The sequence below is a fragment of the Agromyces sp. CF514 genome (genome assembly GCF_900113185.1).
In the GTDB taxonomy this organism is placed as follows: Bacteria; Actinomycetota; Actinomycetes; order Actinomycetales; family Microbacteriaceae; genus Agromyces.
This window is the reverse complement of sequence record NZ_FOZD01000001.1, coordinates 1,772,403-1,829,614: the sequence shown is the minus strand read 5'-3', so window position 1 is coordinate 1,829,614 and position 57,212 is coordinate 1,772,403. Positions and strand designations below refer to the sequence as shown.

Genomic DNA, 57,212 nt, shown 5'->3' with positions numbered 1-57,212 from the left:
CGGTCTCGGCCATCTCGCGGGCGAGCTCCGCCTGCACCTCGGCGCGGTAGTTCGTGCGGCGGATGCGGCGCGTCATGTCGAGCACGAGCAGCAGCACGACGACCATGATCGCGAACGTGATGACGAAGCCCCAGACGCCGGGCGTCACGTCGTTGGGATCGACCTCGTCTTCGGCCGCGCGCACGATCGGGGCGACCGCGACCTGCGCCGCGACGAGCGCCGTCGCCGCGCTCACAGACGAATCCGGAGGGTCGGACGGGCGGCGGATTCGGAGCGCATGGAACTCTCTCTCACGGCGGATTCTGGCGGTGCCAGTGCGGGTTAGGCTTGAAAGGCAAGCCTAATCGATCCGACCCCCGAGGATTCCGAGTGTCCAGCACCGAGACCGACCCGCTCGCCGCGCGATACGGGCGCACTCGGCGCAACCGGCGCCGCGAGCTGACGATCCTCATCGCCGCAGGCATCGCCTTCGCGATCGTGCTGGTCTCCTGGGTCGTCTGGGCCGGTCTCGACGGCCAGCAGGCCGCCGTTCAGGCCACCGACACGTCGCACGTCGTCCGCAACGACGAGCGCTCGGTCGAGGTCAACTGGACCCTGTCGGTGCCCGCAGGCGAGACCACCGCGTGCGCGGTGAAGGCCCTCGACGACGACTTCACGGTCGTCGGCTGGAAGGTCGTCGAGATCCCGGCATCCGATCGACCGCTGCGCAGCCTGACCGAGACCGTCAGAACCGCCCGCGACGCCGCGACGGGTTTGATTTCGAGCTGCTGGCTCACCTAACATGGGGCATTCGCCTCGACAGTCGTCGGGGCGTCACGTCTATTCGGACGCGTTCATCGACGCGTCCCCGCAGGAGGGCATCATGGCGCAGGACGCCACCGTCACCTGGCTCACGCAAGATGCGTACGACCGGCTCGCCGCCGAGCTCGAGCAGCTCTCGACCACGGGTCGCGAGGAGATCGCGAAGCGCATCGAAGCGGCGCGCGAAGAGGGCGACCTGAAGGAGAACGGCGGGTACCACGCCGCGAAAGACGAGCAGGGCAAGATCGAGGCTCGCATCCGCCAGCTGAAGGGACTGCTGAAGACCGCCGAGGTGGGCGACGCTCCCACCTCGAAGGGCATCGTCGAGTCCGGCACCGTCATCACCGCGGTCATCGCGGGCGACGAGGAGACCTTCCTCATCGGCAGCCGCGAGATCGCGGGCGACTCCGAGCTCGACGTGTGGAGCGAGCAGAGCCCCCTCGGTGCGGCGATCCTCGGCCTCAAGGTCGGCGACAAGACCAGTTACACGGCGCCGAACGGTCGCGAGATCGCCGTGGAGGTCACGGCCGTCGAGACCTGGGGCGGGCAGTAGCACCCGCTCGACCACGTGAGAACGGCGCCGACCGCATGGTCGGCGCCGTTCTCGTTCTTCCGGCCCGGGTGGAGGGTCGGGCGGGCTACTCCGAGACGATGCGCGGCTCGTAGCCCGCGCGCCGCAGCACGTCGACGACGGAGGCCCGGTGCGCGGGCCCGCGCGTCTCGACCGAGAGTCGCAGCGCCACCTCGGAGATCTGCAGGCCGTTGCCGTGGCGGGTGTGCAGCACCTCGATGACGTTCGCGTGCGCCTCGGCGAGCAGTTCCGCGATTCGGGCGAGCTGCCCGGGGCGGTCGGGCAGGCCGATCTCGAGCGTGAGGTAGCGATCGGATGCCGCGAGGCCGTGCGCGATCACGCGCTGCATGAGCAGCGGGTCGATGTTGCCGCCCGACAGCAGCGCGACCACCGGTCCGTCGGATCGGATGCGCCCGCTCATGAGCGCCGCGACCGAGACCGCACCGGCGGGCTCGACGACGAGCTTCGCGCGCTCCAGGAGCACGAGCAGGGCGCGTGCGATGTCGTCGTCGCTCACGGTGAGGATCTCGTCGACCGTCTCGCGGATGATCTCGAACGTGAGCTCGCCCGGCTTGTACACCGCGATGCCGTCGGCGATCGTCGGCACGACGGGGATCTGCACCGGGTGCCCCGCCTCGAGCGAAGGCACGTACGGCGACGCGTTCTCGGCCTGCACGCCGATGACCCGCACGACGCGTCCCTCGAGCGCGGCACGCTGCTTGACGGCGCTCGCGACTCCGGCCGCGAGACCGCCGCCGCCGATCGGCACGACGATGGTCGCGGCATCCGGGACCTCGTCGAGCACCTCGAGGCCCAGGGTGCCCTGGCCGGCGATGACGTCGGCGTGATCGTACGGCGGGATCATCACCGCGCCCGACTCGGCCGCGAACGCGTTCGCGGCGTCGAGCGTCTCGCCGAACGAGTCGCCGTGCAGCACCACCTCGGCGCCGTACGCCCGCGTGGCGTCGAGCTTCGGCAGCGCGACGCCGACCGGCATGAAGATCGTGGACGAGATGCCGAGCTCGCGCGCGGCAAATGCGACACCCTGCGCGTGGTTGCCCGCCGAGGCCGCCACGACGCCGCGGGCCTGCTCCTCGGGGCTCAGGGCGCTCAAGCGGTTGTAGGCGCCGCGCAGCTTGTACGATCCGGTGCGTTGGAGGTTCTCGCACTTGAGGTGCACGGCGACGCCGAGCCGGTCGGCCAGGTACCGCGACGATTCCATCGGCGTGCGTTGCACGACCGCTGCGACCACGCCACGTGCGCGTTCGAAATCGGCGAGGGTCGGTCCCGGGATGGTGCTGATCACGCGTTCATTCTCCTCGTTGGTATCCGGGGCGTTGCGGGACGGTGCGCCAGAGCGGCGACGCGATCTCGGTCAGGGGCGGTGCCGGGGAATGCTTCCACGTGCCGCCGGCGACGTAGTTGATCATGACGTTGAGCACGGCCGCGATCGGCACTGCGAAGAACGCCCCGGCGATGCCGGCGAGGAACGATCCGGCGGCCACGGCGAGCACGACTCCGAGCGGGTGCACCTTCACGGCGGTGCCCATGATGAGCGGCTGGAGCACGTGACCCTCGAGCTGCTGCACGAGCAGCACGACGCCGAGCATGGCGACCGCGGGCCACAGGCCGTTGTAGACGAGCGCGACGAACACGGCGAGCGCGCCGGTCGCCACGGCACCGACGATGGGCACGAACGAGCCGAGGAACACGAGGATGGCGATCGGGACCGCGAGGGGCACGCCCAGCAGGAACGCGCCGAGGCCGATGCCCACCGCGTCGATCGTGGCGACGAGGATCTGCACCTTCACGAAGTTCTGCAGCGTGAGCCAACCGGCCGCACCGGCGCCGTCGACCGCCGCCCGGGCGCGCCGGGGGAAGATGCGCACCACCCACCCCCAGATCCCGCGCCCGTCGATCAGGATGAACAGCGTCGCGAACAGCGCGAGCAGCATGCCCGCGAGGAAGTGCCCGACCGTGGTGCCGACCGAGAGCGCGCCGCTCACGAGCACCCCGCTGCCGCTCTGCACGGCCTCGACGGCCTGGTTCACGAAGTCGTTGAGCTGCGCCTCGGTGAGATGCAGTGGCCCGCTCTCGAGCCAGTCGCGGAACTCGTTCCACGCGATCACCGATTGCGCGGCGAGTTCGTCGGAGCCGCGCACGATCTGCCAGATGCCGAGCGTGAGCAGGCCGCCCACGACGGCGAGCGCGCTCAGCATCGCGGTGGTGATGGAGAGCCACTTGGGCCACCGGTGACGCTGGAGCAGGCTCGAGAACGGCACGAGCAGCGCCGAGAGGATCACCGCGACGAGCAGCGGGATGACGATGAGCCGCAACTGGATGACCAGGAAGATCACGACCGCGACGACGCCGCCGACCAGCAGCAGGCGCCACGACCATGCCGCGGCGAGCCGCATGCCGTAGGGGATGGCTGCGCTCACGTCGGGCGTGGATTCGCCTGCCGTTCCGGGCGCAGCGGGAGTCGATGCCTCGGGCTGTTCGGGCGCGCGGCCGACCGTGCGTCTCCTGCCGACGAACCTGCCCCGACCCTGGCCCATCGCTCCAGTCTAGGCGCGGGGCATGCGCGGGACGGCATGTGCGGTGTCGGCGGCCGCGGGTAGGGTGCGAACACCATGGTCGAACGTGTCAGTCCTCCTCTCGCCCGTCGCATCGCGCTCGCCGCGCAGGGTTTCGGTCGCGCGACGTCTCCCCAACCGGGGCTCCGTCAGGTCGGCGGCGTGCTCGACCGCCTGGGGCTCCTGCAGATCGACTCGGTCAACGTGTTCGAGCGCAGCCACTACCTGCCGGTGTTCAGCCGGCTCGGCTCCTACGACAAGGCGCTGCTCGACCGGGTGACCACCGGCAGGCGAGGCCGCACCCTCGAGTACTGGGCGCACGAGGCCGCGTTCGTTCCGCGCGAGCTGTGGCCGCTGTTCGAGTTCCGGCGCGAGGAGTACCGCAGGCACGGCGAGGCGTGGGGCGGATGGCTCGTCGAGAACCGCCAGCTCGCCGACTGGCTGAAGGCCGAGCTCGCGGCCAACGGCCCGATGCGCGCGAGCGAGATCGAGCACGACGCGAATCAGCGGCGTGGCCCCTGGTGGGGCTGGTCCACGGTCAAGCGCACGCTCGAGTGGATGTTCCGCGTCGGCGAGGTCGTGTGCGTCGAACGGCGACGGTTCGAACGCGTCTACGCGCTGCCCGAGCAGGCGCTCGCGTCGGAGCTGCTCGCTCCCCCGCCCACCGAGGCCGACGCGATCCGCGTGCTGGTCGAGCGCGCGGCCTCCGCCCTGGGCATCGCGACCGAGGCCGACCTCGCCGACTACTGGCGCATGAAGCGCGCCCAGGTGCGCGACGCGGTCCGCGATCTCGAAGACGCGGGCGTGCTCGTGCCCGTCGAGGTTCCCGGGTGGAACGTCGGAGGTCGCCAGGCGCCCGCCTGGGTGCACCGCGACGCCCGGCGACCCCGACGCATCGACACCGCGACCCTGCTCTCGCCGTTCGACCCGGTCGTGTGGTTCAGGCCCCGGGCCGAGCGCATGTTCGACTTCCACTACCGCATCGAGATCTACACGCCCGAGCCGCAGCGGGTGTTCGGCTACTACTCGCTGCCGGTGCTCATCGACGACGACGTCGTGGGCCGCGTCGATCTCAAGAACGACCGCAAGAACGGGGTGCTCCGCGTGCAGTCGGCGTGGAGCGAGGCCACGGCGCCCGCAGACACGGCGGCCCGGCTCGCCCCGGCCCTGCGGCGGGCCGCGGACTGGCAGGGGCTCGGCGAGATCGTCGTCGCCGATCGCGGCAACCTCGCCCATGCGCTCCGACCCGAGCTCGCGGCATCCGCCTGACGCGTCGATTCGTCGGGCCGGGAGGCCTCGCGTGCGGAGTGCGAGCGAGCGGAACCGCTAGAACGAGCCGCCCATGCTCTCGAGGCGCTTGACGCGTTCCTCGATCGGCGGGTGCGTGGCGAAGAGCCGGCTGAGTGCGCCGGGCTTCAGCGGGTCGGCGATCCAGAGGTGGGCCATCGACGAGTTCTGGCGCTTCATGGGTCGGCCGTACTGCTCGAGCTTCTCCAGTGCACTGGCGAGGGCATCGGGATGCCGCGTGGTCATGGCACCGGTCGCGTCTGCGAGGTATTCGCGCTGGCGTGACACCGCGAGCTGCACGAGGCTCGCCACGAGCGGCGCGATGAGCATGGCGACGAGGCCGACGACCATCATGATCGGGTTGCCGTTGTTGTTGTTGCGGCCGAAGAAGGCCATGCGCACGAACATGTCCGAGATGAAGCCCACCGCGACGACGAGGCCGAACACGATCATCGACAGCCGGATGTCGTAGTTGCGCACGTGCCCGAGTTCATGCGCCATGACGCCCTCGAGCTCGGCGTCGTCCATGATCTCGAGCAGGCCCGTGGTCGCGGCGACGACCGCATGCTCGGGGTCACGCCCGGTCGCGAAGGCGTTCGGCGCCGGATCGGAGACGACGAACACGCGCGGCATCGGCGTGCCGGTCGCGATCGAGAGGTTCTCGACCGTGCGCCAGAGGCGCGGATGGTCGGCCCTGCCCTGCAGCTCGACGGCCCCGGACATCGCGAGCGCCTGACGGTCGGCCGTGAAGTACTGGAACGCCGCGTACGCCGTCGCGATGGCCACCGTGACGATGACGATCGTGACGTCGCCGTAGACGGCCGCGGCGAGCCAGCCCAGCCCGCCGACGACGGCGAGGAAGAACAGGATGATGAAGACCGTGTTGCGCTTGTTCTTGGCGATCGCCCGGTACAACGCCGACCCTTAGAACTGGACGCGCGGCGGCTCGGCGATGGCCGCCGGCTCGGTGACCTCGAAGAAGTCGCGCTCGTTGAATCCGAGGCCGCGTACGAACAGCGTGTTCGGGAACACCTTGATCTTCGTGTTCAGCTCGCGCACGCCGCCGTTGTAGAACCGACGCGAGGCCTGGATCTTGTCTTCGGTGTCGACCAGCTCGGACTGGAGCTGGAGGAAGTTCTGGCTGGCCTGCAGCTGCGGGTACGCCTCGGCGACCGCGAAGATCGACTTCAGGGCCTGCTGCATGTGGTTCTCGGCGGCGGATGCGTCGGCCGGCCCCTGAGCCTGCAGGGTCTCGGCACGGGCGCGCGTGACGTTCTCGAACACGGCCTTCTCGTGTGCGGCGTAGCCCTTGACCGAGTCGATGAGGTTCGGGATCAGGTCGGCGCGTCGCTTCAGCTGCACCGTGATGTCGCTCCACGCCTCGTCGACACGCACGTTCAGCGTCACGAGCGAGTTGTACGTCGCCCAGAGGTAGATGCCGATGATCAGCACGAGCGCGACGACGATGATGACGGGGATCAGCCATTCCATGGCACGGGCTCCTCAGCGATGCTGCGACGATCGCGTTGCTGCGACGATCTTGATGTCCCCCGATTCTATCGATCGGCTGAGAAGACCTCCGGGGTTCCCATGAGACTCGAAGGAACCGGAGAGTGTTCTCCCGGCGAGCACGGGCGACGCGACGCCGCGGCGGCGCCGCGAAGTTGCCCCTCGACACGCGGGGTGCCGTGGGCGAAGAATCGCCACATGAGCAACAGTGCGGATGCCACGGCCGGCGCGGCCGTCATCGTCGACGACCTGCACGTGAAGCGGGGTTCGACCGCGGTGCTCGAGGGGCTCTCGCTCGCCGTGCCGGCCGGAGCGATCGTGGGCCTGCTCGGACCGAGCGGGAGCGGCAAGACGACGCTCATGCGTTCCATCGTGGGCGTGCAGGTCGTGCAGTCCGGCTCGATCGAGGTGCTCGGGCTTCCGGCGGGCACCGCACCGCTGCGCACGCGCGTCGCCTACGTGACGCAGCAGGCGAGCGTCTACGACGACCTCACGGTGCGCCAGAACCTGGTCTACTTCCGCCGTGTGCTCGGAGCACCGGCATCCGATGTCGACCGGGTCATCGAGCGCACCGACCTCGGCACGGTCGCCGATCGGCTCGTCGGGTCGCTCTCGGGCGGACAGCGCGGTCGGGTCTCGCTCGCGGCGGCGCTGCTCGGCGAGCCCGAACTGCTCGTGCTCGACGAGCCGACGGTCGGCCTCGATCCGGTGCTCCGCGTGCAGCTGTGGGACCTGTTCCGCAGCCTGGCCGACGACGGACGCACGCTGCTCGTGTCGAGCCACGTCATGGACGAGGCCAAGCGCTGCGACCGGCTGCTGCTCATGCGCGACGGCGAACTGCTCGCCGACGACACGGTCGAGGGCCTGCTCGCCTTCACGGGAACCGACGACGTCGAGACGGCGTTCCTCCGGCTCATCGAGCGCGGCGCCCCCGACCTCGCGCCGCGAGCGCCCGATCGTCCGGGGCCGCGGCATGCGGCGGAGGGGCCCGACGAGGCGCCCGAGCCCGGTTCGGAGGCGACCCGATGAACGCCACCCGGACGTTCGCCACCGCCGGGCGGGTGCTCGAGCAGATCCGCCACGACCCGCGCACGATCGGCCTGCTGCTCATCGTGCCGAGCCTGCTGATCGGGCTGGTCGCGTGGATCTTCAGCGACACCGACGTCTTCGACGACATCGGTCCCGCGATGATCGCCCTGTTCCCGTTCATCGTGATGTTCCTCGTCACGAGCATCGCGACGCTCCGCGAACGCCGCAGCGGCACCCTCGAGCGCCTGCTCTCGATGCCCATGGGCCGGGGCGACTTCCTGCTCGGCTACGCGCTCGCGTTCGGCCTGCTCGCGGTCGCGCAGACCGCCATCGCGGTGTCGTTCGCGGTGTGGGTGTGCGGGCTCGACATCACGGGTTCGATCTGGCTGCTCTTCGCGGTCGCGGTCGCGGACGCCGTGCTCGGCACCGCGCTCGGGTTGCTCGCGAGCGCGTTCGCACGCACCGAGTTCCAGGTCGTGCAGTTCATGCCCCTGCTCGTGCTGCCGCAGATCCTGCTCTGCGGCATCTTCATCCCGCGCGATCAGCTGCCGGACGTGCTCGAGGCGATCGCCGAATGGCTGCCGCTCAGCTTCGCCATCGACGCCCTGCAGGCCGTCGCAGCCGACTCCGAGAGTGCCGAGTGGATCCTGGCGAAGGTGCTCGTCATCGTCGCGTGGATCGTCGGCTGCATCGTGCTCGGCTCGATCACGCTGCGTCGACGGACGCCCTGACGCCGAGCACGCGGTCCAGGTAGGCGTTCCGGAAGACGCCGTCGGGGTCGAACTCGTCTCGCACCGCGAGGAAGTCGTCGAACCGGGGGTACTTCTCGCGAAGCGCGGCATCCGTCTGCGTGTGCATCTTTCCCCAGTGCGGCCGGCCGTCGTGCGCGTGCATGATCGCCTCGACCGCGGTGAAGTACTCGGTCGGGTCCTCGCGGAAGTACCGGTGCACGGCGATGTACCCGGTGTCGCGGCCGTGCGCGGTCGAGAGCCAGTTCTCGTCGGATGCCGCGGCGCGCACCTCGAGCGGGAAGCTCACCCGCCATCCCTTCCGCTCGATGAGCGAACGCACCTCGCCGAACGCCGAGGGCACCGCCTCGAGCGGGATCGCGTACTCCATCTCGCGGAACCGGACGGTGCGGTTCGTGGTGAACACCTTCGGCGAGACGTCGCTGAAGTCGCGGTCGCCGCTGAAGCGGTCGACCTGGCGGGCGAAGAACGGCGTGGTCGCGGGCGCGACGCGGCCGAGGGCGCAGATGCCGCGGTAGAGGCCGTTGGCGAGCAGTTCGTCGTCGACCCAGCGCGAGACGCGTCCGAGCGGATCGCGTGGCGCGTCACCCGGCAGCCGCGTGTTGGTCTTGGTCTGCGCGGTGCCCGTGTGCGGGAACCAGTAGAACTCGAAGTGGTCGGCGGAGGCGACTCTCTCGGTCCACTGCCCGAGCACGGCGTCGAGCGGTTCGATGCGCTCCTCGGCGTGCAGCACGAACGCCGGCACGAGCTGGAGCGTCACCTCGACGAGCACGCCGAGCGCGCCGAGGCCGACGCGCACCGCGGGCAGGAGCTCGGGGCGGCTCGTCTCGCTGATCTCGACGGGTTCGCCCGTGCCGGTGACGAGCTTGGCCGCGACGATCTGCGTGGCGAGGCCTCCGAAGCCGAGGCCCGTGCCGTGCGTTCCCGTGGAGGTCGCGCCGGCGATCGTCTGCCGGTCGATGTCGCCCATGTTCTGGAGTGCGAGCCCGTACGGGGCGAGCAGGCGCGGCAGGTCGTACAGGCGCGTGCCCGCTCCGAGCGTGACGCGGCCCGTCGCGGGGTCGGCGGCGATGACGCCCGAGACGTCGCCGAGGTCGAGCTGCACGCCGGGGGCGACGGCGATGCCGGTGAAGCTGTGGCCCGCGCCGACGGGCTTGATGCGCAGTCCGGATGCCGCAGCCGCCGCGACGGCCCGCTGCACCGCTCCGGGCGAGTCGGGGCGCTCGACCCGCACGGGTCGCACCTGCTCCGTACGCCCCCAGTTGCGCCACGTGGCTCCGGTCGCGGTCACAGGAACACCTTGCCTTCACCGCGGTAGGTGGGCAGCACATCGACGATGCGGTCGTCGTCGACGAGCTGGAACTCGTTCAGGTGCTCCGAGAGCTCGCCCGACTTGGTGTGGCGGAACCAGACCCGGTCGCCGGGGCGCAGCTGACGCGCTGCGGCGCCCGTGACGGGCGTCTGCACCTCGCCGGCCGCCTCGCGGGGCATCATCTCGAGCCCCTCGGGCCAGACGATGCGCGGCAGGCGATCGGGTGCGGGCGGGCCGGAGGCGATCCATCCGCCGCCGAGGATCGTGGCGTGCCGTGGGCTCGGCCGACGCACGACGTCCATGGCGAAGGCGGCTGCGGGCGCCGGCGTGAAGTGCGCGTACCCGTCGAACAGGTGACCGCCGAACAGGCCGGACCCGGCCGCGATCTCGGTCACCGACCCGTCGGCCGACGTCGCCTCGAGCGAACCCGTGCCACCGCCGTTGACAAACTCGAGGTCGGCGTGCTCGCGCACGGCTGCCACGGCGCGCGTGCGGCGCTCGACGAGCTCGGGCATCGAGCGCGACTGCATCCAGCGGTTCACCGCACCGTCGACGGGCTTGCCGGCCGGCTGGTTCGTGACGCCCGCGATCTGCGCCTCGTAGCCCATCATGCCGACGAGCCGGAAGCCGGGCCTGGTGACGATGTACGCCGCGAGGGCGCCGGCGTCCGCCGGGTCGTGCACGGGCGAGCGGCGCACGCCGAGATGGCCGAGCACGGGCGCGTTCCACGAGGCGTCGAGCTCGAGCGCGATGCGGATCGGCTCGCGTTCGGCAGGCGCGATCACGGCGTCGATGAGGTCGAGCTGCGCGATCGAGTCGACCATGAGCGTGATGCGGGCCGCGAGTGCCGGGTCGGTCGCGAGGCGACGGATGCTGCCGCGTTCCGCGGTCGGGTAGCCCACGACGATGTCGTCGATCGTGTCGGCCAGCCAGATCGCCTCGGCGAGGGTGTAGGCGAGCACGCCGTGATAGCCGGGCATTCGCAGGAGCGCCTCGATCACGCTCCGCACGCGGATGGACTTGGAGGCCACCCGGATCGGTTTGCCGTGCGCCCGCTGCAGCATGTCGGCCGCGTTGTGGCGCAGGGCACCGAGGTGCAGCGCGCCGACGGGCGCGTCGAGGTGGGCGGTGGCCGCCGAGAGCCCCGGCCAGTAGCGCGACGGGGTCGCCCACGGCGAGGCATCCGTCGCCGTCGGCGCCGCTTCGAAGAGTGAGAGGTCGATCATCAGCGCACGCTCCGAACACGTGAGACCGCGACGGCGCCCGCGAAGGCGAACAGCGCGCTCAAGACGAAGACCGGCACGAACGAACCGGTCAGCACCACGGCGCCCGCGCCGATCAGCGGTGCGATGGCCTGCGGCACCGCGGTCGCGATGTTCATGATGCCGAGGTCCTTTCCGCGCGACGCGGCATCGGGCAGCACCTGCGTCGCGAGCGCCTGGTCGACCGAGAGGAAGCAGCCGTAGCCGAGGCCGAGGATGCCGGCCGCGACCACCGCGACCGTGAAGTCGGGCACGAGCGCGAGCAGCAGCGCCGCGATCGCCTGCAGGGCGGATGCCACGAACACGAACGACTTGCGGCGTCCGAGCCTGTCGGAGAGCCGCCCGCCGAACAGCGACGCCGCGATGACGAACACCATGTAGACGAGCGTGAGCAGGATGAGGTCGTCTTCGGCGTTCTCGTCGCCGAGGCCGAACATGAGGAAGTACAACAGCAGGCTCGTGCCGAGCGCGTTGCCGACCGAGACGAGCACGCGGCTGAGCAGGGTCCAGCCGAAGTCGGGGTGCTTGCGCGGGCTGATCCAGAGGCTCGCGATGACGCCCTTGGCCGTGACCCGCGTGCGCTCGGCCGCGGCGAGCGGCTGGTCGTGGCGCAGCAGGAACGGCACCGCCAGCACGAGCATCACCGCACCGAGCACGAGGTAGCCGAGCGCGCGGTCGGTGACGAGCTCGGTCACGAGCAGCAGCCCCGCGATGATACCGACCGCCTGGGGCGCCGACATCCAGCCGGACACGAATCCTCGCTGGCCGACCGGCACCTGGTCGGAGATCGTCGCCGTGAGCGCCGCGGTCATGATGCAGAAGCCGACGGAAGCGCCGACCCACGAGGCGCCGATCGCCCAGATCTCGGTCTGCAGGCCTAGCACGGCGAGCGAGACGGCGAACACGACGCCGCCGATGACGATCCACGGGCGACGGCGACCGAACCGAGAGGTCGTGCGGTCTGATGCGGCTCCCGTGAGCGGGTAGGCGATGATCGTCGCCACGGCCGCGATGCCCGAGATGATGCCGAACGCGAGGACGCTGTCGACCCAGTCCTCGGGGTGGAGGGTCTCGTCGATCTGCGCGGGCAGGAGCAGCTGCACGGGCGTGAGCTGCGCCATCCAGATGCCGAACCAGAGCGCGGCGAACGACGCGATCCAGCCGGCGGGAACGCGCCGGGTGGGTTCGTCGAGCGCCGCGGGCGTCGTGAGGTCGAGGCTCGTCATCGGGGTTCGGCCATTCTCGAGAGGGCGTCGGCGGCCGCGTGCGCGACCGCCAGTGCTGCGTCGTCGTCGCGATCGACGAGCCAGGTCACCGTCAGTCCGTCGGTGAAGGCGACGAGCGTGCGCGCGACGCGCGCGATCGGCACGGTCCACACGCTGTCGGAGTGCTCGGCCGCGAGCTCGAGGGACTGCTCGGCGAGTTCGACGTAGCGGGCGTACTGGGCGCGCGCGAGCGGATGCCGCTCGGGCGAGCGCAGCGCGTAGTGCGTGAGCTCGAGCATCGCCTGCTCGTGCTCGGGGTCGGCCCTGAGGTGTTCGAAGTAGCGCACGATGCCCGCCTCGAGCACGTCGACGAGCGTGCCGCCTGCGAAGTCCTCGGGCATGACCGCGCCGCGGGTGCGATCGATGACGGTCGTGATGAGCTCGTCGATGAGCTCGTCGCGCGAGTCGAACGCGTAGTGGAAGCTCGCGAGGCTCATGCCGGCCTCTGCGACGATGGCCCGGGTCGTGGCCTGCGCGATGCCGTTCCTCGACACGACGCGAAGGGCCGCCTCGATGAGCGCGACGCGACGCTCGGGCGCGGGAATGCGGGTCACTCGGGCTCCTTCACGACGACGCTGCCGAAGTCCGGGTCGCCCCGGACGAACTGGGACGATCGTCCCAGTTGCAACAGTATGCACCAGAAACCCGGGTTCGCGAACGCCCGTCGGCGAATCCGTCGACCGGCTTCGCTCATCCGCGCAGTCCGACGCGCGCACGGAGGGAATCGGTCGAGCACTACGCTCGCAGCATGCGCCTCGGAGTCCTCGACGTCGGATCGAACACCGTCCACCTGCTCGTCGTCGATGCGCACCCCGGCGCGCGCCCGATCCCGGCGGCCTCGCACCGCTCGGTGCTGCGCGTCATGCGCTACCTCGAACCCGACGGCTCGATCGGCGCCGACGGCGTCGAGGCCATCCTCACGGCCGTCGGCGACGCCGTCCGGGTCGCCCGCGAGTCGGGCATCGACGAACTGCTCGCGTTCGCGACCTCCGCCATCCGCGAGGCCGCCAACGGCGAGGCCGTGCTCGCGCGGGTCACCGCCGAGACCGGCGTCGAGCTGCAGGTGCTCTCGGGCGCCGACGAGGCCCGCATCACGTTCCTCGCCGTGCGTCGCTGGTACGGCTGGTCGGCCGAGCGGATCCTGCTCTTCGACATCGGCGGCGGTTCGCTCGAGATCGCGAACGGCATCGACGAGATCCCGGATGTCGCGCGCTCGCTCCCCCTCGGCGCCGGGCGCTCGACCATCGCGTTCCTCCCCGACGACCCGCCCACGCCCGAACAGGTGCAGCGCCTGCGGGACCACGCCGCCTCGGTGCTGCGGCCCGCGCTCGAGGAGTTCGCCCGGCTGCCGAAGCCCTCGCACGTCGTCGGCTCGTCGAAGACCATCCGCTCGCTCGCACGCCTGGCCGGCTGGACCGAGGAGGGCGTCGGCCCCGACGAGCGCAGCATCCTGCGCCGCAAGGGACTCGACGACTGGATTCCCCGCCTGGCACGCATCCCCGCGGACGCACGGCCCGCGCTGCCCGGCATCACGGCCGACCGCACGTTCCAGATCGTCGCGGGCGCCGTCGTGCTCTCCGAGGCGATGCGGGCGTTCGGCGTGAACGAGCTCGAGGTCTCGCCGTGGGCGCTCCGTGAGGGGCTCATCCTGCGGCGCCTCGACCGCATGGCCTGAACGCGTCGGTGACGGATGCCGCGGCAACCGTCACCAGAGCCGGCAGGGCCCGCCCGCGGCATCCGTCGTCCGTTCGCGGATGCCGCTGGTTCGGTCACCAGGTGCCGACGTACTCCGAGACCGGCAGCACCGCGCTGCGCACGACGGGCAGGCCCCGGTCGATCGCCTGGTCGATGCGCGCGCGCAGGTCGGCCGAGTCGACCTGGTAGTCGACGAAGTCGGTGTCGCTCGCGTAGACGCCGATCGGCAGCGTGAGCGCCTGGAAGAACGAGAACAACGGACGGAACTGGTGCTCGAGGATGAGCGAGTGACGATCGCTGCCGCCCGTCGCCGCGAGCAGCACGGGCTTGTCGATGAGCGCGTACTGCCCGACGAAGTCGAACACGTGCTTGAACAGCCCCGTGAACGATGCCCGGTAGACCGGGCTCGCGACGATGAGCAGCGTCGCCGACTCGATGCGGCGCAGCGCCTCCTCGGCGGCAGGCGGCAGCGCGTCTCGGCTGAGCACGCCCGCGAACTCGGGCCCGATCTCGGACAGTTCGATGAGGTGCGTCTCGATCTCGAGATCGCGGCCGCTCCCCGATCGGAGCGCGGTCGCGAACCCCTCGAGGATCTCGCGTGTGAGGACCGTGGTCTTGGACGGTGCGTGCAGGCTTCCGGAGACGGCGACGATGTTGATGCTGGGCATGGGGCGACACTAACCCCGTGTCTCCGGCACCGGAATCGGCCGTGACACCCGCAGTAAACGGGAGCAACACGCCTTCACAGTGCGTCCTCCGATGACGCGTCGGCTCGTCGCGAAGTGGTCGCGCAACGCGTGCAGATGTCTTCCCTCGACGCGATTCGCGACGATACGATCATCGCGAGCACCGCTCGGGGCTCACTGTCGAGGGGGAAGATCGGCATGAGCGAACAGTCGACCGTTGCAGGAGCCGCAGCCGCACCCGGGGGCGGTGCACCGACCGAGACCGGATGGTGGGCCCTCCCTCCCTCGGAGGTGACGGCCGAGCTCACGACGGACGATCGCACGGGCCTCGCAGCGCAGGAGGCCGCCCGCCGACTCGCCGACCTCGGTCCCAACGCACTGCAGAGCGCACCTCCCCCGAGCGTCTGGCGCATCGCGCTCAGCCAGGTGCTCGAGCTCATGACGCTCATGCTCATCGCCGTCACGATCGTGTCGCTGCTCATCGGGCAGGTCACGACCGCGATCATCGTCGCGGTGCTCGTGCTGTTCAACGTCATCACGGGCACGCAGCAGGAGGTCAAGGCCCGCCGCAGCGTCGACGCGCTCGCGAAGCTCCAGACGCCGAAGGCGAGGGTGATCCGCGACGGCACCCTGGTCCAGATCGACGCGACCGGCCTCGTGACCGGCGACATCGTCGATCTCGAGTCGGGCGACCTCGTGCCCGCCGACGGCCGGATCCTCCGTTCGGCCAACCTCGAGACGCAGGAGTCCTCGCTCACCGGCGAGTCGCTGCCGATCCCCAAGGGCCCGAGCGAGAACCCCGCCGACACGGCGCTGGCAGACCGCACGTCGATGGTGTTCCAGAACACCTCGGTCACGCGCGGCACCGCGCGGGTCGTGATCGTCGAGACCGGCATGCGCACCCAGATGGGCCGCATCGCCTCACTGCTCACGCAGGTCGGAGACAAGAAGTCCCCGCTGCAGCTCGAGCTCGACTCGCTCACCAAGGTGCTCGGCATCATCGCGTGGAGCGCCGTGCTCGTCATCGTGCTCATCGGCTTCGCCCGCGGACAGAGCCTCGACGAACTGCTCTTCCTGGCGACCGCCGTCGCCATCTCCGCGATCCCGACGGGCCTGCCCGTGTTCGTGCAGAGCCTCCTCGCGTGGGGCGCCTCGAAGCTGGCGAAGGAGCGCGCGATCGTCGCCTCCCTCAACGACGTCGAGACGCTCGGCGCGACGAGCGCGATCTGCTCCGACAAGACGGGCACCCTCACGCTCAACAAGATGACGGTGCGCACGGCGTGGTTCGGCGGCAACACCTACCGGGTCACGGGCGAGGGATACTCGTTCGACGGGCGGGTGCTCGGCGCCACCGACGAGCCGCTCGACGCCCCCACGCTCGGGCTCGCGATCAGCCTGCCGAACGACGCGACGGTCTCGGCCGACGGCGAAGTCGTCGGCGACCCCACCGAGGCTGCGCTGGTCGTGCTCGGCGCCCGGCTCGGCATCGACGCCGACCAGGCACGCAGGGACTACCCGCGCCTGGCCGAGGTGCCGTTCGACTCCGACTACAAGTTCATGGCGACGCTCCAGCGCATCCCGGTCCGCGGCGAGACGCGGCTCGTGCTGCTGGTGAAGGGCGCACCCGACGTGGTGCTCGCCCGCTGCACGACGATGCTCGGCGAGTCGCGCGAGGTCGTGCCCGTGGCATCCGATTCCGCGACCGCGGAGCTCGAGCGCATGTCAGCGACCGGCCTGCGCACGCTCTCGATCGCCGCGCGCTTCCTCGACGACGCCGACGAGGCGAAGGTCGTCGCCGACCCGATGTCGTGGGTCGCCGACCTGTCGCTCATCGGCATCGTCGGCATCGTCGACCCGCTGCGACCCGAGGCGAAGACCGCGGTCGACATCGCCCACCGCGCGGGCATCGACGTGCGCATGATCACCGGCGACCACGCGGTCACCGCCGGCGCGATCGGCGCCGAACTGGGCCTCGGCGCCGGAGCCGTGAGCGGCGCCGACCTCAAGCGCATGAGCGACGAGGAGCTCTCGCAGCGGCTGCCCGACCTGCACGTCTTCGGCCGTGTCACCCCCGACGACAAGCTCCGCCTGGTCGGGCTGCTGCAGCAGGGCGGCGCCATCGTCGCGATGACGGGTGACGCCGTGAACGACGCCGCGGCGATCAAGCAGGCGAACATCGGCGTGGCCATGGGCTCGGGCTCCGAGGTGACGAAGCAGGCCGCCAAGCTCGTGCTCACCGACGACAACTTCGCGACCCTCGTGCACGCCGTCGAGCTCGGCCGCATCGTCTACTCGAAGATCACCGCCTACCTGCGGTTCCAGATGACCCAGCTGCTCAGCCTGATCATGCTGTTCCTCGCCGCGAGCGCGTTCTCGATCGCGGAGGGCGTCGCGCTGTTCCCGGCCCAGGTGCTGTTCATCAACTTCTTCGTCGCGCTGTTCGCGGTGCTCGCGATCGCCGCCGACGCCAACCCGCCCGGCATCATGGACCACCCGCCGCGCGACCCGAAGATCGGCGTCGTGAACCCGGTCTCCCTCGTGGAGTGGCTGGTCTACGGCGCGGTCATCTTCCTCATCGCGCTCGTGCCGCTGGTCTGGGGACCGGATGCCCCGAGCCCCGTCGAACCGACCGCCTCGATGACCATGGCGTACGTCGTGCTTGGCCTCGCCACCGTGCTGAGCGCGGTGCTCATGCGTCGCACGCCCGAATCGGGCCTCCTGCCGCCGATCGCGGCCGTGGCGAAGATCCTCGTCTGGCCCGTGCTGCTCATCGTGGCGTCGACCGAGATCCCGTTCCTGCAGCGCATGCTCGGCACCGTGTCGCTCACCGGCTGGCAGTGGCTCGGCTGCATCGGGCTGACCCTGATCCTGCTGGTCGTCGTCGAGGGCGACAAGTGGATCCGGCGGCGCCGCGCCGCGGCTCGCAACGCCTGAGCCGTCGGGTGCGGGGCTGGCGAGTGCGGCCCGCACGGCCGGCTGGCCGGGCTCACTGATCGAGCGGTGCTCCCGCTGGGATTCGAACCCAGACTGAGGCGAGTTTAAGTCGCCTGCCTCTGCCGATTGGGCTACGGGAGCGCGGCGCCGCCCGAAGGCGACGCCGCGTCAAACCTACTTCGCTTCGAAGCTCACTTCGAGGCTGCGGCCTCGGCCTTGGGCTTCGCCGCGGCCTTCGCCTTCGGCGCGGCCTTCGCCTCGACCTTGGGCGCGGCCTTCGTCTCGACCGGAGCAGCTGCGACCGCGGGACGCGGGCGAGCCGCGAACGCCTCGAACTGCGCGCGGGGCTGCTGCACGGCGCTCAGCGAGACGAGGTCGCGACCGAGCCAGAAGTTGTTCCACCAACCCCAGAACACGCGGAACTTGCGCTCCCAGCTCGGCATGGCGAGACCGTGGTAGCCGCGGTGCGCGAACCAGGCGATGAGGCCCTTGAGGGCGATCTTGCCCGACTGGAACACGCCCGAGCCGAGGCCGAGGCCGGCGACCGCACCGAGGTTCTTGTGGAAGTACTGCTTGGGCTCCTCGCCGCGCAGGACCGCGACGATGTTCTTCGCGAGCAGCTTGCCCTGACGCACCGCGTGCTGGGCGTTCGGCACGCAGTAGCCTCCGACGCCGCCGCCCGTGAGGTCGGGGACCGCCGAGATGTCGCCGGCCGCCCAGGCGTCGGCCACGATGTCGTCGTCGTCGCCCACGCGGAGGTCGGCACGGGTCTTGATGCGGCCGCGCTCCTCGACGGGGAGGTCGCTCGTACGCACGATCGCCGGGTTCGCCATGACGCCCGCGGTCCAGACGATGAGGTCGGACTCGAAGCTCTCGCCGGTGGAGAGCTCGATGACGCCGTCGACCGCGCTCTGCAGCTGCGTGTCGAGGTGGATCTCGGCACCGCGCTGCGCGAGGTGCTTGATGACCCAGTGGCTGGTCTCGAGCGAGACCTCGGGCATGATGCGCCCCATGGCCTCGATGAGGTGGAAGTGGGTGTCGTCGAACGAGAGCTGCGGGTAGAACTCGAGCAGCGAGCTCGCGAACGAACGCAGCTCGGCGAAGACCTCGATGCCGGCGAAGCCGCCGCCGACCACGACGAACGTGAGCAGGCGGTCGCGCTCGGGACCGGCGGGGAGGTTCGACGCCTTGTCGAAGTTCGTGAGCACGCGGTCGCGGATGGCGACGGCCTCTTCGATGGTCTTCAGGCCGATCGCGTTGTCGGCGATGCCCGGGATCGGGAACGTACGCGAGACCGCGCCGCCCGTGACGACGACGATGTCGTAGTCGAACTGCCACGGTTCACCGACCTCGGGGGTGATGGTCGCGGTCTTGGACGCGTGGTCGATGCCGGTCACCTTCGCGGTGACGACGTTCGTCTTCTTGAGGTGACGACGCTGGGCGACGACGGCGTGGCGCGGCTCGATCGAGCCTGCGGCGACCTCGGGAAGGAACGGCTGGTACGTCATGTACGGCAGCGGGTCGACGATCGTGACCTCGGCCTCGCCGGCGCGCAGCCACTTCTCGAGCTTCCACGCCGTGTAGAACCCCGCATAGCCACCGCCGACGATGAGAATCTTGGGCACGGTGAATGGACTCCTCAGTTTCTGATGCTTGCGATCACGGCTCGCGTACGCGAGCGGCCCGCCTGGTATGCCGAGCGGCACCGATGCCCAACAGCGCTGCTAGCGTACCAAACCCGGCGACCAGTGAGAGCGGCAGGGTGATGTAGGCCAGCGTCCACGGGGTCGGCAGCAGCGTCTGCGTCTCGACATCGACGGGTGGAGGCGGATCGGCGATCGGCACGATCTCCTGCGCTTCCGGCGCATCCGTGTCGACCGGGGTGTCGGCTCGACGGTGCAGCGTGATCCACGCCGCCATGCTGCCGAGCGGGTTCTCGGCGATCGGTTCGACCTGCGCGGTCAGCGCCGGGACCGGGTCGATGATGCCGAACCCGTAGAGCGGGCTCGGCACGTCGTGACCGTGCGGGTCCGCCGTCTTGATGAGCCGTTCGATCACGTTCGCGGCATCGAGGTCGGGATACTCGGCGCGGATCAGTGCGACGAGCCCCGAGACCAGCGGAGCGGCGCCGCTCGTCCCGTCCCACACGGCGTACTGCCCGTCGGGCAGCACCCCGACGAGGTCTTCGCTCGGGGCGGCGACGGCGAGCGTGATGCCCTGCGAACTCGCGTCGAAGCTCGCGTTCTTGTCCTTGTCGACCCCGGCCACCGCGACCACGCCGGGGATCGTCGCCGGTGCGCCGACCTCGCTCGTGCCGCTGCCGCGGTTGCCGGCTGCGGCGACGACGACCACGTCGTGCTCGAACGCGTACATGAACGCGTCGTCCCAGCTCTCGGGCCAGTCGCGGGTGTTGCGGGTCAGGGACATGTTGATGACGTCGGCGCCGTTGTCGACCGCCCAGTGCACGGCCTCGGCGATCTGGTCGTCATTGGACTGGGTCGCCCCCGTCTCGACGCCGAACGCGACGGAGACCGCCAGCAGGTCGGCCTCGGGCGCGACGCCGATGACGCCGTTGCCGGCCCCGGTTCCGCGTCCGGCGAGGAGCGACGCCACCATCGTGCCGTGATCGGGGTTGTCGCCGACCGGGGTCTGGCCGTCGGGCGTGCCGATGCCCGAGACATCCGTGCCGCCCTTGACGACCCCTCGGAGCTCGGCGACGTTGCCGTTCACCCCGGTGTCGATGACGGCGACCGTCACGCCCTTGCCCTTGGTGGTGTTCCACGCGGTCGTGAAGCCGTAGTCGGCGAGCCAGTACTGGTAGTCGCGCACGGTGTCGGCCTGCGCGGGGGCGGCCCCGACGAGCGCCACGACGACGCCCACCGCGACGGCTGCCGCGAGCCGGCCGATCGTGCGCGACCCGGTCACGCCGACTCGCGCCCGCTCGTGCCCGCGTCGGCGCCGGCGCTCGCGCCCGTGTCGGCGCCCGTGCCCGTCTCGAGGTCGTCGACGCCGTAGTCGGGGCACTGGCACACGTCTGGCGACCACGTCGAGCGCTCGAGTGCGAGGTCGCCGATCGGGTTCGCCCCGGCCCCTGCGGAGAGCGTGTGGGCGACGACCGCGTGCAGGCACTTCACGCGGGTCGGCATGCCGCCCGCGGAGATCCCGGCGAGTTCGGGCACGATGCCGAACGACTCGCGGTCGGCCAGGTAGTCGAGGTGCGCCTGCGCGTACCCCGCAGCGACCGTCTCGTCGCTCGCGAGCAGCTCGTTGGCCTCGACCATGAGCTGGGCGGCCTCGAGGAACGACATCGCGGCCGTGGCCGCAGGGTGCGACAGGTAGTAGAACGTCGGGAACGGCGTGCCGTCGGCCAGACGCGGCGACGTCGCCACGACGGTGGGCGCCCCGCACACGCAGCGTGCGGGGATGCCGACGACGTTGCGCGCCTCACGGCCGAGCTGGGCGGACACGATGCGGATGTCCCGCTCGGTCACGGGTTCGAACGGCGGCCGAGTCATCCGGCACCTCCTGCGGCGGGCGCGAGGCCCGCGGTCATCACGGACGACAGGATGGTGCGCATCCAGTCCCCCTTCGTTTCGGTGACCTCGGCCGAGACCGGGGTCTCGGCGTCGGCCCTTGCAGCCTCGGCGCGGTCGTCGATCACCAGGTAGCTCACCTCGCCGGGCATCACGTACGTCAGCCGTTCGCGCGCCTGCGTCATGATGTACGTCTCGTCGTTCCAGCGTTCACGCTCGTCGCGCAGGCGCTGCACGTCGGATTCCTGCTGGGAGACGGTGGCCTGGAGTTCGGCGATCTGCTGGCGCTGCTCGGCGAGCTGCGCGATCGTCGGTGCGAGCACCACGACCGCGAGCACCAGGACTCCCATCATGATGAGCGAGAAACCTGAGAATCGGATGCCGCCGAGCCACCCGGCTGCGCCGCGGCCCCCCGTCGCCCGGGGCGGCGCGACCTGCGGCGACGATGCACGTGAGGTCGCCGCGCTCTTGACCCTGGCGGATCGGGCGGGCTTGCCGGTGACCTCGCCTGCTCCCTTGGCCGCGCCCTTGGCGGTCGCCTTGCCTGCGGACGTGCCCGTCTGGCCCGCGGCCTTGCCCGTGGACCGCGTCGACGGCTTCGCACCCGAGGCGGCGCTCCTGGAGGACGCCGTGGGCGCCTTCGGGGAGCCGGTCGACGGCCTCGTCGGTCTCTTCGCCATCGTCCCTCCCCTCATCTGAGCCCGGACGCGAACCGGCGGGGGCGGCCATTCGGCCACCCCCGCCAGTCTGTGCAGTCGGAGCCGATCAGGCCGTGAACCGCGGGAACGCCGAGCGACCCGCGAACACGCCGGACTCGCCGAGCTCTTCTTCGATCCTCAGGAGCTGATTGTACTTGGCGACGCGCTCGCTGCGGGCGGGCGCGCCAGCCTTGATCTGACCCGCGTTCGTCGCGACCACCAGGTCGGCGATCGTGGTGTCCTCGGTCTCGCCCGAACGGTGCGAGAGCATGGCCGTGTAGCCCGAGCGCTGCGCGAGGCTCACGGCGTCGAGAGTCTCGGTGAGCGTGCCGATCTGGTTGACCTTCACGAGCAGCGAGTTCGCGACGCCGCGCTTGATGCCGTCGGCGAGGCGCTGGGGGTTGGTGACGAACAGGTCGTCGCCGACGAGCTGCACCTTCGAGCCCAGCGCGTCGGTGAGGCTCTTCCAGTTGTCCCAGTCGTCTTCGGCGAGCGCGTCTTCGATCGTGACGATCGGGAAGTCGCGGACGAGCTCCTCGTAGTAGCCGATGAGCTGGTCTGCGGACCAGTCCTTCTGGTCGAGGCGGTAGACGCCGTCGTTGAAGAACTCGGTCGCCGCGACATCCAGACCCAGCGCGATGTCCTTGCCGGGGGTGAAGCCGGCCTTCTCGATCGCCTTGACGAGGAACTCGAGGCCCTCTCGGTTGCTGGGCAGGTCGGGGGCGAAGCCGCCCTCGTCGCCGAGCCCGGTCGCGTACCCGGCGGCCTTCAGCTCGCCCCGGAGGGTGTGGTAGACCTCGGTGCCCCAACGCAGGGACTCGGAGTAGGTGTCGGCGCCGATCGGTGCGAGGAAGAACTCCTGCATGTCGATGCCGTTGTCCGCGTGCTCGCCCCCGTTGATGACGTTGAACAGCGGAACGGGCAGCACGTGCGCGTTCGGGCCGCCGAGGTAGCGGAACAGCGGCAGGTCGGCCGAGTCGGCCGCGGCCTTCGCGACGGCGAGCGAGACGCCGAGGATCGCGTTGGCGCCGAGCTTGGACTTGTTGGGCGTGCCGTCGGCCTCGATGAGGGCGGCGTCGACGAGGCGCTGGTCGCTCGCGTCGAGGTCTTCGACAGCCGGGCCGAGCACGTCGAGGACACCCTCGACGGCCTTCTGCACGCCCTTGCCGAGGTACCGGCTCTTGTCGCCGTCGCGCAGCTCGTACGCCTCGAACGCACCGGTGGACGCGCCCGAGGGCACCGCCGCCCGGGCCAGCGAGCCGTCGTCGAGCAGGACCTCGACCTCGACGGTCGGGTTGCCGCGAGAATCCAGGATCTCGCGTGCGCCTACAGCTTCGATGAATGCCACAGTGAACTCCTCTGTGATGGGTGTGTGCGTTGGACGACTCCGTCGTGATCCGCAGGCCAGTCTAGTGAGGCTCGCTCACGCATGACGTTCCACGTCGCCCGCCGCGCTGCTCGCACAGGGCCTCGAGAAGTCGCAGATGGCGACTCCAAGGGCCGCATCATCGCCATCTGAGACTTCTCGAGGGGTCAGCTGTCCCGACAGCGCAGTGCGATGACGTCTCGAACTCGCGCGATGAAGGCCGCGGGGTCGACGAACAGGTCGTGTGACGTCACCCGGATGACCGCCCATCCGGCGGCCTCGAAGTCGCGCTGACGACGGATGTCGCGCTGCCACTGCGATCGACTCGTCCGGTGCCCGTCGCCCTCGTACTCGAGAACGATTCGCCAGCGCTCCCATTTGAGGTCGGGATGCAGGACCAGTCCGGCGCGTACGGAGGTCGGATCGTTCGCGATCGGCTCGGGCAGGTGGTGCTCCACGAGCAGCAGCCGCGTGAGCGACTCGGGTCTCGACTCCGCTCCGACGCGAACGCGGAACAACGCCCAAGCGAGATTGCGTGCACCTCGCCCGCTGCCCCATATCCGCACGGCACCACGGAGATCGTCGAACGTCGCCAGCGCCGAAGCCCGATTCCGGCCTTCGCGCCGCCCGGTCACGAGGGCGTCCCCGACGGCCACGAGATCTTCCCGCCGCAGCGACGCCGCGAGCTGACACCACACGATGGCGGGTGGCACGACGGGCAGCCCGTGGACGACCCGAATCGGAACCGCCGTGCGGGTCGTATGACCGGTCACTCCTCGGGTACGCGATCGCGCCGAGCCGACTCCGGCCAGGACGTGCACGAATCGCGAAGGGCTGGGAAGGGGAAGGCCGTACAACCCCGCGGCGGTCTCGTGGCTGAAGGCATCGCCCTGTCGCAACAATGGCTCGTAGGCACGACAGCGATCGAGCACGGCCTCGAGGTCGAGCCCGACGGCGCGCACCCCGGTGAACGGACGCTGCACGTCACGTCCGCGGAGTCGGCTTCGCGTCGCCTCGTGGAAGTGCACGTCGGAGGCGAGGAACGCGGCACCCTGCAGATGCGAGGGCAGCCTGGACGCGGGAATCATGTCATCGATGCTGCTGGACCCCCGCGATTCGCGGGCAAGCTCTCCACAGCCCCGCAACACGACCATCGCGGCGTCGCAGATGGCGACCATCCGCGCACGGATGTCGCCATCTGCGACCTCTCGCTGAGGGCTAGGCGGTGAGGTCGCGGAACGCGAGCGACGCGGCATCCGTCGTCTCGGGGGTCACGTTCGCGACGGCGTCGAAGCCGTCGGCGGCGACCCGCTCGAACAGGGCGCGGGCGTTCTTCACGCGGCGCTCGAAGCGCACGCGGGTTCCGGATGCCACGAGCTCGTGCTTGAGCTTCAGCAGGGTCGCGGGCTCGACGGCGGGGTCGTAGACCAGCACGACCGAGCGGGGGCGCCCGTCGTCGCGCACGGCGAGAAGGTCCACGATGCGCTCGAAGCCGATCGAGAAGCCGCACGCGGGCACGTCCTGCCCGAGGAACCGGCCGATCATGCCGTCGTAGCGGCCGCCGCCGCCGAGCGAGTAGCCGAAGTCGGGGTGCGCGATCTCGAAGATCGTGCCCGTGTAGTAGCCCATGCCGCGCACGAGCGTCGGGTCGAACTCGATGGCCGCGTCGGCGAGGATCTCGCGCAGCGCGACGAGATCGGCGTAGGCGTCGAGGTCGAGCCACGAGGGCGGCGGCACGATGCCGTCGGCGAGGTGCCAGTCGGCGTTGGTCAGCGCCTCGAGCTCGGCCGCGACATCCGCCCCCTCGTCGACGATGCCGAGATCGCGGAGCTCGGCGGCCACTCCCCCGGTGCCGACCTTGTCGAGCTTGTCGATCGTGATGAGCGCACGCTCGCGCAGCTCGTCGGGCACGCCCCACGAGCCGAGGATGCCGGCGAGGATGCGCCGGTCGTTCAGTCGGATGGTGCAGCCGCCGAGCCCGAGCCCGTCGAGCGCCGCGAGGGTCGCCGTGAGCAGCTCGAGCTCGGCGAGGTGGCCGGACTCGCCGATGATGTCGATGTCGCACTGCACGAACTGGCGGTACCGCCCCTTCTGCGGGCGCTCCGCACGCCACACGGGCGCGATCTGGATCGAGCGGAACACCGGGGGCAGCGCCGCGCGGTGCGTCGCGTAGAAGCGCGCGAGCGGCACCGTGAGGTCGTACCGCAGGCCCAGGTCGGCGAGCGAGAGGGCGTCGCCGGATGCCGCGGCCGCCGTCAGGTCGTCGGAGGTGATGCCGCGCTTCATCACGGCGAACGCGAGCTTCTCGTTGTCGCCGCCGAGGCCCGCGTGCAGGCGCGAGGCGTCTTCCATCACGGGCGTCTCGATCTCGTCGAAGCCGTGCGACGCGTAGACGCCCCGGATCACGCCGAGGGCGTGCTCGCGACGGGCCTTCTCGGCGGGGAGGAAGTCGCGCATTCCGCGCGGAGGAGTGACGGATGCGGCCATGCCGACCATTCTTCCAGCACCGCGGCGCGGCTCACGAACGCGTGGCGCGGCTCACGAACGCGTGGCGCGGCTCACGAACGCGCAGCGCGGCTCACGAACCCGCGGCGACCTCAGCCGAACGCACCTCGTCCTCGAACGCGCGCACGGCTCCGCGCAGCGCGCGCTCGGCGTCGAGGCCCTGCGCCTTCGCCGACGCGGCGAGCGCGAACAGCAGATCGCCGAGCTCGGCTTCGGTCGCCGGAGCCGTGACGTCGCCCGCGGCATCCGCCCCGACGCCGGCCTTCTCGGCCTTGCCGAGCACCTTCTGCGCGAGCGCGAGCGCGGGCATGCCCCGCGGCACGCCGTCGAGCACGCTCGTGCGGTGCGGCTTCTCCTCGGCCTTGAGGTCTTCCCAGAACGCGACGACATCTTCGGCCGTCTCGGCCTCGCGATCGCCGAAGACGTGCGGATGCCGCGACACCATCTTCGCCGTCATGTGCCGCGCGACGTCGTCGATGTCGAACCGCTCGCCGTCGGTGTGCGCGGCGATGTCGGCGTGGAAGAGCACCTGGTAGAGCACGTCGCCGAGCTCCTCGATCATCTCGGCCCGGTCGCCCGACTCGATCGCGTCGATGAGCTCCCAGCTCTCCTCGACGAGGTACTGCACGAGGCTCTCGTGGGTCTGGTCGGCGTCCCACGGGCATCCGCCGGGCGCCCGCAGCAGGGCGACCGTGGCGATGAGCTCGTCGAGCCCGGGGTGCGGCGAGTCGCCCGGGGATGCGGCTGTGTGCGTCATCCGTTCAGCCTAGGCATGCCGGGCGACGACGCGCCCGGCACCTCACGCCAAGGACGCCGGACATCCGGACATCCGGACACGCGGGTCAGTGGATCGCCGCCAGCGCGACGCCCACCGCGAGGAAGAGCGAACCGAACACGCGGTTCAGCACCGTCTGCCCGCGCGCCGACCTCGTCACTCGGCGGAACGACCTCGCCGCCACGGCGAAGAAGCCCCACATCACGACGACGTCGACGAGGATCACGGTCGCGGCGACCACGAGGTACTGCGGCAGCAACGGCTCGCCCGGTCGGATGAACTGCGGCAGGAAGGCGAGGAAGAACACGATCGCCTTCGGGTTCAGCAGGTTCACGAGCAGGCCGCGACGGAACAGCGACCACGCGGACTCGCCGACCGGGGCGTCGAGGCCGCCCGCGGCATCCGGACCATCCGTCGCCTCGACGGAGCCGTCGACGACGGGCTTCGCGAGGAACTGCCGGATGCCGAGGTAGACGAGGTAGGCGGCGCCCGCGTAGCGGATGGCGTCGAACGCGACCGGTGAGTTCGCCACCAGCACGCCGAGGCCCGCCGCGACGATCACGATGTGCACGACGAGCGCAGCCTGCTGCCCGAGGATGCCCCACCACGCGCGGCCCAGCCCGACCTTCAGGGCGTTGCCCATCGTGTTGATCGCCCCAGCGCCGGGGGTGAACGAGATCACCACGCTCGCCGCGAGCAACGCGACCCAGACCGAGAACGACACCGCACGAGTGTACGTGCCCGATAGGCTTCCACGAGGAGTGCCGGGAAGTCTGGTCGGCCGGCGGGAGACCGCCGAAACCGACCCGTCGACCCGGAACGCCGTGCCAGCGCCTGCCGAAGCACCGTCCCGCGTCGCACCCGACGAACGGAGTGCCCCATGAAGATCCTGAGATCGGAACGCTGGTCGGCGGTGCTGCTGTTGATCGCCGCAGTGCTCGGCCTCGTGCTCGCCAACCTGTCGTTCGGGCCGGTGCTCGTCGAGCTGAAGACCGCGCACCTCGACCTCCCCTGGCTCGGTCTCGACCTCTCGCTCGGCCACTGGATCAGCGACGGCCTGCTCGCGGTCTTCTTCTTCATCGTCGCGGTCGAGCTCAAGCGCGAGCTCGTCATCGGCGAGCTGAACTCGCTCTCGAAGGCGCTCCTGCCCGCGATCGCCGCGGTCGGCGGCGTGCTTGTGCCGGCCGTGATCTACGTGGGCTTCACCGTCGGCACCGATACGGTCGACGGCTGGCCCATCCCGACCGCGACCGACATCGCCTTCGCCCTCGGCGTGCTCGCCGTGTTCGGCAGGTTCATCCCGACGCGCGTGCGCGTGTTCCTCCTCGCGCTCGCGGTGCTCGACGACCTCATCGCGATCCTCATCATCGCCTTCTTCTTCACCGCGGATGCGAGCATGGCCCACCTCGGGCTCGCCGCCGTGACGATCACGCTCTTCGGCGCGTTCAGCCGCATGCTGAAGCCCCGGTCGTCGTGGGTCCTCTCGCGCCGCGCGCAGTGGCCGATCATGCTCGTGCTCTGGGTGCTCGCGGTGCTGACCTGGTATTTCGTCTACCAGTCGGGAGTGCACGCGACGATCGCAGGCGTCGCGCTCGGGTTCGTCATGGCTCGCCGACCGGGCGGCCGGGCGGTGCACGGGCTCGAGCCCGTCTCGAACGGGGTCATCCTGCCGCTGTTCGCGCTCTCCGCCGCGATGGTGCCGATCCCCCAGGTCAGCCCGAGCGAGCTCGACCCGGCGTTCTGGGGCATCCTCGTCGGCCTCCCGGTCGGCAAGATCGTGGGCATCATGCTCGCCGGCGGCATCGGCCTGCTCGTGGCGAGGCGGCGCACCGGCCAGTCGCTCACGATCGGCGACCTCGCCATGGTCGGCACGCTCGGCGGCATCGGGTTCACGGTCTCGTTGCTCATGAACGAGCTCGCCTTCGCCGGCGACACCGAGGTCGCCAACGAGGGCACCCTCGCGGTGCTGCTCGGCTCGGGCATCGCGATCGTGCTGTCGGGCCTCGCCGTCACCGTGCGGTCGCGGCAGTACCGCACGCAGGGCGCGGCGGGCGGGCCGGGCGGTCCCTTCTCGCGCTGACTGTAATTCAGGACGAGCGGATGCCGCGGGCGAGCGGATGCCGCGGCCAGGCCACCGCGGTCTAGGCGACTCCGCCCGCGGCCGATGCCGTTCCCGTCGCGCCGGCCGCACCCGCCGCCTCGGGCAGCGGGAAGATCGCGGTGATGAGGTTCGAGACCCACTCGATGAGTTCGGCGTCGCCGGGCATCTCGCCGCCCCGCACGGGGAACGGCACGAGGATCACGTCGCTCGCCGCGACGAGCTTGGCCCCCGGGTACATGCGCTCGAGACGAACGCGGCGCGAGTCGGGGATGTTCGCGGGCGCGATGCGCAGCTTGGTGCCCGTTGCGATGACGTCGGAGAGCCCCGCGAACTGCGCCAGCCTGCGAAGCCTCGACACGGCGACGAGGTTCTGCACGGCCTCGGGCGGGGCGCCGTAGCGGTCGACGAGCTCGTCGACCACATGGCCGAGCTGCTCCTCTTTCGCCGCGGGTCCGCTCGCGGCGGAGAGCTTCTGGTAGGCCTCGAGGCGCAGGCGCTCGGAGTCGACGTAGTCCTCGGGGATGTGCGCGTCGATGGGCAGCTCGAGTCGGAGCTCGGTCTGGCCCTCGGCGACGTCGCCGCGGAACGTCGAGACGGCTTCGCCGATCATGCGCAGGTACAGGTCGAAGCCGACGCCCGCGATGTGGCCGGCCTGCTCGCCGCCCAGCAGGTTGCCCGCGCCACGGATCTCGAGGTCTTTGAGGGCGACCTGCATGCCCGAGCCGAGATCGTTGTTGGCTGCGATCGTCGAGAGCCGGTCGTGCGCGGTCTCGCTGAGCGGCTTCGCCGGGTCCCAGAGGAAGTACGCGTAGGCGCGCTCCCGACCTCGGCCGACGCGACCGCGCAGCTGGTGCAACTGGCTCAGGCCGTACTTGTCGGCCCGGTCGATGATGATCGTGTTCGCGTTCGAGATGTCGAGGCCGGTCTCGATGATCGTGGTCGACACGAGCACGTCGAACTTGCGCTCCCAGAAGTCGTTGACGATCTGCTCGAGCACGTGCTCGTTGAGCTGGCCGTGCGCGACCGCGATGCGCGCCTCGGGTACGAGCTCGGACAGCTGCGCCGCGACCCGGTTGATCGACGAGACGCGGTTGTGCACGAAGAAGACCTGCCCCTCGCGCAGCATCTCGCGCCGGATGGCGGCCGCGACCTGCTGCTCGGAGTAGGGGCCGACGAACGTGAGGATCGGATGCCGGTCTTCGGGCGGGGTCGCGAGGGTGGACATCTCGCGGATGCCGGTGACCGCCATCTCGAGCGAACGAGGAATCGGCGTGGCGCTCATCGCGAGGATGTCGACGTTGGTCTTGAGCTTCTTCAGCGCGTCCTTGTGCTCGACGCCGAACCGCTGCTCTTCATCGATGATGACGAGGCCGACGTCTTTGAACACCACCTTCTCGGTGAGGATGCGGTGCGTGCCGATCACCATGTCGACCGTGCCGTCGCCGAGGCCGGCGATGGTCTCGCGCGCCTCCTTGTCGGTCTGGAAGCGGCTGAGGGCGCGCACGTGCACGGGGAACCCGGCGAAGCGCTCGGTGAAGGTCTCGAGGTGCTGCTTCACGAGCAGCGTGGTCGGCACGAGCATGGCGACCTGCTTGCCGTCTTGGATGGCCTTGAAGGCCGCACGCACCGCCACCTCGGTCTTGCCGAAGCCGACATCGCCCGCGAGCAGGCGGTCCATCGGGATCGGCCGCTCCATGTCGGCCTTGATCTCGTCGATGGTCTGCACCTGGTCGGGCGTCTCGGTGAACGGGAACGCCTCTTCGAGCTCGTGCTGCCACGGGGTGTCGGGGCCGAACGCGTGGCCCTTCGCCGCCATGCGCGCCGAGTAGAGCTTCACGAGCTCGACGGCGATGTCGCGCACGGCCTTGCGAGCCCTGCCCTTGGCCTGCGACCAGTCGCTGCCGCCCATCTTGGAGAGCGAGGGGGCCTCGCCGCCGACGTAGCGCGAGAGCAGGTCGAGCTGGTCGGTCGGCACGAACAGCCGGTCGCCCGCCTGGCCGCGCTTGGAGGCCGCGTACTCGAGCACGAGGTACTCGCGCACGGCCTTGGGCTGCTGGGCGATGCCCGCCCTGCGGCTCGGGCCGGTGGGGCGGCTGCCGGTCGCGACCTCGCGCTGCACCATCTCGACGAACCGGCCGATGCCGTGGGTCTGGTGCACGACGAAGTCGCCGGCCTTGAGCTGCAGCGGGTCGACGACATTGCGACGCCGCGGCGCGAGCTTGGCGCTGCGGCGCGCCTCGTAGCCCGCAGCGCGCCCGTAGAACTCCGCCTCGGAGAGGAGACCCAGCTTGACCTCGGGCACCTCGAAGCCGCGTGCGGCGCCCGCGCGGACGAGGTAGGCGACACCCGGCTCGAGCTCGTCGGGCACGGCCTCGACGGTGCGGGCCGCGAACCCTGCCTCGGAGAGCACGTCGCGGGCGCGTTCGACGAGCCCCTGACCCTCGGACGCCACGACGAGGCTCCAGCCGTCGCGCAGTCGCTGCCCGACGTGCTCGACCGCGCCCGCGACGTTGCCCGCGAAGCTCGGCATCGCATCGGCCGCGACGCGCACGTACTCGGAGGCGAGGCGGGACGCGGACTCGGCCGCCTCACCGCCGGCCGACGCCGCGACGACGGCCGCGGCGTCGCCCATGTCGAAGTTCGTGAAGGTCCACCACACGCGCTTCGGGTCGGGTTCGCCCGGCGCGCTGAACAGCACGGCCTCACGGAACTCGCGCACCGTGAGGAAGTCGCCCGAGGCGAGGTCGATCGGCGCGTCGGCGCCGGCCGTGGCCGCGCTCCAGGCCGCGCCGAGGAACTCGCGGTTGGTCTCGGCGAGGCTGACCGCACGCCCCGAGACGCGCTCGGGGTGCAGCACGGCGACGGCCGCGCCGACCGGCAGGTAGTGCGCGAACGGCACGAGGCGTTCGAGCAGCGCGGGCGCCAGCGACTCCATGCCCTCGACGGGGATGCCCTCGGCGATCTTCTCGAGCAGGCCGGCCATGCTCGGGAACTCGTGCACCATCTCGCGGGCGCGCTGACGCACCGACGGCGTGAGCAGCAGCTCACGGCTCGGCGCGAGCTCGACGCGCTCGACGACGTCGGGCAGCGAGCGCTGGTCGGCGACCGAGAACGCCCGCAGCTCTTCGACCTCGTCGCCGAAGAACTCGACGCGCACCGGGTGGTCGGCGGTCGGCGGGAACACGTCGAGGATGCCGCCGCGGAGCGCGAACTCGCCGCGCCGCGACACCATGTCGACGCGCGCGTAGGCGAGGTCGACGAGCGTGCGGGAGATCTCGGGCAGGTCGTAGCCCCGACCGCCCGGCACGAGCTCGATGGGCGCGTGCTCGGTGAGGTTGTCGGCGAGCGGTTGCAGCGCAGCGCGCACCGAGGCGACGATCACGAGCGGATGCCGCGAGCCGGCCTGCTGCCAGTCGTGCATGCGTCGGAGGGCGTGCAGCCTGCGACCGACGGTCTCGGCGGAGGGACTCAGGCGCTCGTGCGGCAGGGTCTCCCATGCGGGGAACTCGAGCACCTCTGCGCCGTCGAGGTACGGCGCGATCGCGGTGCGCACCTGCTCGCCCTCGCGGCTCGTCGCGGTGATGACGAGCAGCGCCGGCGCGAGCCCGGCCTCGGTGCGGCGCTGCAGCAGGCCGGCCAGCAGCGGCGCGTCGATGCCGTCGGGCGCCGAGAAGTCGGCGCTCCGTAGAGCTTCGCCCAGGGCGCGGTCGATCGTGGAGGCGCGCGAAAGCGCCGTGTTCAAGCCCTGCAGAATCACCTTGCGAGTCTACGCGCGGCCTCGGACACGGCCGCCGCCCGGCCACGACCGAACGGCGGTCGGGCTGCCGTCGGTGCCGCCCGATACGATGGGCGCCGCACCGAACCCCCTGGAGGACACCCGTGATCACTGCCGCCGCCGACGGATCCGCCCTCGGAAACCCCGGCCCCGCCGGGTGGGCCTGGTACGTCGACGACGACCGCTGGGGCGCCGGCGGATGGAAGCACGCGACGAACAACCAGGGCGAGCTGAAGGCCGTGCTCGAGCTCTTCCGAGCGACCGCCCACCTCGACGACGACCTGCTGGTGCTCTGCGACAGCCAGTACGTCATCAACTGCATCACGAAGTGGATGCCCGGCTGGAAGCGCAAGGGCTGGCGCAAGGCCGACGGCAAGCCCGTGCTCAACGTCGAACTGCTGAAGGAGCTCGACGACGAGCTCGTCGGCCGCCGCTACCGGTTCGAGTGGGTCAAGGGCCACGTCGGACACCCCATGAACGAGGCCGCCGACACCCGGGCCCGCGCGGTCGCCGAGGCGTACCGCAGCGGCAAGGCGGTGATTCCATCCGGTCCCGGGTGGCGCGACGGCTCCGGCGGAACGGATGCCGCGGCCGCCGTCGAGGCGATCGACGACGTCGAGCTCGAGCTCGACGCGGCATCCGTCATCGATGCCTCGGTTCCGGTGGCCGCCGAGGCCGCGGGTGCCGAGGACGACGCGCTCTTCTCGTTCGACGACGCGCCCGACGCCTGGCACCAGCTCACCGTCGAGCTCTCGACCGAGGAGCACGACCGGCTCCTGCAGCGCTCGCGCGCCGCGGGGCTCGCGCCCGAGGAGTACCTGCGCTCGCTCATCTGAGCGCGGCCGTCGGTCGCCGTCGGCACACCGCTGAGGACGGTCGAGACCGCCGCCCGCCCGATCAGGCCGGCGAGTGGAACTTCTGCTGCGCCGCCACGAGACCCACGTCGGCGATCGCCTCGACGGCGTCTGCGGCATCCGAGATCAGGTTGGGCAGCGTCGCCCGCTCGGTGCCCGAGAAGTCCTTGAGCACGTAGTCGGCCGCGTCCTGGCGGCCGGGCGGGCGCCCGACGCCCACGCGCACGCGAGTGAAGTCGGCATTGCCGGTCGCCTTCAGGATGTCGCGGAGGCCGTTGTGGCCGCCGTGCCCGCCGCCCGCCTTGAGGCGCACGGTGTCGAATGGGATGTCGAGCTCGTCGTGCACGACGATGAGGCGATCGGGCTCGAGCCCGTAGAACTTGAGCAGCGCCGAGACGGGCCCGCCCGAGGTGTTCATGTAGCCGTTCGACTTCGCGAGCACGAGCTTGGGACCGCCGGGCCGAACGAAGCCCTCGGCGACGCGCGACGGCGTCTTGTGCGTCTTGAAGGTCGCCCCGATGCGGGTCGCGAGCTCGTCGACGACCATCTGGCCGACGTTGTGCCGGTTGCCGGCGTAGGGGGCTCCGGGGTTGCCGAGGCCCACGACGAGCCAGGTGTTCGCAGCCACGGTGGGGTCTTCCTTCCGGCGGGGGCGGAACAGGTCGGTCAGACCCATGGTCGGCCTCCGTTCGATGCGGGCGAGCCGGTGCTCGCGGGTGGTCGGTGCGGCGGGCCGCGAAACGGGAACGGGCCCGCGGCCCGCATCCGAGCGTACCCGGATGCGATGCCGCAGGCCCGATCGGCGTGCGTGCGCTGAGATTACTCGGCTGCAGCCTCTTCGGCGGGAGCCTCGGCAGCAGCCTCGGCCTCGCCCTCGGCCTCTGCGGCCTCTTCGCCGAGGTCGGCCTTCTGCGGGGTGTGCACGTTGACGACGAGGGCGTCGCCGTCGGTGACGAGCGAGGCGCCCTTGGGCAGCTCGACGTCCTTGGCGTGGATCTGCGAGCCCTCTTCGAGGCCCTCGACCGAGACGACGACGCTCTCGGGGATGTGGGTCGCCTCGACCTCGAGGAGCAGCGTGTGCGAGTCGACGTCGGCGATGGTGCCGGCAGCGGTCTCGCCCTCGAGGTGCACGGGGACCTCGACCTGGACCTTCTCGCCCTTCTTGATGACGATGAGGTCCATGTGCTCGATGATCTGGTGCACGGGGTCCTTCTGCACGTCCTTGACGAGCACGAGCTGGCCCTTGCCCGCGATGTCGAGCTCGAGCACTGCGTTCGCCTTGCGGATCAGCAGCGCGACCTGGTGGCCGGGCAGCGTGACGTGCTGGGGCTCGGTGCCGTGGCCGTAGATCACGGCGGGGATCTTGCCGGCGGCGCGGATCTTGCGGGCAGCGCCCTTGCCGAATGCGTCGCGGACGTCCGCGACGACCTTGTTGTCGTCAGTCATGATGTTCTCCTTGCGGGCCCAAGCTCGGTGCTCTGGCGGCCCAGATCGTGGGTCTGATGTCTTCAACTCGAACGCCGCTGCATGCACGATGCGCGGATGCGTGAGGAATAGCCGTGGAGCCTGCTCCCACCGCGTCGATCACGGATGCCGTGCGCCGCCCGATCGCTCGGATGGCGCGGGATCCCTCGCCGAAGTTCGCAGCCGAGTCTACCCGATGGATCCCGAGGGCGCGTCGACGGCCGGATCGTGCGCCTGATCGGCCGTGAAGTCGAGCAGCACCTTCGATGAGACGGAGGCATCGGCCGCGATGCCGAACGCCTCGATCGCCCGCTCGGCCGGCAGCACGTGCGTGACGATGCCCGAGACGTCGAGGCTGCCGTCGGCGAGCGCCGCGATGACGTCGTCGAACTCGTCGGCGAAGCGGAAGGACCCGGTGATCGTGAGCTCGCGGGTGATCGCCGTCGCGATCGCGGCGGGGACGTCTCCTGCGCGCTGCAGGCCGAGCAGCACGATCGTGCCGCCGCGTCGGCAGGCCGCGATGGCGCTCGCGAGTCCCGGCACGGTGCCGCTCGACTCGACGACGACGTCGGCGTGGAGCGCGGCGATGGCCGCGGCATCCGTCGCGTCGATCGTGCTCGCGCCGTGCTGCTCGGCGAGTCGCCGCGGCAGGTCGTGCAGGTCGGTCGCGACGACCTCGGCTGCGCCGTGGTGGCGGGCGACGGCGACGACGAGTTGGCCGATGGGTCCGGCTCCGATCACGAGCACGCGCGCGCCGCGCACGTCGCCCGCGCGTTCGAGGCCGTGCCACGCGACGGCGGCCGGCTCGGCGAGCGCGGCGACCTCGAGCGGCAGCCCGTCGGGCACGGCGTGCAGCAGGCGCGTGGGCAGCGCGACGCGGCGGGCGAACCCGCCCTGCGTGTGCGGCAGGTGCAGCGCCGAGCCGAGGTAGCTCGAGGCCGGTGCGAGGTTGGGCCGGTCCGCGGGCCACGGGGTCGCGCCGTCGCCCTTCGGCGTCAACGGGTGCACCGCGACCCGCGTGCCGACCACCGGGCCGGATCCGTCGAGGGCAGCGACCACGACCGTGCCCGCGATCTCGTGGCCGAGCACCATGGGCTCGCGCAGCACCGAGGCGCCGGCCGCACCGTGGCGCCAGTAGTGCAGGTCGGAGCCGCAGACGCCGCCGTAGGCGATCTCGAGCACCGCCTCGTCAGCGGCGGGTGAGGGTTCTGGCAGCGCTTCGACGCGCAGGTCGTCGGCCGCGTGGGCGACGACGCCGAGGTTCGACACGGGATCTCCTGGGTTGCGGACGGTTCAGCGGGTCGGCGTGACGAGTCGCACGCCGGCGACCACGATCTCGACGATCGCACCGGGGTCGATGGGCGCCTGCGAGGTCGGCGCCCCGGTCATGACGACGTCGCCCGGGCCGAGCGTGGTCCACTCGGCGAGGTAGGCGAGGCACGCACGCGGCGACGAGGGCAGCGCGCGGCTGCTCGTCGCGCCGGCGAGCACGCCGTCGACGAAGAACTCGAGCGACACGTCGTCGAGGTCGGCGCCGGTATCGATCACCGGGCCGAGCGGCGTGTACCCCTCGCCGGCCTTCGGTTCGAAGTTGCGCGGGTCGACCGCGGCCCGGTCGGGGCTCGACAGGTCATTCACGGCCGTGACGCCGAGCACGTACTCGTGGGCGTTCTCGAAGGTGAGGCCCGTGGTGTCACGACCGATGACGATCGCGATCTCCCCCTCGGCGACCGTGACGCCCGCGTCGCGGCGCAGCGTCACGGGCACTCCGGATGCCACGACGGACCGCGGACTCTTGAGCCACGCCTGCACGGGCGAGGCGTGCTCGGGCCCGTTCTGGGCGATGCCCACGACGACGAGCGGCGCGCTCGGGGGAAGGAGCTCGCCGAGGATCGGAGTCCCAGCGTCGACCGGGCTCCTCCCCTCGGCGAACGCGGTGTACGGGTCCTCGATCGGCACCCAGCCGTCGACGGACTCGCGGACATGGACCGGCCCGGCGGGCGTGGCGAGCCTGGCGATGCGCATCAGACCACCGCCGTCATGCCGCCGTCGACGTGGATCGTCTGGCCGTTCACGAAGTCGCTCGCGCTGCTCGCGAGGAAGACGAGGGCGCCGACGAGGTCGTCGACCCGCCCCCAACGCCCGGCGGGGGTGCGTCCGCGCACCCAGGCGGAGAACTCCTCGTCGGCGACGAGCGCCTTCGTGAGCTCGGTCTCGAAGTACCCGGGGGCGATGGCGTTGGCCTGCACGCCGTGCGGCGCGAGGTCGGCGCAGAGGCCCTTGGTGAGCATCACGATCGCGCCCTTCGTCGCCGCGTACGGGGCGATCGAGGGCCGTGCGAGCAGCGACTGCACGCTGCCGATCTGGATGAGCTTGCCCGAGCCGCGTTCGATCATGCCGCGGGCCACGCGGCGCGAGAGGCGGAACGCGCTCGTGAGGTTCGTCTCGACGAGGTCGTGCCAGTCCGCGTCGGTGAACTCGGCGATCGGCGCGCGGCGCTGGATCCCGGCGTTGTTGACCACGATGTCGGGCGTGCCGAGCTCGGCCTCGACGGCGGCGATGCCGGCGTCGACCGCCGCGGCATCCGTCACGTCGAAGACCGCGCTGAGGGTGCGCGCACCGGTCGCGGAGGCGATCTCGTCGGCGGCGCGCGCCGCCTTCCCGGCGTCGCGCCCGTGCACGACGACCGTCGCACCCGCGGCTGCCAGGCCCGCGGCGAGCGCCCTCCCGATGCCCTGGCCCGACCCCGTGACGAGCGCGGTGCGCCCGGTGAGGTCGAAGGCGGCGGAGCCCGTCACCACTGGATGGTCCGGATCGAGAGCGTGGTCGCGTCGACGTCGTCGCCGGACTCGGTGCTCGAGACCTTGATCGCGTCGTCGGTGCGGGTGAGGTCGCGGCGCAGCGTCTCGGGCACGAGGAACGTGGCGGCGGTCGTGATGAGGGCGAGCACGATCATGTAGATCGCGAGCAGCAGCCAGTTGCCGCCGCTCACGGCGATGAGGTACGCGCCGAGCACGCCGGCGACGCCGCCGGCCAGCACGGCCGAGAGCTCGCGGGCCATCGCGACGCCGAGGTAGCGGTGGCGGTTGCCGAAGAGCTCGGGCAGCATCGCGCACTGCGGGCCGAGCATGGTGTTCACGGCGATGCCGATGCCGACCGCGACCGCGGCGATCGCGACGGGGTAGCTGCCGAGCGAGATGAGCCACCAGGCGGGCACGGCGTAGAGGAGCATGAACACGGCGCCGAAGCGGTAGACGTTGCGGCGGCCGACGCGGTCGGAGATCGCACCGGTGAGCGGCACCGTGAAGATGCCGAGCAGCGAACCGAGCGTGACGCCCCAGGTGAGCAGGCTCTTGTCGGCGTCGGGGCCGACGACCGACACGAAGAAGGCGAGCGCGAGGGCCTGGAACATGTAGGAGCCGCCGTTCTCGGCCATGCGCAGGCCGATGCCGACGATGACGCCGGGCAGGCCCTTCGTGAAGATCTCCTTGACGGGCTTCTCGGCGATCTGCTCGTGCTTCTCGAGCTCGACGAACGTCGGCGTCTCCTTCAGGCGCATGCGGATGAAGAGCGCCACGAGGATCAGCAGGAACGACGCGAGGAACGGCACGCGCCAACCCCAGCTGAGCAGCGCCTCCTCGGGCAGCAGCGTGATGAGGCTGAACACGAGCGCGGCGAGCAGCGTGCCCGCTTGGATGCCGATGAACGGCAGCGACGAGAAGAAGCCGCGGCGGCGCACGGGCGCGTACTCGGCCATGAGCACGGTCGAGCCGGCCTGTTCGGCGCCCGCTCCGAAGCCCTGGAGCAGGCGCATCGTGACGAGCAGGATCGGCGCCCAGATGCCGATGGCCTCGTAGGTCGGCAGCAGGCCGATCGCGGTCGAGGCGCCGCCCATGAGCATGATCGTGACGACGAGCACCCACTTGCGGCCGAGTCGGTCGCCGAGGCGTCCGAAGAAGAGGCCGCCGAACGGGCGGGCGAGGAAGCCGACGCCGTAGGTGGCGAACGCGGCGACCGTGGCCATGGCCGGGTCGTCCTGCGGGAAGAACAGCACGTTGAAGATCAGCGCCGTCGAGAGGCCGTACAGCGCGAAGTCGAAGTACTCCAGCGCACTGCCGATGCTCGACGCGTAGGTCGCGCGCTTGAGGTTCGCGGCGTACTCGGGATCGTCGTTCACCGCGGTGGGTGCGGGGGCGGTACCGGTCATGTCCCATCTCCTTTGATCGGCTCGCATGGGGTGCGATGACGGCCACTGTACCAACCTGATGTACAGAGTTCAACCCTTTGAACCGCTTTCAGGCGAGCGGATGCTGCGGGCACCCGCCCGGGCACGCCGAAGGCACGCCGATGGCACGCCGAAGGCACGCCGTCGCATGCGCGGCACGAAGGGAGCGAGCGGATGCCGGCCGCGGCCGCCAGCCCGCGCGACGCCGTCCGGGGCTCAGCGGGCTCGAGCGCCGGCCAACGGGTTCGTCAGGCGAGCGGCGGCGTCGACGAGCGCCGCGGCGACGGAGGCCACCCGGCCGGGCGTCGCCTCGGCGACCGGCAGCGCGACGCCGAGCGCGAGGCTCGGGTCGCTCGGCGCCCAGCCCTCGAGCGGCACGGCGACCCCGACGATGCCGGGGAAGGACTCCCCGTCGTCGAGTGCCCAGCCTCGGTCGCGCGCGGCGGCGAGCTTCACCAGCAGGTCGGGGATGTCGCGGATGCTGCGGTCGGTGAGCCGCGGGAACGGCGCGGTGCCCTCGAGGAGCGTCGCGACATCCGCATCGCTCATCGACATGAGCAGGGCGTTGCCCGTCGCGCTGAGGGCCGCGGGCAGGCGCGACCCGAGCGGCGTGCCGAACCTGACGCTGCGCGAGCCCTCGTGGCGTGCGAGGTAGAGGGCCTCGGTGTCGTCGAGCATCGCGACCTGCACGACCTCGTGCACCAGCACGGGCGACGTCTCGCAGACCGTGTAGAACTCGCGCACCTGGCTGAACTGCGCCGCGTACGCCCCGCCCAGCTCGATCGTGCGGCGGCCCAACTGGTAGCCGAGCGGCACGCGCTGCACCATCATGGCCGACTCGAGCGCGAGGCAGAGGTTCATGGTCGACGACTTCGCGAGCCCCAGCCCGCCCGCGATCTCGGTGAGGGTGAGGGGTCCGGATGCCTCGGCCAGCAGCCCGAGGATCGCCATGCTGCGCGTGACGGCGGGCGCCGGGTCGCGTCCCTGGCGGTCGGCCTTCGCGTCGGACTCGTCGGACATGCCATCCCCTCCGTCCGCGGGCAGCCGCGGGATCAGTAGAACTCGACCGTGTCCACCACGCTGCGCATCGGCAGCCCGTCGAGGAACCGGGAGGCGTCGTCGGCGAACCGTCGGGCGATGCGCTCCTCCTCCTTGCGCGAGAGCGCCGCGGTGTGCGGACTCACGAGCACGGAGGGGTGCGACCACAACGGCGACTCCACCGACAGCGGCTCGGACTCGAAGACGTCGAGCGCGGCGAAGCCGACCCGCCCGTCGTCGAGCGCCGTGATGAGCGCCGCCTCGTCGATCACCGTACCGCGCCCGACGTTGGCGACGATGACGCCCGGCCGCACGGCGGCCAGGATCCGTTCGCCCACGAGGTGATGGGTGGCCTCGGTGCCCGGCAGCGTCGTGACGATCGCATCGACCTGGCCGACCGCACCCTCGAGCTCGTCGATCGGCACGAGCCGGTCGACGCCGTCGACGGGCTCGCCGCTGCGGGTCGTGCCCCAGACGCGGGCGCCGAGCGCGCTGAACCGGCGCGCGCACTCGGAGCCGATGCCGCCGAGGCCGACCACGAGCACGGTCATCTCGTCGAGCTGGCGCATCTCCCAGCGCTCGGGCCAGGTCTTCGACCGCTGGTCGGCGATGAGCCTCGGCAGGTGCTTCGCGCCCGCGAGCACGCCGAACACGGCGAACTCGGCGAGCGGCCCGCCGTGCACCCCCGCACTGGTGGTGAAGGCGATGCGATCGAGCAGCTCTCGCTCGAGACCGGCCGCCTTGACCTGGCTGCCGCCCCCGGCCGCGGTCGTCATGACCCACCGAAGGCGCGGGTTCGCCCGCGCCGTGCGGGCGAGGGCCGCCGGCTCGACGTCGGGGATGCCGAACAGCACGTCGGCGGAGTCGACCATGGCGTCGAACGCGGACTGCTGCTCCGGCGTGCGCTTGTGAGCCGGGTCGCCCGACCAATCGGCCGGGCCGCGCATCGGACGCACGAGCGCGTGGTCGCGCACGACCTCGAGGCGCGGCTCGAGCTCCTCGACGAGCCGGCACAGCTCCTCTGAGAGCGGCACCGCCACCACGGCGCGCAGGCGGTTGTTCGAGTCGGGCATCCGGTCTTCCCCTTCGTTGCGGCGGGCCGTGCAGGCCCCTCCGGAGCGGTCTGGCACCCAGCATACCCGAGATTCATCATGTTGAACGATGTTCGACAGGTTGGCTGTCGGATATGCTGTCGACATGTCCAACGCCGAACATCACTCCCCCGCCCGACCCGCGACCGGGTCGCCCCGCACCGACCTCGCCATCGGCATCGTCGGGCTCGGCTCCATGGGCGGCCGCATGGCAGAGCGCCTCATCGGCGCGGGCGGGCCGGTCGTCATCACCGCGCGCCGACCGCAGCCCGACCTCGTCTCGCTGGGCGCCGAGTGGGCCGGGACCCCGCGCGAGCTCGGCCTCCGCTCCGGCGCCGTGCTCGCGATGCTGCCCGACCTGCCCCAGCTCGAGCAGGTGCTCGACGGGCCAGAGGGACTCCTCGCCGGCCTGCTCGAACGCGAGGGCGACTCGCTCCTCATGATCGGGTCGACCTCGTCGGCGCCCGAGGTGCGCGCGCTCGCCGAACGGCTCGCCGCGGCATCCGACGGCCGGATCCACGTCGTGGACTGCCCGGTGTCCGGCGGTGAAGACGGCGCGACGGCCGGAACGCTGTCGATCATGCTGGGCGGCGACGGGGCCGACGCGGCCCGCGCCGCCGACCTGCTCGCCCCGTGCGGCACCCCCGTGCGCCTCGGCCCGCTCGGCGCGGGCGAGGTCGCCAAGGCGTGCAACCAGCTCATCGTGTCGGCCACGATCCTCGCCCTGGGCGAGGCCGCGGTGCTCGCCGAGCGTTCGGGTCTCGACCTCGAAGCGCTCTTCAGCCTGCTCGCGGGCGGCTACGCCGGATCGAACCTGCTCGCGAGCCGCATGGAGAAGCTCGTCTCCGGAGACGACTCCCCGTCGGGCGTCGCCGAGTACATGGTCAAGGACCTGCGCTTCGCCGCAGAGGCGGCGGCCGCCACCGGCACCGACCCAGTGCTGCTGCCGACCCTGCGTGCGGCCTTCGACGAGCTCGTCGAACGCGGTCTCGGCGGGCGCGACATCGCGGTCACCCGCCGGTTCGTCGCCGAGCGGTCGTCGTGACCTCTCAGCAACAGCGCGCAACGGTGAGGCGCGCTCACAGTACGCTTGACTCATCCCCAGCAAACTTCACGAGGAGTGTGTTCGTGCCTGAAGCCGTAGCCAACATCGGAGTCGTGGGACTCGCCGTCATGGGTTCGAACCTCGCCCGCAACCTCGCGAGCCGCGAGGGCAACACGGTCGCCGTGTTCAACCGCTCCTACGAGCGCACCGCGACACTGCTCGAAGAGCACCCCGAGGCCGGATTCGTCGGTTCCGAGACCTACGACGAGTTCGTCGCCTCGCTCGCCAAGCCCCGCACCGCGATCATCATGGTGCAGGCCGGCAAGGGCACCGACGCCGTCATCTCCGAACTCGCGAGCCGATTCGAGCCCGGCGACATCATCGTCGACGGCGGCAACGCGCTCTTCACCGACACCATCCGCCGCGAGAAGGCGGTGCGCGAGACCGGCATCAACTTCGTCGGCGCCGGCATCTCCGGCGGCGAAGAGGGCGCGCTCAACGGCCCCTCGATCATGCCCGGCGGCTCCGACGAGTCGTGGGTCACGCTCGGCCCGATCCTGAAGTCCATCGCCGCGATCGCCGAGGGCGAGCCCTGCGTCACGCACATCGGCCACGACGGCGCCGGCCACTTCGTGAAGATGATCCACAACGGCATCGAGTACGCCGACATGCAGCTCATCGCCGAGGCCTACGACCTCATCCGCCGCGGCACGGGCAAGACCCCCGCCGAGATCGCCGAGGTCTTCGCCGAGTGGAACCGCGGCGAGCTCGAGTCCTACCTCATCGAGATCACCGCCGAGGTGCTCAAGCAGGTCGACGCCGAGACCGGCAAGCCGCTGGTCGACGTCATCCTCGACGAGGCCGGCTCGAAGGGCACCGGCGTCTGGACCGTGCAGACCGCGCTCAGCCTCGGCACGCCCGTCTCGAACATCGCCGAGGCCGTCTTCGCCCGCGGCCTGTCGTCGCACCCCGAGCAGCGCGCCGCCGCCAAGGGCCTCACCGGCCCCGACGAGGCCGACCGCATCCCGGCCGACCAGGTCGACGCGTTCATCGAAGACGTGCGCCTCGCGCTCTACGCCTCGAAGATCGTCGCCTACTCGCAGGGCTTCGACGCGATCCGCGCCGGCGCCGTCGAGTACGACTGGAACATCGACCTCGGCGCCGTGTCGAAGATCTGGCGCGGCGGCTGCATCATCCGCGCACAGTTCCTGAACCGCATCGCCGACGCCTACGCCGAGACGCCCGACCTCGAGCTGCTGCTCTCGGCGCCGTACTTCGCCGAGGCGTTCACGCGTGCGCAGGCCGCCTGGCGCCGCGTCGTCGTGCGCTCGGTCGAGACCGGCATCCCGGCACCGGCATTCGGCTCGTCGCTCGCGTACTACGACGGCCTGCGCGCCGACCGCCTGCCGGCCGCCCTCGTGCAGGGCCAGCGCGACTTCTTCGGTGCGCACACCTACAAGCGCATCGACAAGGAGGGCGTGTTCCACACGCTCTGGTCTGGCGACCGCACCGAGATCGCCACGACGCCGTCGACCCACTGACCCGGTCTCGCGGGTAATCTTGGCCCCGGGCGCGAGCCCGGGGCCGAGTGCGTTTCGGGCCCTGCCCACCCGCCCCGGCTTCGGCCGATCCAACGACGAGTGAGGGTGCATGCGCAAGGCGAGGTGGCAGAGCGAGGGCCACGACCCCGACTACCGCTTCACGCTGGCCAACGAGCGCACCTTCCTCGCCTGGATCCGCACCGCGCTCGCGCTGCTCGCCGGCGGGGTGCTCCTGTTCGAGTTCGCCCAGCAGATCGGCCCGCGCATCGTGGTGCTGATCCTCGCCGTCGGCCTGGCGATCGTCGCCGCGATGCTCGGCGGCCTCTCGTACGTGCGCTGGCGCGCGAACGAGATCGCGATGCGCACCGGCCGACCGCTCCCCCAGAGCATCGCGATCCCGCTCCTCTCGGCCATCGCGCTCCTGGCCGCGGCCGTGATCGCCGTCCTGATCCTGATCTCCCGATGAGCCGCGCATGACCGCCGAGACGCACGCATCGCTCCCCCGCGACCCGGGACTGCAGCCCGAGCGCACCGCGCTGGCCTGGAGCCGCACCGGCCTGGCCATCGCCGTGAACGCCGTGCTCGCGCTCCGCGACGGCCTGAGCTCGAACCAACCGGCCCTCTCCACCGCCGGCGTCGTGCTGTTCGTGCTCGCGGCGGTCGCGGTCGCCCACGGCACCGTGCGTCGACGGCAGCTCGGCGCCCGGCGCGAGATCGTTCCGCCCTCCCCCCTGGTGATGCTCGGCGTCGCCGCCACGGTGCTGCTCGCGGCCGTCGCCGGCATCATCTCCATCTCGATCGAGGCGACACGATGACCGACGAACACCCCGAACTCGCCGGCTACGAGCCGGCCGACCGGCCACGACGCCCCGGGCGCCAACGCGCGATCCGCATCGCGGTGCTCGTCGCGCTCGCCGGCATGGTGCTGCCGATCGTGCTCTCCACGTTCTCGGTCGCGACCTCGACCGCCAGGTCGACGTGCGCGGCCTTCGCGGCGGCGGCCACGGGCAGCACGACCGACGACGTGACGACCGAAGCCCCGTTCGAGCTGTTCGCGGCAGGCGGCCCGGGCTGGCAGTGCTACGTCACCGCCCAGAACGGCGACCGGCGCCACCTGGCGAACTTCGGGATGTTCCCGGCCGCGCCGCGCTACGGCGTCGGCACGAACACCTGAGTCGCCGGTCGCGCGGCGGGCGTGCCGGCGCCGGGTGCACAGCGCGCGCGGGGGCCGTGACGGCGCCGGGTGCGATGCATCCGCGTTCCGCCATGAGTGAACCACGCGTCCCGGCCGACGCGCTCGCCGGTACCATCGCCCGGTGACCGACCAGGACGACGACCTCTCCCGCTGGCTGCGCACCCACGCCCACGACCTCGCGACGACCGATCCCGATGCCGACGACGACCGCGATCTCGAGCGGTTGCTCGACATCGTGGGCGACGCCCGCATCGTGGCGATCGGCGAATCGATGCACCGCGTGCACGAGTTCCTCGACGTGCGGCACCGCATCCTCCGCTTCCTCGTGCGCCGTGCCGGATTCACCGCCCTGGTCATGGAGGGCGGATTCGCCGAGGCGCTCACGGTCGACCGCTGGATCAGCACGGGCGGCCCGGGCGTGAGGCGGGTGTTGAACCGCGGACTCACCTATCACTTCGGCAAGAGTCAGGAGATGCTCGACCAGGTGGCGTGGATGCGTGCACGCGCCGTCGGGCCCGAAGCCCCGGTGCGCCTCTACGGCATGGACCTGCCGGATTCCGCGGCCAGTGCGCTCCCGGCGGTGCAGGCCGTGCTCGAACTGCTCGACGAGGTCGACGTCGAGTACGCCCGCCACGTGCGGGCGGAGCTCCTCCCGATCTTCGACTACCTGCCCGGCGACCGGTCGGGCCTCGCCCAGGCCGCCCCGGACATCCATGCCTACCTGGCGCTGCCCGCCTCGACGCGGCACGAACTGACGGCACGCATCTCGGACCTCGTCGAGCGCGTGGGCGCGCGCAGCGTCGAGTCGGTCGCTGCGACCGGCGATCCGGCTCGCGTCGCCGTCGCCGTCCGTGCGGCCGAGAGCGCCCGCGCCGCGGACGCGTTCCTCGCCGCGATGACGGCGGGGCCGACGCGCACCTGGCCGCCGGCCAACATCCGCGACCGGGCGATGGCCGACACCGTCGACTGGATCCTCGAACGCGAGCCGCGCATCGTCGTCGCGGCCGCGAACGGCCACGTGCAGAAGTCTCCGTTCCTCGCGCCTCCCTTCGTCACGCAGCCCATGACCACGCTCGGCCAGCACCTCGAAGACCGCTGGGGCGACGACTACGTCGTCCTCGGTTCGGCGTACGGCGGCGGCAGCACCTGGCTGCACCGCCCGGCGCCCGAAGATGCCCCCGGCCACTCCACCCCGTTCATCGCCGCGCTCGCGGAACCCGATGCCGAGAGCCTCGACGGAGCACTCGGGCGAGCGCGCCCCGGCCGCGACTACTTCGTCGACCTGCGCACGTCGAGCGACCGCGCCGCCGCGGCGCTCGATGCGACCAAGGGATCGCAGCAGGGCGACCACGTGCAGCTCCTCGATGCTCGACGGGCCTACGACGGCGTGATCCGGCTCGACCGGGTCTCTCCGTGGCACACGTGGATCGACGAGCACGGGCTCGCCGACTGACCCCGGATCCCGACCCTTCGATGCGGCGGGCCGCACCGCGCACCTTCGGACATCGTGCGGGCGCCGATCTTCGGCCGACACTCGGTGTGCGCTGCTAGTCGCCGTCGGCGGTGTCGGCTGCGGCCTCGAAGAACACCCGCTTGTACGAGCGGCCGTCGGGCAGCGTGATGGTGCGCGCCTCGACGAGTCCGCGGTTCACGCGCTGGTAGACGGCGTTCGGGGTGACGCCCAACCGCCTCGCAGCCTCGGACACGCTCTCGCCCGGCAGGTCGGTGGGCACGCTCGACGGGCGTTCGCGCTTGCGCTGCCGGCTCGCCTCCTGGCGGTCGGCGATCGCGCGATCGTCGCCGGCCCACCGGTACTTCGCAGCAGAGGGGCTGAGACCGGCGGCATCCGCCACGTCATCCCAGGTGGCACCATCGGCGACCGCCTCGCGGGCGGCGTCGAGCGCGGCCTCGTCGGCCTCGAGCGCGGTCACGAGCGAGCGGATGCCGCGCAGCCGGTCCAGCGGCGCGGGATCGCCCTCACCCGCCTGCATGGCCGCCAGCGCCGCGAGGGCGGCGGCGGCATCCGGAGACAGGAAGGACATGCGGGCGAACCGGGTCAGCCGGCCAGGAGCCGGTTGCGCACCTCGCGGCGCAGGACCTTGCCGATGAGCGACCGCGGCAGCTCGTCGAGCTCGACGACGCGCTTGGGCACCTTGTACGGCGTGAGTCGCTCACGCGCGAACTCGCGGATCGCGGCCTCGTCGAGGCGCTGGCCGTCGGCGAGCACGACCGCTGCGACGACCTGCTCGCCCGAGTGCGGGTCGGGCAGCCCGACCACGGCGACGTCGTCGATGCCGGGATAGGTGCGCAGGGCCTCTTCGACCTCGGTGGGTGCGACGTTGAAGCCGCCCGTAATGATGAGCTCCTTGATGCGGTCGACGACACGCACGAAGCCCTCGTCGTCGATCGCGACGATGTCGCCCGTGCGGAACCAGGGCGCACCGCCGTCGGGGTCGGCGACGAAGACGGCCTCGGTCTCGACCGGCTTCTTCCAGTACCCCTGGAACACCTGCGGACCGCGCACGAGCAGCTCGCCCTCGCCGCCGGGCGGCACGTCGGCCGTCGGGTTCTCGGGGTCGACGACGCGGCACTCGGTCGAGGGCAGCGGCAGGCCGATGGTGCCCTCCTTGCGGTTGGCGGCGACCGGGTTGGCCGAGATCACGGGCGAGCACTCGGAGAGCCCGTAGCCCTCGACGAGCACCCCGCCGGTCGCGGCCTCCCAAGGCTCGACGACCGCGGGCGTCAGCGCCATGGCACCCGAGATCGCGATCTGGATGCCCTCGAGCGAGACGCCCTTGGCCGCCGCGGCCTTGGTCAGCCGGTCGTAGATCGGCGGCACCGCGGGCAGGAAGGTCGGCGGCCGCTTCTTGATGACCGGCAGCACGAGGTCGGGATCGAACTTCGGGAACAGCACGAGGCGTGCGCCCATGCTCATCGCGAACGTGAGGCAGAGCGTCAGGCCGTAGGCGTGGAACATCGGCAGCACGGCGTAGACGACGCAGTTGCCGCGCTCGATGGTCGGCACCCACGCGCGCGACTGCGCCGCGTTCGCGAGCAGGTTCAGGTGCGTGAGCGTCGCACCCTTCGGCGACCCGGTGGTGCCGCTCGTGTACTGGATGAGCGCGACGTCGGATGCCTCGGGCGCGACGACGTGCGCGTCGATGCGCTCGGCCTCGACGAGGTCCGACCACGTCGAGGTGCCCTTGGCGCCCGAGGTGAGCGCCGCGCGCGACTCGCGGGCCTTGGCGATCGGCAGTCTGAGGGCCGCGCGCGTGAGGAACGGCATGGCACGCGTGACGTCGACCGAGATGACGTGCTTCACGCCGAGGTCGACCGGGAACTCGCGGATGCTGTCGACCACGTTGTCCCACGCGATCGCGAAGCGGGCCCCATGGTCTTCGAACTGGTGGCGGAGCTCGCGCGGCGTGTAGAGCGGGTTGTGCTCGATGACGATCGCGCCGAGGCGCAGCACCGCGTAGAAGGCGACGATGTGCTGGGGGCAGTTCGGCAGCACGATGGCGACCGTGTCGCCCTTCTGCACGCCCAGCAGGCGCAGCCCCTCGGCGGCGCGCTCGACCTGCTCGCCGAGTTCGGCGTAGGTGGTCTCACGGCCGAAGAACTCGAGCGCGACGCTCGCCGGGTGCTCGGCGACCGAGGTCGCGAGCAGGTCGTACAGGGAGCCCTCTGGCAGCTCGAGGTCGTCGGGAACGCCGTCGGCGTAGCTCGCGAGCCACGGCCGGGGAGTCGTGATGCTCATCGGGGCTTACGCGGCCCCGTCGAACATGCTCGTGACGGAGCCGTCTTCGAAGACCTCGTGGATGGCGCGAGCGAGCAGCGGGGCGATGGGCAGCACCGTGAGGCGGTCCCAGCGCTTGTCTTCGGGCACGGGCAGCGTGTCGGTGACGACGACGCGGTCGATGAAGTCGGACTGCAGGATCTCGGTGGCGGGCGGCGAGAACACCGCGTGCGTCGCCGCGACCACGACGCCGATGGCGCCGGCGTCCTTGAGCGCTTCTGCGGCCTTCACGATCGTGCGTCCGGTGTCGATCAGGTCGTCGACGAGCAGGCAGACGCGGCCCTTCACGTCGCCGACGATCTCGTGCACCGAGACCTGGTTCGGCACGAGCGGGTCGCGGCGCTTGTGGATGATCGCGAGGGGGACGCCGAGCTTGTCGCTCCAGATGTCGGCGACGCGCACGCGGCCCATGTCGGGCGAGACGACCGTGAGGGTCGACGGGTCGAGCGAGTTCTTGAACTCCTCGAGCAGCACGGGCATGGCGAAGAGGTGGTCGACGGGACCGTCGAAGAAGCCCTGGATCTGCGCGGCGTGCAGGTCGATCGACATGATGCGGTCGGCGCCCGCGGCCTTGAACAGGTCGGCGACGAGGCGCGCCGAGATCGGCTCGCGGCCACGGCCCTTCTTGTCTTGGCGCGCGTACGGGTAGAACGGCGCGACGACGGTGACGCGCTTGGCGGAGGCTCGCTTGAGGGCGTCGAGCATGATGAGCTGCTCCATGAGCCACTCGTTGATCGGCGCGGTGTGCGACTGGATGACGAACGCATCGGAGCCGCGCACGCTCTCGTCGAATCGCGCGTAGATCTCGCCGTTGGCGAAGGTGCGCGCGTCGGTCGGCACGAGCTCCGAGCCGAGCTCACGTGCGATCTCCTCGGCGAGCTCGGGGTGCGCACGCCCCGAAACCAGCACGAGCCGCTTCGATCCGGTGGTTTCGATTCCCGACATGTGGTGTGTCCTCTCCACCTGCGCTGGGCGCGGCGTGTTCAGTCGGCGTCGGAACCGGATGCCTCGGCGGCGGCGGCGGCGTCGGCCGCCGCGGTACCGGCCCGGTGCTTCTGGACCCACTCCTCGATGTTGCGTTGCGGTGCCACGTTCACGGCGAGCGCACCGGAAGGGACGTCTTTTCGGACGACGGTTCCGGCGGCCGTGTAGGCGCCGTCACCAATCCTAACGGGCGCGACGAACACCCCGTGAGACCCGGTGCGCACGTGCGATCCGATGTCGGAGTGGTGCTTGCGCACGCCGTCGTAGTTGGCGAAGATCGAGCCCGCACCGATGTTGGAGTGCTCGCCGATCGTGGCGTCGCCGACGTAGGACAGGTGCGGAACCTTGCTGCCCGTGCCGATGCTGGCGTTCTTGGTCTCGACGAACGCGCCGATCTTGCCGTCGGCACCGAGCACGGTGCCGGGGCGCAGGAACGAGAACGGCCCGACCGTGGCACCCGCGCCGATGACGGCGAGGGTGGCGTCGGTGCGACGCACGTCGGCGTTCACGCCGACCTCGCAGTCGGTGAGCGTCGTGTCGGGGCCGACGACGGCGCCGGTCTCGATGAGCGTCGCGCCCTTGAGCTGCGTACCGGGGCGGATCGTCACGTCCTGCGCGATGCGCACGGTGAGGTCGATCCACGTGGTGGTCGGGTCTTCGATCGTGACGCCGTTCAACTGCCAGCCGCGGATGATGAGCGCGTTCAGGCGCGCAGCGGTCTCGGAGAGCTGGGCACGGTCGTTGATGCCGGCGACGAGCCACGGCTCGGACACGGGCACGGCCTCGACCTCGGAGCCCGCCGCGCGCAGCAGCTGGATCACGTCGGTGAGGTACTTCTCGCCCTGTGCGTTGTCGGTCGTGAGGTTCGCGAGCTGGTCGCGCAGTGCCGCCGCGCCGAACGCGTAGATGCCCGCGTTGATCTCGCCGATGCCGCGCTCGGCGTCGTTCGCGTCCTTCTGCTCGACGATGCGGTCGAACTGGCCGGCGTTGTCGCGCACGATGCGGCCGTACCCGGTCGGGTCGTCGTAGAGCGCGGACATGACGGATGCCGCGGCGGAACGCGCGCGGTGCAGCTCGAGGAATCCGGCGAGCGTGTCTGCGTTCAGCAGCGGCACGTCGCCGTTGAGCACGAGCACCTCGCCGTCGAAGTCGGCGGGGAGCGCGTCGAGCGCCTGCTCGACCGCGCGACCGGTGCCGGGCATCTCGTCCTGGTCGACGATGAGCACGCCGGGCAGCTCGGCCTCGACGGCTGCGGCGACGAGGTCTCGCTCGTGGCGCACGACGGCGACGACATGCGCGGCGTCGAGTGCACGCGCCGTGGCGAGCACGTGTCCGACGACGGGGGCGCCCGCGAGCGGGTGCAGCAGCTTCGGGGTCGCGGACTTCATTCGCGTGCCCTGGCCTGCGGCGAGCACGATGATGGCGAGGCTCTGGTCCATGCTCCGCCACCAGGATTCGAACCTGGACCGAACAGCTCCAAAGGCTGTCGTGCTGCCGTTACACTATGGCGGACCACCCGCGCGGCTTGCGCACGAGCGCCCTCCAGTCTGCCAGACCGACCGCGGTGTTCGGTGCGTCGCCGCCGACGTTCGCCGCGCGGCGCGCGCAGTTCCCCGGGCCGCGGGATACTGGTCGGATGACGCATGCCGACGAGGTCGATCGCATCGTCGAGGACTGGGAGCGCGAGCGCCCCGACCTCGACTTCGCACCGCTGCAGGTGCTCTCGCGCGTGGCCCGCCTCTCGAAGCACCTCGACCGCGCCAGGCGCCAGGCGTTCGCGCGTTCCGAGCTCGAGGCGAGCGAGTTCGACGTGCTCTCTGCGCTGCGGCGTGCCGGCGCCCCGTTCCGGCTCTCCCCCAAGCAGCTGCTGCAGCAGACGCTCGTCTCGAGCGGCACGATGACGAACCGCATCGACCGGCTGGCCGAGCGCGGCCTCGTGAGCCGTCAGACCGATCCGAACGACGGCCGCGGCATCCTCGTCGAGATGAGCCCCGCCGGACTCGCCAGGGTCGATGCGGCCATCACGCGACTCGTCGACGCCGAGGCCGAGCTGCTCTCGGGGCTCCCGGCGGGCGAGCAGAAGCGACTCGCGGGCCTGCTGCGCAAGCTGAGCCTCGGCTTCGACTGAGGGGTCGGCGCACCGGCCGAGGCAGCGGCGCGCCGACGACGACGAGCGGATTCGCGGACGACCGTCGGGACATCCGCTCGGTTCGTCCTGCCCGGTTCGTAAATTGATAATGATTTTCATTAACGATAGCGTTCCCGGCATGATCACCGATCGAAGGCCGCCCAGAGGCCGCCTCCTGTCCATCGCCCCCGCCCTCCTCGTCGTCGTCGCACTGGCGGCCTGCGCCTCGCCCGGCACACGCGAGGGCCCCGCCGAGGCATCCGACCGAACGACGCCCGACGCCGCCGAGGCCGAGGTCGCCGCCCCGCGGATCGTGGCGACCTACGACGGCGGCGTGCTCGTGCTCGAGGGCGACTCGCTCGAGGTCGTCGACGACATCCCGCTCGCGGGCTTCCTCCGGGTGAACCCGGCCGGCGACGGCCGACGCGTGCTCGTCTCGACCGACGACGCCTTCCGGGTGCTCGACACCGGGGTGCGCGTCGAGGCGCACGGCGACCACGACCACTACTACGCGGTGGCGCCCGAGCTCACCGATCTGGCCTTCCCGGCGTCGCATCCCGGGCACGTGACGACGAACGCCGACACGACCGCGCTCTTCGCCGACGGCACGGGCGAGGCGCAGCTCTACGCGGGCGACGACCTGCGCAACGCCCGCGATCTCTCGGACGTCGACCTCGTCGTGCACGAGAGCGAGTCCGCCCACCACGGCGTGGTCGTGCCGCTCGCGGACGGCGCCCTGCTGACGACCGTCGGCGACGAGACGTCTCGCTCCGGCGCCGCGGTGCTCGACGCCGAGGGCTCCGAACTCGCCCGCACCGACGCCTGCCCCGGCGTGCACGGCGCCGCCGTCGCCGCCGCCGGTACCGTAATGCTCGGATGCGAGGACGGCGCGATCGTCTGGAGCGGCGGCGCGTTCTCCAAGGCGCGGTCCGCCGATCCGTACGGCCGCATCGGAAACCCGGCGGGCAGTGCCGCGTCGCCCGTCGTGCTGGGCGACTACAAGGTCGACCCCGACGCGGACCTCGAGCGGCCCACGCGCGTGAGCCTCATCGACACCGGGTCGGCGACGATCCGGCTGGTCGACCTGGGCACGAGCTACAGCTTCCGCTCGCTCGCGCGCGGGCCGCTCGGCGAGGCGCTCGTGCTCGGCACGGACGGCGCGATCCACGTGCTCGACCCCGACTCGGGCGAGACGCTCGAGCGGATCGAGGTCGTCGAGGCGTGGACCGAGCCGACCGAGTGGCAGCAGCCGAGACCCGCGATCGAGGTGCACGGCCATCGCGCCTACGTGACCGACCCGGCCGCATCCTCGGTCCACGTGGTCGATCTCGACACGGGCACCGTCACGGCGACCGCGGTCCTGCCTCGCGTGCCGAACGAGCTGTCGTCGGTCGGCGGCTGAACGACGACGGGGCGGATGTCACGGGCGGCCGCCCGCGGCATCCGCCCCGCTCGTGCACGGGGCCGGCTCCTCGCTCCGAGCCTCAGCCCGGACCGATCGCCGACGCTACTCGGCCCGGCGGAGTCGGCGGCGCCGGATCGTCCCGGCCGTCAGCAGCAGCGCACCGCCGAGCAGCATCACGACGGCGAGCCAGCCGAGCCGAGCGGACTCGACGCCGGTGACGGGGATCGCCCCCGCCGTGACCGACGCGCTCCCCTCGGCGCACCGCTCGCCCGCGGACGCGTCGGACGGATTCATCCAGCACGCGGTCGCGGTGTTCGTGATCTCGCCCGACGCGCCGGCGGCGACGAGCACCGAGAGGGTGATCGGCGGGGCCGACGAGGAGACGCCGAGTGCGGCCGAGAGGTCGCAGGTCAGGGTGCCGCCGTAGCCGTCGGCGTCGGAACCGACGATCGCGCAGTCCTGCCAGTGCGGGAAGCCCGACTCGGCCGTGTCGATGGCGGTCACCTTCAACTGCGAGGGGATCGGGTCGGAGAGCGTCACGGGATACGCGACGCCGAGGGTCGAGTCGTTGCGGACGTCGATCGCGTACGAGAACGTCTCACCCGGCTTGATCGTGGAGCGGTCGGCCGTCTTCACCACGTGGAGGTCGGGGTCGCGCGGGACCGCGCACCCGGCGGGTGTCACCGCCGGGTAGTCGACGGTGGCGACCGCCTGCGGGTTCATCTCGAAGGTCACCGTCATCGCGTTCCGATAGGCCTCCGACGCGAGACTCGTGTCGCGGATCTGCGTCCCGTAGATCTCCGCCCCTGGCGCCAGCGGGAAGTCCGACGGTGCGAGCGCGCGCCAGCCCGGCCAGCCGATCGCGACGTCGTCGCCGTTCAGTACCATCCCGGGCCAGAGGAGTTCGCCGGTGAGCTGCCCTGCCGGGATCGTGTCGACGCGGACGACCGTACCGGTCGCCGTGCGCCAGGTGACGGTCACGGGCAGGTTCTCGGCATCCGGCACGTTCTTCGAGCTGATCGAGTACGTGAGGTACGCGGCATCCAGTCGGCAGTCGTCGGCGACGTCGACGATCAGCTGCGTCACGTCATGGGTCGTCGTGCAGTCCTCGTCGGCGATGCAGATGCCGTCGGGCGTGCCCGGCACGACGACGTTCGTCAGCGTCGTCCCGGCCGCCGAGGCGTCGACCGTCACCTGATAGGTCACGGTCACCGCACCTCCGACCGCGATGTCGGGGATCGCCCACGTGAGGGTGCCGTCCGGGCCGGGCGTCAGGCCGGGGTCGAGCGGCTCGACCAGGGTCACCCCGGTCGGGAGCGTGTCGACCGCGGTCGCCCCGGAGACCGGTGCCGACGACCGGTTCGTGGCGGTCAGCGTGTAGGTGATCGCCGACCCCACGTCGACGGCGCTTCCGGTCACGGGATCCGCGGTCTTCGCGAGCACCCACGACGGGGTGGGGTGCGTCGTGGTGCAGTCCGCGGGCAGCGTGCACTCGCCGCCCGTTCCCGGCGTCGCGACGTTCACGAGCGTGACGCCGATCGCGTCGGCGTTCACCGTCACGGTGTACGAGAGCGTCGCCACGTCTCCCGGCTGGAGCGTCGGGACGGCCCACGTCAGCGTCGTCCCGGAGAGCGACCCGCCGGACCCGATCGTGCCGATCGTCGCATCGTCGAGCACATCCGACAGGTCGTCGATGACGACCGCGCCCGAGAGGACGCCATCGGAGTCGTTCGTCGCCGTCAACGTGTACGTGACGGTGTCACCCGGCAGCACGATCGTACCGGACGCCGGATCGGAGGTCTTCTCGAGCACGAAGTGCGGCGTCGGGTGCGTCGTGGTGCAGTCCGCGGGCAGCGTGCACTCGCCCCCCGTTCCCGGTGTCGCGACGTTCACGAGCGTGACGCCGATCGCGTCGGCGTTCACCGTCACGGTGTACGAGAGCGTCGCCGCGCCTCCCGGCTGGAGCGTCGGGACGGCCCAGGTCAGCGTCGTCCCGGTGAGCGACCCGCCGGACCCGATCGTGCCGATCGTCGCATCGTCGAGCACATCCGACAGGTCATCGGTGACGACCGCGCCCGAGAGGACGCCGTCGGAGTCGTTCGTCGCCGTCAACGTGTACGTGACGATGTCACCCGGCAGCACGGTCGCACCGGACGCTGGATTCGAGGACTTCTCCAACACGAAGTGCGGCGTCGGATGCGTCGTGGTGCAGTCCGCGGGCAGCGTGCACTCGCCGCCCGTTCCCGGCGTCGCGACATTCACCAGTTCGACGCCGAAGGCGTCGGCGGCGACCGTCACGCTGTACGTGACGCTCGCGGTGGAGTCCAGATCGCCGATCGTCCAGGTCAGCGTGGTGCCCTCGAGCGTGAGGCCCGCCGGGAGCGGCTCGACCAGGGTCGCATGGAGCAGCACCGCCGAGAGGTCGTCGGTCGCCTGCACGCCCACGGGCGTCGCCGTGCCGGCGACATGTGTAGCGGTGAGCGTGTACGTGATGACGTCGCCCGGCTGGACCGTGCTGCCCGATGCCGGGTCCGAGGACTTCTCCAGGGTCCACTCCGGCTCGACCGGGGTGTTCCGGAACGTGCAGGTGATGTCCTGGTCGAGCGTCTTCGGCAGGGCGAGCGACCCGTCGGTCTCGCCGGCCGTGTAGGTCAGCGTGCCGTCGTCGCAGGTCAGCGTCGTCGTGTAGTCCGGGTTCGGGCCGCCGATCTGCTCGCTCAGCGTCGCGGTGTCGCCGCTGTACGCGATGACGGTCACGGTCTCCGAGGATGTGCCGGTGCCGCCGGGCGGCACCGTGGCCACGGCCGAACCGCTCCCGGTCAGCCCCTGCCCGTCGATCTCGATCACGGCGTCGTTCAGGGACACCCCGTCGACCCAGTCCTTGGTCAGCGTGAGCGCGACCGCGGTCCGACTGTTCGTGACCGTGCACGTGACGTCCACCGGCTGCTCGGGCACCACGTACGTGCCGCCGCGGCCGTCTGCGTTCGGGGTGAACCCGCCGGCGGGGCTGCACGAGATCGCCGACGTGTAGGAGCCGGTGTTCGCGTCGGACAGGACCTCGCCCAGGTTGACGGTCTGCCCGGTGCTGACCGTGACCGCCACGTCGTCGGCCGAGACGCCCGATCCGCCGGGAGGCACCGTCGCCGTCGCGGAACCGGTGGCCGCCCCCGTGATGCCGAGGGCCGCCGAGTCGCCGGCGGCGCCGTTCACCCAGGACTTCTGGAACGTCAACGTGGCCGTGGCGACGGTGTTCGTCATCGTGCAGGTCGCGTCGGCACCGGGTTGCAGGCTGATCGTGTCGGGACCGGTGAACGTCCCGCCCGTGCACGACCACGTCGTCCCGTTGACGTACCCCGGCACCGTCGACTCCGAGAGCGTGTACGACGTGTTCGCGCGGACGACCTGATCGGTCACGTCGGCCGTGTTGCCCGCTCCCGAGAAGCCGTCGGTGCCCGACGCCGTGAGCGTCCAGCGAGCGGCCAGCTCGGGCGTCGTGATGTCGCCCCCGGCTTGGTCGAGGACGCGCTTGACCAGGGTCAGGTGCGGCGCGTCGTCATCGTTGGTGAACGTGCAGAAGCCCGCCTCGCCGACCGCGAGGACCACTTGGGAGACCACCCGCGGAGTGGCGTCCGTCGTGGTGTAGCACTCCAGGTCCGTATTGGAGTAGCCCGTGACGGTCGACTCCGAGAGGTTGTACGGCTGGCCGGGCCGCACCCAGACGACCGTTCCGGTCTCCGAGCCCGCGACGGTCTGGGGCCCCAGGCCGGCCGGCACGGCCGGAGGCGTGGTCGGGGTCGCCGTGAGGTTCCACGCCGAGGCGTCGAGCGATCCGCCGTCGTCGTTGACGACGTGCTTGATGAGCGTGAGCGGTGCCGACTGGTTGCGGGCGACGCAGTTCACCGCGTAGCCGCGAGGTGCCGTCACCCCGCCGTTCAGGCCGTCGGAGAAGCCCGCGATGACCACGCCGGTGACCGGGTCGACCTGACTGCAGAACCAGCTGACGGTGGAGCCCGGGAT

At 71.2% G+C, this 57,212-nt stretch carries 50 protein-coding genes and 2 tRNA genes (2 of these 52 cut by a window edge); 17 read left to right on the top strand and 35 right to left on the bottom strand.

The window, feature by feature from the left end; genetic code table 11:
* A protein-coding gene (locus BM342_RS08090; RefSeq protein ID WP_092964887.1) for a hypothetical protein crosses the window boundary here: on the bottom strand, positions 1-235 show its 5' portion. Its footprint begins 131 nt before the window's first position; 235 of the gene's 366 nt are visible here — the first part of the coding sequence; its start codon is at positions 233-235; its stop codon lies off the left edge, out of view.
* Between the two features lie 134 nt (positions 236-369).
* Here BM342_RS08090 and BM342_RS08085 point away from each other — a divergent pair, with 134 nt between their 5' ends.
* Together BM342_RS08085 and greA are read left to right on the top strand one after the other, a co-directional pair.
* On the top strand, positions 370-780 hold the full coding sequence (locus BM342_RS08085; RefSeq protein ID WP_177232104.1) for a DUF4307 domain-containing protein: 411 nt from the start codon (positions 370-372) through the stop codon (positions 778-780).
* Positions 781-862: 82 nt separating this feature from the next.
* Positions 863-1,354, top strand: coding sequence for a transcription elongation factor GreA (gene greA / locus BM342_RS08080; RefSeq protein ID WP_092966690.1), 492 nt, complete (start codon positions 863-865; stop codon positions 1,352-1,354).
* 85 nt (positions 1,355-1,439) lie between these two features.
* Here the strand turns inward: greA and ilvA are convergent, their stop codons facing one another.
* Together ilvA and BM342_RS08070 are read right to left on the bottom strand one after the other, a co-directional pair.
* Positions 1,440-2,678: a threonine ammonia-lyase gene (gene ilvA, locus BM342_RS08075; protein WP_255368610.1), complete on the bottom strand. Its 1,239-nt coding sequence runs from the start codon at positions 2,676-2,678 to the stop codon at positions 1,440-1,442.
* Between the two features lie 4 nt (positions 2,679-2,682).
* A complete protein-coding gene (locus BM342_RS08070) occupies positions 2,683-3,930 on the bottom strand; it encodes an AI-2E family transporter (protein ID WP_092964885.1) in 1,248 nt (415 codons plus the stop codon).
* A 75-nt stretch (positions 3,931-4,005) separates the two neighbouring features.
* On the opposite strand from BM342_RS08070, the gene BM342_RS08065 reads away from it, so the two are divergent.
* Positions 4,006-5,217: a winged helix-turn-helix domain-containing protein gene (locus tag BM342_RS08065; protein ID WP_092964884.1), complete on the top strand. Its 1,212-nt coding sequence runs from the start codon at positions 4,006-4,008 to the stop codon at positions 5,215-5,217.
* 57 nt (positions 5,218-5,274) lie between these two features.
* Here the strand turns inward: BM342_RS08065 and BM342_RS08060 are convergent, their stop codons facing one another.
* Both BM342_RS08060 and BM342_RS08055 read right to left on the bottom strand, forming a co-directional pair.
* Entirely contained in the window at positions 5,275-6,150 is an 876-nt protein-coding gene (locus BM342_RS08060; RefSeq protein WP_092964883.1) for a M48 family metalloprotease, read from the bottom strand.
* A 9-nt stretch (positions 6,151-6,159) separates the two neighbouring features.
* A complete protein-coding gene (locus BM342_RS08055) occupies positions 6,160-6,726 on the bottom strand; it encodes a LemA family protein (protein ID WP_092964882.1) in 567 nt (188 codons plus the stop codon).
* Positions 6,727-6,942: 216 nt separating this feature from the next.
* Here BM342_RS08055 and BM342_RS08050 point away from each other — a divergent pair, with 216 nt between their 5' ends.
* Both BM342_RS08050 and BM342_RS08045 read left to right on the top strand, forming a co-directional pair.
* Positions 6,943-7,773, top strand: coding sequence for an ABC transporter ATP-binding protein (locus BM342_RS08050; RefSeq protein WP_092964881.1), 831 nt, complete (start codon positions 6,943-6,945; stop codon positions 7,771-7,773).
* Entirely contained in the window at positions 7,770-8,504 is a 735-nt protein-coding gene (locus tag BM342_RS08045) for an ABC transporter permease (RefSeq protein WP_092964880.1), read from the top strand. The genes BM342_RS08050 and BM342_RS08045 overlap by 4 nt, the downstream gene beginning before the upstream one ends.
* Here the strand turns inward: BM342_RS08045 and BM342_RS08040 are convergent.
* Genes BM342_RS08040 through BM342_RS08025 form a run of 4 tightly spaced genes read right to left on the bottom strand, consistent with a single transcriptional unit; the run spans position 8,479 to position 12,915 of the window.
* Entirely contained in the window at positions 8,479-9,813 is a 1,335-nt protein-coding gene (locus BM342_RS08040) for a D-arabinono-1,4-lactone oxidase (RefSeq protein WP_092964879.1), read from the bottom strand. The genes BM342_RS08045 and BM342_RS08040 overlap by 26 nt on opposite strands.
* On the bottom strand, positions 9,810-11,060 hold the full coding sequence (locus tag BM342_RS08035) for an amino acid deaminase/aldolase (RefSeq protein WP_092964878.1): 1,251 nt from the start codon (positions 11,058-11,060) through the stop codon (positions 9,810-9,812). Before BM342_RS08035 ends, BM342_RS08040 begins: the two co-directional genes overlap by 4 nt.
* Positions 11,060-12,322 (bottom strand): MFS transporter, encoded by a 1,263-nt coding sequence (locus BM342_RS08030; protein ID WP_092964877.1) that lies wholly within the window; start codon positions 12,320-12,322, stop codon positions 11,060-11,062. Before BM342_RS08030 ends, BM342_RS08035 begins: the two co-directional genes overlap by 1 nt.
* Positions 12,319-12,915, bottom strand: a complete 597-nt coding sequence (locus tag BM342_RS08025) for a TetR/AcrR family transcriptional regulator (protein WP_143109791.1) — start codon at positions 12,913-12,915, stop codon at positions 12,319-12,321. Before BM342_RS08025 ends, BM342_RS08030 begins: the two co-directional genes overlap by 4 nt.
* Before the next feature lie 194 nt (positions 12,916-13,109).
* On the opposite strand from BM342_RS08025, the gene BM342_RS08020 reads away from it, so the two are divergent.
* Positions 13,110-14,036: a Ppx/GppA phosphatase family protein gene (locus BM342_RS08020; protein WP_092964875.1), complete on the top strand. Its 927-nt coding sequence runs from the start codon at positions 13,110-13,112 to the stop codon at positions 14,034-14,036.
* Positions 14,037-14,130: 94 nt separating this feature from the next.
* Here the strand turns inward: BM342_RS08020 and msuE are convergent, their stop codons facing one another.
* A complete protein-coding gene (gene msuE / locus BM342_RS08015; RefSeq protein ID WP_092964874.1) occupies positions 14,131-14,724 on the bottom strand; it encodes an FMN reductase in 594 nt (197 codons plus the stop codon).
* A 216-nt stretch (positions 14,725-14,940) separates the two neighbouring features.
* Here msuE and BM342_RS08010 point away from each other — a divergent pair, with 216 nt between their 5' ends.
* A complete protein-coding gene (locus BM342_RS08010; protein ID WP_092966686.1) occupies positions 14,941-17,676 on the top strand; it encodes a cation-translocating P-type ATPase in 2,736 nt (911 codons plus the stop codon).
* A 67-nt stretch (positions 17,677-17,743) separates the two neighbouring features.
* On the opposite strand, the gene BM342_RS08005 is transcribed toward BM342_RS08010, so the two are convergent.
* From BM342_RS08005 to BM342_RS07955, 10 genes are all read right to left on the bottom strand, one after another.
* Positions 17,744-17,817 (bottom strand) — tRNA-Leu (locus BM342_RS08005).
* Between the two features lie 50 nt (positions 17,818-17,867).
* The gene (locus tag BM342_RS08000; RefSeq protein WP_092964873.1) at positions 17,868-19,301 is read right to left on the bottom strand and encodes an NAD(P)/FAD-dependent oxidoreductase; all 1,434 of its coding nucleotides are present in this window, start codon (positions 19,299-19,301) and stop codon (positions 17,868-17,870) included.
* A gap of 34 nt (positions 19,302-19,335) precedes the next feature.
* Positions 19,336-20,601 carry a S8 family peptidase gene (locus tag BM342_RS07995; RefSeq protein WP_092964872.1) on the bottom strand — a complete coding sequence of 422 codons (1,266 nt, stop codon included), beginning with the start codon at positions 20,599-20,601 and terminating at the stop codon, positions 19,336-19,338.
* Complete coding sequence (locus BM342_RS07990) at positions 20,598-21,191, bottom strand: DUF501 domain-containing protein (RefSeq protein ID WP_092964871.1); 594 nt, start codon at positions 21,189-21,191, stop codon at positions 20,598-20,600. The genes BM342_RS07995 and BM342_RS07990 overlap by 4 nt, the downstream gene beginning before the upstream one ends.
* Positions 21,188-21,889, bottom strand: coding sequence for an FtsB family cell division protein (locus BM342_RS20180; RefSeq protein ID WP_255368608.1), 702 nt, complete (start codon positions 21,887-21,889; stop codon positions 21,188-21,190). The genes BM342_RS07990 and BM342_RS20180 overlap by 4 nt, the downstream gene beginning before the upstream one ends.
* A gap of 85 nt (positions 21,890-21,974) precedes the next feature.
* Complete coding sequence (gene eno, locus BM342_RS07975; RefSeq protein WP_092964868.1) at positions 21,975-23,255, bottom strand: phosphopyruvate hydratase; 1,281 nt, start codon at positions 23,253-23,255, stop codon at positions 21,975-21,977.
* A gap of 185 nt (positions 23,256-23,440) precedes the next feature.
* Positions 23,441-24,361: an endonuclease domain-containing protein gene (locus BM342_RS07970; RefSeq protein WP_092964867.1), complete on the bottom strand. Its 921-nt coding sequence runs from the start codon at positions 24,359-24,361 to the stop codon at positions 23,441-23,443.
* A gap of 130 nt (positions 24,362-24,491) precedes the next feature.
* Complete coding sequence (gene hisS / locus BM342_RS07965) at positions 24,492-25,760, bottom strand: histidine--tRNA ligase (RefSeq protein ID WP_092966684.1); 1,269 nt, start codon at positions 25,758-25,760, stop codon at positions 24,492-24,494.
* Positions 25,761-25,851: 91 nt separating this feature from the next.
* Positions 25,852-26,535, bottom strand: a complete 684-nt coding sequence (locus tag BM342_RS07960; protein WP_092964866.1) for a nucleoside triphosphate pyrophosphohydrolase — start codon at positions 26,533-26,535, stop codon at positions 25,852-25,854.
* An 85-nt stretch (positions 26,536-26,620) separates the two neighbouring features.
* The gene (locus BM342_RS07955) at positions 26,621-27,277 is read right to left on the bottom strand and encodes a LysE family transporter (RefSeq protein WP_092964865.1); all 657 of its coding nucleotides are present in this window, start codon (positions 27,275-27,277) and stop codon (positions 26,621-26,623) included.
* A 156-nt stretch (positions 27,278-27,433) separates the two neighbouring features.
* Between BM342_RS07955 and BM342_RS07950 the strand changes: the two genes are divergently transcribed.
* On the top strand, positions 27,434-28,633 hold the full coding sequence (locus BM342_RS07950) for a Na+/H+ antiporter NhaA (protein WP_092964864.1): 1,200 nt from the start codon (positions 27,434-27,436) through the stop codon (positions 28,631-28,633).
* Positions 28,634-28,694: 61 nt separating this feature from the next.
* On the opposite strand, the gene mfd is transcribed toward BM342_RS07950, so the two are convergent.
* Complete coding sequence (mfd, locus tag BM342_RS07945) at positions 28,695-32,411, bottom strand: transcription-repair coupling factor (RefSeq protein ID WP_092964863.1); 3,717 nt, start codon at positions 32,409-32,411, stop codon at positions 28,695-28,697.
* Positions 32,412-32,533: 122 nt separating this feature from the next.
* Between mfd and BM342_RS20265 the strand changes: the two genes are divergently transcribed.
* The gene (locus BM342_RS20265) at positions 32,534-33,265 is read left to right on the top strand and encodes an RNase H family protein (protein ID WP_092964862.1); all 732 of its coding nucleotides are present in this window, start codon (positions 32,534-32,536) and stop codon (positions 33,263-33,265) included.
* Between the two features lie 61 nt (positions 33,266-33,326).
* Here the strand turns inward: BM342_RS20265 and pth are convergent, their stop codons facing one another.
* The 8 genes from pth to BM342_RS07900 all read right to left on the bottom strand — a co-directional run bounded on the left by pth (position 33,327) and on the right by BM342_RS07900 (position 41,083).
* Positions 33,327-33,959 carry an aminoacyl-tRNA hydrolase gene (pth, locus tag BM342_RS07935; protein ID WP_092964861.1) on the bottom strand — a complete coding sequence of 211 codons (633 nt, stop codon included), beginning with the start codon at positions 33,957-33,959 and terminating at the stop codon, positions 33,327-33,329.
* Between the two features lie 143 nt (positions 33,960-34,102).
* Entirely contained in the window at positions 34,103-34,729 is a 627-nt protein-coding gene (locus BM342_RS07930; RefSeq protein WP_092964860.1) for a 50S ribosomal protein L25/general stress protein Ctc, read from the bottom strand.
* 207 nt (positions 34,730-34,936) lie between these two features.
* The gene (locus BM342_RS07925; RefSeq protein ID WP_092964859.1) at positions 34,937-36,016 is read right to left on the bottom strand and encodes a zinc-binding dehydrogenase; all 1,080 of its coding nucleotides are present in this window, start codon (positions 36,014-36,016) and stop codon (positions 34,937-34,939) included.
* Between the two features lie 24 nt (positions 36,017-36,040).
* The gene (locus tag BM342_RS07920) at positions 36,041-36,772 is read right to left on the bottom strand and encodes a fumarylacetoacetate hydrolase family protein (protein WP_092964858.1); all 732 of its coding nucleotides are present in this window, start codon (positions 36,770-36,772) and stop codon (positions 36,041-36,043) included.
* Positions 36,772-37,545, bottom strand: coding sequence for an SDR family oxidoreductase (locus tag BM342_RS07915; RefSeq protein ID WP_092966682.1), 774 nt, complete (start codon positions 37,543-37,545; stop codon positions 36,772-36,774). The genes BM342_RS07920 and BM342_RS07915 overlap by 1 nt, the downstream gene beginning before the upstream one ends.
* The gene (locus BM342_RS07910) at positions 37,542-38,954 is read right to left on the bottom strand and encodes an MFS transporter (RefSeq protein ID WP_092964857.1); all 1,413 of its coding nucleotides are present in this window, start codon (positions 38,952-38,954) and stop codon (positions 37,542-37,544) included. The genes BM342_RS07915 and BM342_RS07910 overlap by 4 nt, the downstream gene beginning before the upstream one ends.
* A gap of 234 nt (positions 38,955-39,188) precedes the next feature.
* Positions 39,189-39,992 (bottom strand): IclR family transcriptional regulator, encoded by an 804-nt coding sequence (locus tag BM342_RS07905; RefSeq protein WP_092964856.1) that lies wholly within the window; start codon positions 39,990-39,992, stop codon positions 39,189-39,191.
* A 32-nt stretch (positions 39,993-40,024) separates the two neighbouring features.
* Positions 40,025-41,083, bottom strand: a complete 1,059-nt coding sequence (locus BM342_RS07900) for a D-2-hydroxyacid dehydrogenase (RefSeq protein ID WP_092964855.1) — start codon at positions 41,081-41,083, stop codon at positions 40,025-40,027.
* Between the two features lie 124 nt (positions 41,084-41,207).
* On the opposite strand from BM342_RS07900, the gene BM342_RS07895 reads away from it, so the two are divergent.
* The 6 genes from BM342_RS07895 (at position 41,208) to BM342_RS07870 (ending at position 46,335) form a co-directional block, all read left to right on the top strand.
* Positions 41,208-42,146 (top strand): NAD(P)-dependent oxidoreductase, encoded by a 939-nt coding sequence (locus BM342_RS07895; RefSeq protein WP_092964854.1) that lies wholly within the window; start codon positions 41,208-41,210, stop codon positions 42,144-42,146.
* 83 nt (positions 42,147-42,229) lie between these two features.
* Positions 42,230-43,687 (top strand): NADP-dependent phosphogluconate dehydrogenase, encoded by a 1,458-nt coding sequence (gene gndA / locus BM342_RS07890; RefSeq protein ID WP_092966680.1) that lies wholly within the window; start codon positions 42,230-42,232, stop codon positions 43,685-43,687.
* 109 nt (positions 43,688-43,796) lie between these two features.
* On the top strand, positions 43,797-44,153 hold the full coding sequence (locus tag BM342_RS07885; RefSeq protein WP_092964853.1) for a YidH family protein: 357 nt from the start codon (positions 43,797-43,799) through the stop codon (positions 44,151-44,153).
* 7 nt (positions 44,154-44,160) lie between these two features.
* Positions 44,161-44,502, top strand: coding sequence for a DUF202 domain-containing protein (locus BM342_RS07880; protein ID WP_092964852.1), 342 nt, complete (start codon positions 44,161-44,163; stop codon positions 44,500-44,502).
* On the top strand, positions 44,499-44,861 hold the full coding sequence (locus tag BM342_RS07875) for a hypothetical protein (protein WP_092964851.1): 363 nt from the start codon (positions 44,499-44,501) through the stop codon (positions 44,859-44,861). The genes BM342_RS07880 and BM342_RS07875 overlap by 4 nt, the downstream gene beginning before the upstream one ends.
* 142 nt (positions 44,862-45,003) lie before the next feature.
* Entirely contained in the window at positions 45,004-46,335 is a 1,332-nt protein-coding gene (locus BM342_RS07870) for an erythromycin esterase family protein (RefSeq protein WP_092964850.1), read from the top strand.
* Between the two features lie 94 nt (positions 46,336-46,429).
* Here the strand turns inward: BM342_RS07870 and BM342_RS19855 are convergent, their stop codons facing one another.
* The 5 genes from BM342_RS19855 to BM342_RS07845 form a co-directional block, all read right to left on the bottom strand.
* Positions 46,430-46,924: a hypothetical protein gene (locus BM342_RS19855; protein WP_092964849.1), complete on the bottom strand. Its 495-nt coding sequence runs from the start codon at positions 46,922-46,924 to the stop codon at positions 46,430-46,432.
* A gap of 14 nt (positions 46,925-46,938) precedes the next feature.
* Positions 46,939-48,639 carry a long-chain-fatty-acid--CoA ligase gene (locus tag BM342_RS07860; protein WP_092964848.1) on the bottom strand — a complete coding sequence of 567 codons (1,701 nt, stop codon included), beginning with the start codon at positions 48,637-48,639 and terminating at the stop codon, positions 46,939-46,941.
* Positions 48,640-48,645: 6 nt separating this feature from the next.
* Complete coding sequence (locus tag BM342_RS07855) at positions 48,646-49,623, bottom strand: ribose-phosphate diphosphokinase (protein ID WP_092964847.1); 978 nt, start codon at positions 49,621-49,623, stop codon at positions 48,646-48,648.
* 38 nt (positions 49,624-49,661) lie between these two features.
* Positions 49,662-51,101, bottom strand: a complete 1,440-nt coding sequence (gene glmU, locus BM342_RS07850) for a bifunctional UDP-N-acetylglucosamine diphosphorylase/glucosamine-1-phosphate N-acetyltransferase GlmU (RefSeq protein WP_092964846.1) — start codon at positions 51,099-51,101, stop codon at positions 49,662-49,664.
* A gap of 1 nt (position 51,102) precedes the next feature.
* Positions 51,103-51,174 (bottom strand) — tRNA-Gln (locus BM342_RS07845).
* A 124-nt stretch (positions 51,175-51,298) separates the two neighbouring features.
* On the opposite strand from BM342_RS07845, the gene BM342_RS07840 reads away from it, so the two are divergent.
* Together BM342_RS07840 and aztD are read left to right on the top strand one after the other, a co-directional pair.
* Entirely contained in the window at positions 51,299-51,790 is a 492-nt protein-coding gene (locus BM342_RS07840; protein ID WP_092964845.1) for a MarR family winged helix-turn-helix transcriptional regulator, read from the top strand.
* Between the two features lie 139 nt (positions 51,791-51,929).
* Positions 51,930-53,192, top strand: coding sequence for a zinc metallochaperone AztD (gene aztD / locus BM342_RS07835; RefSeq protein ID WP_092964844.1), 1,263 nt, complete (start codon positions 51,930-51,932; stop codon positions 53,190-53,192).
* A 105-nt stretch (positions 53,193-53,297) separates the two neighbouring features.
* On the opposite strand, the gene BM342_RS07830 is transcribed toward aztD, so the two are convergent.
* Positions 53,298-57,212 carry the 3' portion of a DUF7927 domain-containing protein gene (locus BM342_RS07830; protein ID WP_143109789.1) on the bottom strand. 2,778 nt of this gene lie beyond the right edge of the window, so the window shows 3,915 of its 6,693 coding nt (coding positions 2,779-6,693); the start codon falls outside the window, past its right edge — the gene reads right to left on this strand; it ends in the stop codon at positions 53,298-53,300.

Bases quoted from the DNA above. Each gene is read 5' to 3' on its own strand.
- pth (WP_092964861.1), bottom strand. From the start codon at position 33,959: ATGGGTCTGACCGACCTGTTCCGCCCCCGCCGGAAGGAAGACCCCACC.
- BM342_RS08020 (WP_092964875.1), top strand. From the start codon at position 13,110: ATGCGCCTCGGAGTCCTCGACGTCGGATCGAACACCGTCCACCTGCTC.
- greA (WP_092966690.1), top strand. From the start codon at position 863: ATGGCGCAGGACGCCACCGTCACCTGGCTCACGCAAGATGCGTACGAC.
- BM342_RS07855 (WP_092964847.1), bottom strand. From the start codon at position 49,623: ATGTCGGGAATCGAAACCACCGGATCGAAGCGGCTCGTGCTGGTTTCG.
- glmU (WP_092964846.1), bottom strand. From the start codon at position 51,101: ATGGACCAGAGCCTCGCCATCATCGTGCTCGCCGCAGGCCAGGGCACG.
- BM342_RS07885 (WP_092964853.1), top strand. From the start codon at position 43,797: ATGCGCAAGGCGAGGTGGCAGAGCGAGGGCCACGACCCCGACTACCGC.
- BM342_RS08045 (WP_092964880.1), top strand. From the start codon at position 7,770: ATGAACGCCACCCGGACGTTCGCCACCGCCGGGCGGGTGCTCGAGCAG.
- BM342_RS07930 (WP_092964860.1), bottom strand. From the start codon at position 34,729: ATGACTGACGACAACAAGGTCGTCGCGGACGTCCGCGACGCATTCGGC.
- BM342_RS20180 (WP_255368608.1), bottom strand. From the start codon at position 21,889: ATGGCGAAGAGACCGACGAGGCCGTCGACCGGCTCCCCGAAGGCGCCC.
- BM342_RS07905 (WP_092964856.1), bottom strand. From the start codon at position 39,992: ATGTCCGACGAGTCCGACGCGAAGGCCGACCGCCAGGGACGCGACCCG.
- msuE (WP_092964874.1), bottom strand. From the start codon at position 14,724: ATGCCCAGCATCAACATCGTCGCCGTCTCCGGAAGCCTGCACGCACCG.
- BM342_RS07840 (WP_092964845.1), top strand. From the start codon at position 51,299: ATGACGCATGCCGACGAGGTCGATCGCATCGTCGAGGACTGGGAGCGC.
- BM342_RS07860 (WP_092964848.1), bottom strand. From the start codon at position 48,639: ATGAGCATCACGACTCCCCGGCCGTGGCTCGCGAGCTACGCCGACGGC.
- BM342_RS07920 (WP_092964858.1), bottom strand. From the start codon at position 36,772: ATGCGCATCGCCAGGCTCGCCACGCCCGCCGGGCCGGTCCATGTCCGC.
- BM342_RS07910 (WP_092964857.1), bottom strand. From the start codon at position 38,954: ATGACCGGTACCGCCCCCGCACCCACCGCGGTGAACGACGATCCCGAG.
- BM342_RS07960 (WP_092964866.1), bottom strand. From the start codon at position 26,535: ATGACGCACACAGCCGCATCCCCGGGCGACTCGCCGCACCCCGGGCTC.
- BM342_RS08070 (WP_092964885.1), bottom strand. From the start codon at position 3,930: ATGGGCCAGGGTCGGGGCAGGTTCGTCGGCAGGAGACGCACGGTCGGC.
- BM342_RS08010 (WP_092966686.1), top strand. From the start codon at position 14,941: ATGAGCGAACAGTCGACCGTTGCAGGAGCCGCAGCCGCACCCGGGGGC.
- BM342_RS08055 (WP_092964882.1), bottom strand. From the start codon at position 6,726: ATGGAATGGCTGATCCCCGTCATCATCGTCGTCGCGCTCGTGCTGATC.
- BM342_RS07990 (WP_092964871.1), bottom strand. From the start codon at position 21,191: ATGACTCGGCCGCCGTTCGAACCCGTGACCGAGCGGGACATCCGCATC.
- BM342_RS07895 (WP_092964854.1), top strand. From the start codon at position 41,208: ATGTCCAACGCCGAACATCACTCCCCCGCCCGACCCGCGACCGGGTCG.
- BM342_RS08065 (WP_092964884.1), top strand. From the start codon at position 4,006: ATGGTCGAACGTGTCAGTCCTCCTCTCGCCCGTCGCATCGCGCTCGCC.
- BM342_RS07880 (WP_092964852.1), top strand. From the start codon at position 44,161: ATGACCGCCGAGACGCACGCATCGCTCCCCCGCGACCCGGGACTGCAG.
- aztD (WP_092964844.1), top strand. From the start codon at position 51,930: ATGATCACCGATCGAAGGCCGCCCAGAGGCCGCCTCCTGTCCATCGCC.
- BM342_RS08030 (WP_092964877.1), bottom strand. From the start codon at position 12,322: ATGACGAGCCTCGACCTCACGACGCCCGCGGCGCTCGACGAACCCACC.
- BM342_RS07875 (WP_092964851.1), top strand. From the start codon at position 44,499: ATGACCGACGAACACCCCGAACTCGCCGGCTACGAGCCGGCCGACCGG.
- BM342_RS19855 (WP_092964849.1), bottom strand. From the start codon at position 46,924: ATGTCCTTCCTGTCTCCGGATGCCGCCGCCGCCCTCGCGGCGCTGGCG.
- BM342_RS07950 (WP_092964864.1), top strand. From the start codon at position 27,434: ATGAAGATCCTGAGATCGGAACGCTGGTCGGCGGTGCTGCTGTTGATC.
- hisS (WP_092966684.1), bottom strand. From the start codon at position 25,760: ATGGCCGCATCCGTCACTCCTCCGCGCGGAATGCGCGACTTCCTCCCC.
- BM342_RS08035 (WP_092964878.1), bottom strand. From the start codon at position 11,060: ATGATCGACCTCTCACTCTTCGAAGCGGCGCCGACGGCGACGGATGCC.
- BM342_RS07970 (WP_092964867.1), bottom strand. From the start codon at position 24,361: ATGATTCCCGCGTCCAGGCTGCCCTCGCATCTGCAGGGTGCCGCGTTC.
- BM342_RS08050 (WP_092964881.1), top strand. From the start codon at position 6,943: ATGAGCAACAGTGCGGATGCCACGGCCGGCGCGGCCGTCATCGTCGAC.
- BM342_RS07900 (WP_092964855.1), bottom strand. From the start codon at position 41,083: ATGCCCGACTCGAACAACCGCCTGCGCGCCGTGGTGGCGGTGCCGCTC.